Source organism: Colwellia sp. TT2012 (assembly GCF_001440345.1).
GTDB lineage: Bacteria > Pseudomonadota > Gammaproteobacteria > Enterobacterales > Alteromonadaceae > Colwellia.
Genome location: NZ_LJYX01000002.1, coordinates 230,687 through 286,596 on the forward strand (window position 1 = coordinate 230,687; position 55,910 = coordinate 286,596).

At 39.3% G+C, this 55,910-nt stretch carries 49 protein-coding genes (1 of these 49 cut by a window edge); 35 read left to right on the top strand and 14 right to left on the bottom strand.

The annotated features are described in order from the left end of the window. Window positions 1-150 carry the end of an S-(hydroxymethyl)glutathione dehydrogenase/class III alcohol dehydrogenase gene (locus ASU03_RS01085; protein ID WP_057830053.1) on the top strand. Its footprint begins 1,005 nt before the window's first position, so 150 of the gene's 1,155 nt are visible here — the last part of the coding sequence; the start codon falls outside the window, past its left edge; the stop codon is at window positions 148-150. Window positions 151-237: 87 nt separating this feature from the next. Continuing rightward, complete coding sequence (fghA, locus tag ASU03_RS01090; RefSeq protein WP_057830054.1) at window positions 238-1,077, top strand: S-formylglutathione hydrolase; 840 nt, start codon at window positions 238-240, stop codon at window positions 1,075-1,077. A gap of 95 nt (window positions 1,078-1,172) precedes the next feature. Here fghA and ASU03_RS01095 read toward each other — a convergent pair whose 3' ends face one another. From ASU03_RS01095 to ASU03_RS01115, 5 genes are all read right to left on the bottom strand, one after another. Beyond that, the gene (locus ASU03_RS01095; protein WP_057830055.1) at window positions 1,173-1,631 is read right to left on the bottom strand and encodes a GNAT family N-acetyltransferase; all 459 of its coding nucleotides are present in this window, start codon (window positions 1,629-1,631) and stop codon (window positions 1,173-1,175) included. Window positions 1,632-1,680: 49 nt separating this feature from the next. Further along, window positions 1,681-2,073 carry a DUF2750 domain-containing protein gene (locus ASU03_RS01100; RefSeq protein ID WP_057830110.1) on the bottom strand — a complete coding sequence of 131 codons (393 nt, stop codon included), beginning with the start codon at window positions 2,071-2,073 and terminating at the stop codon, window positions 1,681-1,683. Window positions 2,074-2,184: 111 nt separating this feature from the next. After that, complete coding sequence (locus ASU03_RS01105; protein ID WP_057830056.1) at window positions 2,185-3,381, bottom strand: lipocalin-like domain-containing protein; 1,197 nt, start codon at window positions 3,379-3,381, stop codon at window positions 2,185-2,187. Then, window positions 3,378-5,816 carry an FtsX-like permease family protein gene (locus ASU03_RS01110; protein ID WP_057830057.1) on the bottom strand — a complete coding sequence of 813 codons (2,439 nt, stop codon included), beginning with the start codon at window positions 5,814-5,816 and terminating at the stop codon, window positions 3,378-3,380. Before ASU03_RS01110 ends, ASU03_RS01105 begins: the two co-directional genes overlap by 4 nt. A gap of 4 nt (window positions 5,817-5,820) precedes the next feature. Then, a complete protein-coding gene (locus tag ASU03_RS01115; RefSeq protein WP_057830058.1) occupies window positions 5,821-6,489 on the bottom strand; it encodes an ABC transporter ATP-binding protein in 669 nt (222 codons plus the stop codon). Between the two features lie 354 nt (window positions 6,490-6,843). Here ASU03_RS01115 and ASU03_RS01120 point away from each other — a divergent pair, with 354 nt between their 5' ends. The 4 genes from ASU03_RS01120 (at window position 6,844) to ubiB (ending at window position 11,968) form a co-directional block, all read left to right on the top strand. After that, the gene (locus ASU03_RS01120) at window positions 6,844-8,451 is read left to right on the top strand and encodes a CHASE domain-containing protein (RefSeq protein WP_057830059.1); all 1,608 of its coding nucleotides are present in this window, start codon (window positions 6,844-6,846) and stop codon (window positions 8,449-8,451) included. Between the two features lie 356 nt (window positions 8,452-8,807). Continuing rightward, window positions 8,808-9,647, top strand: coding sequence for a bifunctional demethylmenaquinone methyltransferase/2-methoxy-6-polyprenyl-1,4-benzoquinol methylase UbiE (ubiE, locus tag ASU03_RS01125; protein ID WP_082627091.1), 840 nt, complete (start codon window positions 8,808-8,810; stop codon window positions 9,645-9,647). A gap of 2 nt (window positions 9,648-9,649) precedes the next feature. Beyond that, entirely contained in the window at window positions 9,650-10,345 is a 696-nt protein-coding gene (locus tag ASU03_RS01130; protein ID WP_057830060.1) for a ubiquinone biosynthesis accessory factor UbiJ, read from the top strand. A 54-nt stretch (window positions 10,346-10,399) separates the two neighbouring features. Next, complete coding sequence (ubiB, locus tag ASU03_RS01135) at window positions 10,400-11,968, top strand: ubiquinone biosynthesis regulatory protein kinase UbiB (protein ID WP_057830061.1); 1,569 nt, start codon at window positions 10,400-10,402, stop codon at window positions 11,966-11,968. A 188-nt stretch (window positions 11,969-12,156) separates the two neighbouring features. On the opposite strand, the gene rep is transcribed toward ubiB, so the two are convergent. Next, window positions 12,157-14,187: a DNA helicase Rep gene (rep, locus tag ASU03_RS01140; RefSeq protein ID WP_057830062.1), complete on the bottom strand. Its 2,031-nt coding sequence runs from the start codon at window positions 14,185-14,187 to the stop codon at window positions 12,157-12,159. A gap of 110 nt (window positions 14,188-14,297) precedes the next feature. On the opposite strand from rep, the gene ubiK reads away from it, so the two are divergent. The 8 genes from ubiK to prsT all read left to right on the top strand — a co-directional run bounded on the left by ubiK (window position 14,298) and on the right by prsT (window position 24,385). Beyond that, window positions 14,298-14,552: a ubiquinone biosynthesis accessory factor UbiK gene (gene ubiK, locus ASU03_RS01145; protein WP_057830063.1), complete on the top strand. Its 255-nt coding sequence runs from the start codon at window positions 14,298-14,300 to the stop codon at window positions 14,550-14,552. Window positions 14,553-14,643: 91 nt separating this feature from the next. Continuing rightward, the gene (locus ASU03_RS01150; protein ID WP_057830064.1) at window positions 14,644-16,056 is read left to right on the top strand and encodes a phosphomannomutase/phosphoglucomutase; all 1,413 of its coding nucleotides are present in this window, start codon (window positions 14,644-14,646) and stop codon (window positions 16,054-16,056) included. Between the two features lie 24 nt (window positions 16,057-16,080). Further along, complete coding sequence (locus tag ASU03_RS01155) at window positions 16,081-17,193, top strand: GNAT family N-acetyltransferase (protein ID WP_197411163.1); 1,113 nt, start codon at window positions 16,081-16,083, stop codon at window positions 17,191-17,193. A gap of 3 nt (window positions 17,194-17,196) precedes the next feature. After that, window positions 17,197-17,472, top strand: coding sequence for an acyl carrier protein (locus ASU03_RS01160; protein WP_057830066.1), 276 nt, complete (start codon window positions 17,197-17,199; stop codon window positions 17,470-17,472). Between the two features lie 11 nt (window positions 17,473-17,483). Then, window positions 17,484-18,311: a hydrolase 2, exosortase A system-associated gene (locus ASU03_RS01165; protein ID WP_057830067.1), complete on the top strand. Its 828-nt coding sequence runs from the start codon at window positions 17,484-17,486 to the stop codon at window positions 18,309-18,311. Continuing rightward, the gene (locus tag ASU03_RS01170) at window positions 18,305-19,165 is read left to right on the top strand and encodes a hydrolase 1, exosortase A system-associated (RefSeq protein WP_057830068.1); all 861 of its coding nucleotides are present in this window, start codon (window positions 18,305-18,307) and stop codon (window positions 19,163-19,165) included. Before ASU03_RS01165 ends, ASU03_RS01170 begins: the two co-directional genes overlap by 7 nt. 117 nt (window positions 19,166-19,282) lie before the next feature. Beyond that, window positions 19,283-21,562 (top strand): non-hydrolyzing UDP-N-acetylglucosamine 2-epimerase, encoded by a 2,280-nt coding sequence (wecB, locus tag ASU03_RS01175; protein WP_057830069.1) that lies wholly within the window; start codon window positions 19,283-19,285, stop codon window positions 21,560-21,562. Between the two features lie 81 nt (window positions 21,563-21,643). Then, complete coding sequence (gene prsT / locus ASU03_RS01180; protein ID WP_057830070.1) at window positions 21,644-24,385, top strand: XrtA/PEP-CTERM system TPR-repeat protein PrsT; 2,742 nt, start codon at window positions 21,644-21,646, stop codon at window positions 24,383-24,385. 326 nt (window positions 24,386-24,711) lie between these two features. Here the strand turns inward: prsT and ASU03_RS01185 are convergent, their stop codons facing one another. After that, window positions 24,712-25,014, bottom strand: a complete 303-nt coding sequence (locus ASU03_RS01185; protein WP_057830071.1) for a c-type cytochrome — start codon at window positions 25,012-25,014, stop codon at window positions 24,712-24,714. 292 nt (window positions 25,015-25,306) lie between these two features. Here ASU03_RS01185 and ASU03_RS01190 point away from each other — a divergent pair, with 292 nt between their 5' ends. The 5 genes from ASU03_RS01190 (at window position 25,307) to ASU03_RS01210 (ending at window position 30,348) form a co-directional block, all read left to right on the top strand. Next, window positions 25,307-25,798: a DUF523 domain-containing protein gene (locus ASU03_RS01190; RefSeq protein ID WP_231731459.1), complete on the top strand. Its 492-nt coding sequence runs from the start codon at window positions 25,307-25,309 to the stop codon at window positions 25,796-25,798. 144 nt (window positions 25,799-25,942) lie between these two features. Then, the gene (locus tag ASU03_RS01195) at window positions 25,943-26,449 is read left to right on the top strand and encodes a DUF4442 domain-containing protein (protein ID WP_057830072.1); all 507 of its coding nucleotides are present in this window, start codon (window positions 25,943-25,945) and stop codon (window positions 26,447-26,449) included. Between the two features lie 88 nt (window positions 26,450-26,537). Next, complete coding sequence (locus ASU03_RS01200; protein WP_057830073.1) at window positions 26,538-29,492, top strand: hypothetical protein; 2,955 nt, start codon at window positions 26,538-26,540, stop codon at window positions 29,490-29,492. A 73-nt stretch (window positions 29,493-29,565) separates the two neighbouring features. After that, window positions 29,566-29,751 carry a DUF1289 domain-containing protein gene (locus ASU03_RS01205; protein WP_057830074.1) on the top strand — a complete coding sequence of 62 codons (186 nt, stop codon included), beginning with the start codon at window positions 29,566-29,568 and terminating at the stop codon, window positions 29,749-29,751. 75 nt (window positions 29,752-29,826) lie between these two features. Then, on the top strand, window positions 29,827-30,348 hold the full coding sequence (locus ASU03_RS01210; protein ID WP_231731460.1) for a hypothetical protein: 522 nt from the start codon (window positions 29,827-29,829) through the stop codon (window positions 30,346-30,348). A gap of 70 nt (window positions 30,349-30,418) precedes the next feature. Here the strand turns inward: ASU03_RS01210 and queG are convergent, their stop codons facing one another. Beyond that, complete coding sequence (gene queG, locus ASU03_RS01215; protein ID WP_057830075.1) at window positions 30,419-31,621, bottom strand: tRNA epoxyqueuosine(34) reductase QueG; 1,203 nt, start codon at window positions 31,619-31,621, stop codon at window positions 30,419-30,421. A 60-nt stretch (window positions 31,622-31,681) separates the two neighbouring features. Here queG and ASU03_RS01220 point away from each other — a divergent pair, with 60 nt between their 5' ends. The 15 genes from ASU03_RS01220 to ASU03_RS01290 all read left to right on the top strand — a co-directional run bounded on the left by ASU03_RS01220 (window position 31,682) and on the right by ASU03_RS01290 (window position 49,054). Then, entirely contained in the window at window positions 31,682-33,289 is a 1,608-nt protein-coding gene (locus tag ASU03_RS01220; RefSeq protein ID WP_057830076.1) for a bifunctional ADP-dependent NAD(P)H-hydrate dehydratase/NAD(P)H-hydrate epimerase, read from the top strand. A gap of 50 nt (window positions 33,290-33,339) precedes the next feature. Next, complete coding sequence (gene tsaE, locus ASU03_RS01225) at window positions 33,340-33,828, top strand: tRNA (adenosine(37)-N6)-threonylcarbamoyltransferase complex ATPase subunit type 1 TsaE (RefSeq protein WP_057830077.1); 489 nt, start codon at window positions 33,340-33,342, stop codon at window positions 33,826-33,828. A 19-nt stretch (window positions 33,829-33,847) separates the two neighbouring features. Then, window positions 33,848-35,182 carry an N-acetylmuramoyl-L-alanine amidase gene (locus ASU03_RS01230; RefSeq protein ID WP_057830078.1) on the top strand — a complete coding sequence of 445 codons (1,335 nt, stop codon included), beginning with the start codon at window positions 33,848-33,850 and terminating at the stop codon, window positions 35,180-35,182. Window positions 35,183-35,187: 5 nt separating this feature from the next. Next, complete coding sequence (gene mutL, locus ASU03_RS01235) at window positions 35,188-37,152, top strand: DNA mismatch repair endonuclease MutL (RefSeq protein WP_057830079.1); 1,965 nt, start codon at window positions 35,188-35,190, stop codon at window positions 37,150-37,152. Window positions 37,153-37,237: 85 nt separating this feature from the next. Continuing rightward, on the top strand, window positions 37,238-38,137 hold the full coding sequence (gene miaA, locus ASU03_RS01240; protein ID WP_057830114.1) for a tRNA (adenosine(37)-N6)-dimethylallyltransferase MiaA: 900 nt from the start codon (window positions 37,238-37,240) through the stop codon (window positions 38,135-38,137). Between the two features lie 167 nt (window positions 38,138-38,304). Beyond that, window positions 38,305-38,556, top strand: coding sequence for an RNA chaperone Hfq (gene hfq, locus ASU03_RS01245; RefSeq protein WP_057179399.1), 252 nt, complete (start codon window positions 38,305-38,307; stop codon window positions 38,554-38,556). Window positions 38,557-38,610: 54 nt separating this feature from the next. Then, window positions 38,611-39,897, top strand: a complete 1,287-nt coding sequence (hflX, locus tag ASU03_RS01250) for a ribosome rescue GTPase HflX (RefSeq protein WP_057830080.1) — start codon at window positions 38,611-38,613, stop codon at window positions 39,895-39,897. Window positions 39,898-39,960: 63 nt separating this feature from the next. Then, window positions 39,961-41,109: an FtsH protease activity modulator HflK gene (gene hflK, locus ASU03_RS01255; RefSeq protein WP_057830081.1), complete on the top strand. Its 1,149-nt coding sequence runs from the start codon at window positions 39,961-39,963 to the stop codon at window positions 41,107-41,109. Window positions 41,110-41,112: 3 nt separating this feature from the next. After that, the gene (hflC, locus tag ASU03_RS01260; RefSeq protein ID WP_057830082.1) at window positions 41,113-42,000 is read left to right on the top strand and encodes a protease modulator HflC; all 888 of its coding nucleotides are present in this window, start codon (window positions 41,113-41,115) and stop codon (window positions 41,998-42,000) included. 171 nt (window positions 42,001-42,171) lie between these two features. Beyond that, window positions 42,172-42,753: a hypothetical protein gene (locus ASU03_RS01265; RefSeq protein ID WP_442855120.1), complete on the top strand. Its 582-nt coding sequence runs from the start codon at window positions 42,172-42,174 to the stop codon at window positions 42,751-42,753. 126 nt (window positions 42,754-42,879) lie between these two features. Further along, window positions 42,880-44,175, top strand: a complete 1,296-nt coding sequence (locus ASU03_RS01270) for an adenylosuccinate synthase (RefSeq protein ID WP_057179404.1) — start codon at window positions 42,880-42,882, stop codon at window positions 44,173-44,175. Between the two features lie 484 nt (window positions 44,176-44,659). Beyond that, complete coding sequence (locus ASU03_RS01275; protein WP_057830084.1) at window positions 44,660-45,901, top strand: malic enzyme-like NAD(P)-binding protein; 1,242 nt, start codon at window positions 44,660-44,662, stop codon at window positions 45,899-45,901. A gap of 133 nt (window positions 45,902-46,034) precedes the next feature. Further along, window positions 46,035-46,418: a hypothetical protein gene (locus tag ASU03_RS01280; protein WP_057179406.1), complete on the top strand. Its 384-nt coding sequence runs from the start codon at window positions 46,035-46,037 to the stop codon at window positions 46,416-46,418. Between the two features lie 49 nt (window positions 46,419-46,467). Then, window positions 46,468-47,592: a hypothetical protein gene (locus ASU03_RS01285; RefSeq protein WP_157465782.1), complete on the top strand. Its 1,125-nt coding sequence runs from the start codon at window positions 46,468-46,470 to the stop codon at window positions 47,590-47,592. 31 nt (window positions 47,593-47,623) lie between these two features. After that, entirely contained in the window at window positions 47,624-49,054 is a 1,431-nt protein-coding gene (locus ASU03_RS01290; protein ID WP_057830086.1) for a hypothetical protein, read from the top strand. A gap of 34 nt (window positions 49,055-49,088) precedes the next feature. On the opposite strand, the gene ASU03_RS21340 is transcribed toward ASU03_RS01290, so the two are convergent. From ASU03_RS21340 to ASU03_RS01305, 4 genes are all read right to left on the bottom strand, one after another. Then, complete coding sequence (locus ASU03_RS21340) at window positions 49,089-49,364, bottom strand: hypothetical protein (protein WP_231731465.1); 276 nt, start codon at window positions 49,362-49,364, stop codon at window positions 49,089-49,091. 92 nt (window positions 49,365-49,456) lie between these two features. Continuing rightward, window positions 49,457-49,582 carry a hypothetical protein gene (locus ASU03_RS21700; protein WP_269432980.1) on the bottom strand — a complete coding sequence of 42 codons (126 nt, stop codon included), beginning with the start codon at window positions 49,580-49,582 and terminating at the stop codon, window positions 49,457-49,459. Window positions 49,583-49,661: 79 nt separating this feature from the next. Continuing rightward, window positions 49,662-51,089: a Si-specific NAD(P)(+) transhydrogenase gene (gene sthA / locus ASU03_RS01300; protein ID WP_057830087.1), complete on the bottom strand. Its 1,428-nt coding sequence runs from the start codon at window positions 51,087-51,089 to the stop codon at window positions 49,662-49,664. Between the two features lie 101 nt (window positions 51,090-51,190). Then, the gene (locus ASU03_RS01305; protein ID WP_057830088.1) at window positions 51,191-52,309 is read right to left on the bottom strand and encodes an acyl-CoA desaturase; all 1,119 of its coding nucleotides are present in this window, start codon (window positions 52,307-52,309) and stop codon (window positions 51,191-51,193) included. A 195-nt stretch (window positions 52,310-52,504) separates the two neighbouring features. On the opposite strand from ASU03_RS01305, the gene fabR reads away from it, so the two are divergent. Then, window positions 52,505-53,137: an HTH-type transcriptional repressor FabR gene (gene fabR / locus ASU03_RS01310; protein ID WP_057830089.1), complete on the top strand. Its 633-nt coding sequence runs from the start codon at window positions 52,505-52,507 to the stop codon at window positions 53,135-53,137. Window position 53,138: 1 nt separating this feature from the next. Here the strand turns inward: fabR and trmA are convergent, their stop codons facing one another. Further along, the gene (trmA, locus tag ASU03_RS01315; RefSeq protein WP_057830090.1) at window positions 53,139-54,233 is read right to left on the bottom strand and encodes a tRNA (uridine(54)-C5)-methyltransferase TrmA; all 1,095 of its coding nucleotides are present in this window, start codon (window positions 54,231-54,233) and stop codon (window positions 53,139-53,141) included. A 641-nt stretch (window positions 54,234-54,874) separates the two neighbouring features. Beyond that, window positions 54,875-55,357, bottom strand: coding sequence for an RNA recognition motif domain-containing protein (locus tag ASU03_RS01320; protein WP_057830091.1), 483 nt, complete (start codon window positions 55,355-55,357; stop codon window positions 54,875-54,877). Window positions 55,358-55,910: the final 553 nt, after the last annotated feature.

Here is a 55,910-nt window from a genome sequence, read left to right on the forward strand (position 1 = left end):
TTACCTGACTATGTTGAGCGTTATTTAAAAGGTGAGTTCAAGCTCGATGACTTTATTACTCATACTATGGGTTTAGAGGATATCAATGAAGCCTTCGACTTGCTGCATAAAGGTAAGAGTATCCGCAGCGTTATTCATTTTGATAAGTAGCACTTGGATAAATAGCCTTTATTCACTACGTTATTTTATCGCTGGTGTTTTGTTTGATAAAGCACTAGCCAAAGCTAAGGATTTACTATGACCATAGAATGTTTAACCAGTAATAAAATGTTTGGCGGTTGGCATAAACAATATAGCCATCAAGCCAGTAGCTTAAATTGTAGTATGCGTTTTGCTATTTTTTTACCACCCCAAGCATCGAGTAGCAATAAAGTTCCTGTGCTTTATTGGTTATCAGGGCTTACCTGTACCGATGAAAATGTTATGCAAAAATCAGGCATACAGCGTATTGCTGCTGAGTTAGGTATGGCCATTGTTGCCCCTGACACAAGCCCAAGAGGTGAAGGTGTTGCTGATGATGACGATTATGATTTAGGCCAAGGAGCAGGGTTTTATCTTAATGCTAGCCAAGCGCCGTGGAATCGCCATTATCAAATGTATGATTATATTGTTGATGAATTACCGGCACTGATTGAAGCAACTTTTCCGGTCAGTAATAAGCGCGCTATCGCCGGTCATTCTATGGGTGGACATGGCGCGTTAACCATAGCCTTGAAAAATCCAGAGCTTTATTGCTCAGTTTCTGCCTTTAGTCCTATCAGTAACCCCATCAATTGTCCTTGGGGGCAAAAAGCCTTTAGTGCCTACTTAGGTGATGATAAGGATTTATGGCGAGATCATGATGCCAGCGAATTGATGCGACGGGTTAAACAATTTGTCCCTGCTCGGGTTGATCAAGGCGAAGCGGATAACTTTCTTGAGGAGCAGTTAAAACCTGATGCTTTGCTGTCGGCGGCAAAGAGCAATGGCTACCCGCTTGAGTTAAATCGTCATGAGGGTTATGACCATAGCTATTATTTTATCAGTAGTTTTATTGAAGAGCAGTTACGTTTTCATGCACAATATCTCAGTCGATAGCTAGACTTTTAGTCGCAAAAAAAAGCCACCTAGTCATAGTAATTAAGTGGCTTTTTTATTGTTCATATTTAAGTGGGTGCAGTGTACAGGTTAGGTTAGCTAATCTTCTTCGACATAAAGGTGCTGTAGGGATCTGCCTGATAATCAGCAAAGGGCGGACAAGTGGCAAAACCAAGTTGTTGATAGAGCTTTTGTGCCGGAAGAAACACCGCCATGGAGCCTGTTTCTAAACTTAGTATGTGATAACCGCGAGTGCTTGCTTGGTCGATCATATGGGTCAATAGCAACTTAGCTACACCTTGGCGTAAAAAGTTCTTGGAGGTGCGCATGGATTTAATTTCGCCATGAAACCTATCTAACTCTTTTAAAGCGCCACAGCCAGCTAATTCATTATCTTTCCAGACACTCCAAAAACTGATGTCTGCATGGGATAATGCGGATAAATCTAAGGCATGTACACTTTCTGGCGGCGAATGCAGCAACATATCTTGATGGTGCTCGGCTAACAATGTTATGACAGCGGGATGTGTTAGTTCGCCGATGTGGATTTCCATGCTGTTGCTACCTTTATATAAAGTTACTTTAGAAAGCTACTGTAGAGAGCTATTTTCGATTTTGCTTTTTAGTTTCTTTTAGCAGCAACTCTTCAAATTCTTCAGGAAATAGTATCAAGCCCTTATTATCTTGATTGGGAAAAACCACCAAAGCCAAGTCATCATCGGCCAGGCCCATGCTCCATCGACTGTACCATTTAGCCAAAGAAATTTCCTGAGGCTGGCATGCTTGCCACTCACCTGTTGCCCAACCCTGAGCAAATTCTTTATTGGGCCATACCGGCACACAATCCTCATCGTCAGTATTGAGCATCATACAGCCATGCTCATCAGTCAATAGCCAAATTTCTTTATTGCTAACGACTTGCTGAAGTAGATAGTTTAAACGTTTTTCATCATCATAATTTTCTATGGTATTAAGCTGTTCAGTTGATATAGGCATGGGCAAGAAGGGCTGTTTGGAATAATAGTTCATTATTTTATCGTGTTACCTACACACTAACAACCGCTGTTTTGTTCTAATCCTAGTGCTTAACTACTGCCGGGGTTGAGCTTACTTATTACTATAACCCGTCATTTCAACAAAACCTTGGCCTTGATGACTGCCACTAAAAGTCACCATACCTTCAAAGTATTCAATACCAAAGCGCATAATTTGTTGCTCATTAACTACCGTCACCTTGATGTCGATATTTTCTTTCGCGATAAGTAATGAAAATGATTGTGGGTAGGGGGAGTTACTGGTGAGGTTATGGTAGTGGCTGATAAGAGTGATATCGTTCGAGGCAATACTACGAATGTCACCATTGCGCATCATTATGCTGGCATACAAATAATCTTCTTGCTTTGAGCGAGCACGAAAAACCATCAAGGCAGTATTGTCATTAAGGCGCAGTGCAAACCAGTCCCAACCTTGTTGATCTGGCCCTAGCGGTTGTGAAGACCATTCACGTTCGAACCAGGCTTGACCTGTCACTTTTTGCCATTTCCCTTGCCAATAGACCTTACCCGTGACTTCTATAAAAGGCTGAGAATAATAGTGGCTGGCGATATTTAAACTCGGGTGTTTAATGCTAAAGCCCTTTTCGCCCTGCAGAAAGAACTCTGCTGTTGTAGTTAGATTCAGTTCTACTTGCCAATGCTTTTCTCTCGTCGTTGTAGCGATCTTTTCCTTTATTGGACCATTTACTTTTGAAATATCTACGGCACTCTCTATCTCGGCAACATCCACTGCACTCGTTATTGAGCCAACCGCTGAGCCATAAACCAGGCTGGCGGGTAGCAAGGACGATGTGGACTGCCATTGCCAGTCATCTATTGTGGCATTAAAGGGCTCAGAAGATATGTTGACGTTGCCTAGCTCTTCGCGACCATGTCTATAGGCGGTGTTATGGCTTTGTGCATCCGCTAAAGCGGCATGAGCGAAGTACCAATGTTTATCGCCAACCGCTCGGCGAAAAAGGGTCCATTGACTTGCCAATGACTGGCCATGTTCAGTCGTTAACGTTGCGGTTAAATACCACCACTCTTGGCGATACGCTTTTTTCGGCGCATGGGCTTGTGGAAAAAGTATCAGATTATGCATTGATGGACTAGCAAATTTACCGTCCGCATCGGTAAGGTATTTTAGTGGCTGGCGTTTTTTTTCCGCTTCTTCACTGCAGCCAGTAATAAGTAGACCACTGGCTAGCAAGATTAATAGCGGTTTTAAACAATATTTTAAGCAATGCCTTAAGTAAAAAATCATCATGACAAACTGGCCCTCACATTGAGCTTATATAAGGGAATGGCTAATGCAGGTAATAATATCAATAGCCCGGTAACACTAGTGATAGCAAATGGCGCGATATCTAATACTAGCGGCATTGACCAGCCAAATGATGCGGGTAGCACTTTTGCTACCAAGGCTTTAGCCAGTAAGCCAGCTATCGGCCAGCTAAGTAAAAGCACACCAAAAGCTAACAATAGCCACTGCATTAACATATGACTAAAGAGCTCAATACGGCTATAACCCAAACTACTTAATATGTGTAAATCTGGTTTGCGCGCCAATTCTAAATTGTTGGCTGATAAAAACAGGCCAAAGCAGGCGATAATGAGTAAAACAAAAGCGATTGCCTGAGTCAGTACAAAAGTTTGCTTAAATATTGCTAGTGCCATTGTTTTGATTTCTTCAGGTAAAAATATCTGCTCGTTATCAAGACCTAACTGCTCAGCTAACGCGGCTGTACTTAGATTATTACGGCCCTTAAAGTAGACAGCAAAGCCATGTTCACGCCAGCCTGAAAGAGGAATTTCCTGGGCCTTTAACGGAATTTTGACCGAATAGCCTTGATTGCCATAGTCATAAAAAATGGCTGTTATGGTACAGGTGAGCTGTTGCAGGCCTTGCTCGACGGTGAACTGTTCATTTAAGGCTAAGCCTTTTTTAAGCGATAGCTGTTCGTTGATATAACAACTGAATTGCCCTGGTGATTGCTGCTTGGACGACCGTGCTTTAAACAATAAACTATTTTTTTGTTTAACCGACATAAGCGCATGAACCGCTAGGGTATCATTACCGTATTTGGCGATAGTCTGGTTAAATACCACATATTCATCAATATACTCTTGCTGTTTAAGCCAGGCCTCAACCTTGTTTTTTTGCTTGGGGTTATAACTGATAAAGAGGTCTGCACTCAACAACTGCTCTAAATAGGCAGTGAAAGCTTTTTCAAAACTGTTGACCATAAGCGCCGCGGAAATACTGGCGGTGAGTGCTAGGTAAAATGCTGCTAAGGGTAAATAGCGTCTACCCACTTGTTGGCGGGCATCTTTAACCACAAATTTGAGCCGAAAAGAGCGAGTGAAATAACTCATGCCCTTAAGTAAGTAACTCAATATATTAGGTAATAAGGCGACACTGGCGATTAACAGTAGGCCATATTTTATCATTAATAGATGCCAGGAATTTTGTCCATAAACCTCAGGCCAAAGTAGGAAAATAGCCAGTAAGATTAGGCCAATGGCAGCGCTTGCTCGGTAGTTAAATGATTGAGGAACAATGCGGGCTGTTAGGGCGATTTTTGCTGAGCTAATAATTCTAAACTGTTTAAATAGTGCCAACAAAACGGCCACGGCAGAAATAGCGAATGCCCATAAGCTATATAACCAATGCCATTGAAAATGTCCGCTTTGTCTTAGCTGATATAGCTGCTCTAAGGTAATTCCTAATATAGGCAGTAAGATTGAAACCAAGGCAAAAGCGATGGCAATACCAATAATACTGGCGAGCAAGGTTAATAGCAAAGCTTCACATAGCATAACTTTTAGAATGCTGGTTAATTCTACGCCAAGTAAGCGTAACTTTGCCGCTAACTCGCCGCGTTTTTGCCATGCTTGATCAGCGGCTTGAAAAGCGATAAATAAACTGACGATAAAGCCTAAAATGGCCAGTGCCGATAAATTTAAATGCAAAGCATCGGCAAAACCTTCTCGTTCTTCAAGTGACCAGGCCTCTTGAATGGATAAATGCTCGGGTAAAGCTGCGGCTAACCGTGCCTTTTCATCGGTGCTAATGGCGGTCACCATTAAATGACTAAAGCCTTTGATATCGGGAAATAGTTGCCAAGCAAGGGGTAAGTCAATTAAGGCGACTTTGCCCCAGTCATTGATTTGATTGTAGTTAACTTTAAATGATTGGTCACCAGCTAAGGTGATTTGCTTGGTATCATTTTTATCTGTCGTTGAATTAAGCGTCAAGCCAAGGGCTTTGGCGTATTTGCTGCTTAGATTAATATGATGAGTGGTAAAAATTTTTGGCAGGGTCAAAACCAGTGGCAGCATGTCCATGGCTCGGAATGATATTTGCTTACCGGAAGCAAGTGTTTTACCAAAAAGATGTATTGGCGCAAGCTGATAAAAACCTTGGGCCTTTAACTTGCTAAAGTCATGGCGTGAAATAGTGTGCCCTTCATTGGCAACAATATAAAAACTTACGGGAGATTTTAACCCCCTATTGGCTGCTTGGTACTGCTGTTCGCTGGCATGATTTAATACCAGAATACTGAGTAGAGTGCTGGTGGCTATGGCTAAACTTAAAATAAAGCCAAGGTTTAATAGTGGTTTATGTAAGTATTCAGCAAGGTGTGCTTTAACAACCAATAAAAACTCACTATTTTTTTCTGTATTAGCTGTTTCTTTCATCAGTTCAACCGGTAACTAAGCTGACAGTAGATTCTTGTAAACGATAGATTTTATCCATACTAGCAGCCACATCGGCGCTATGAGTCACCATAAGTAAGGCGGTGTTGTTGGACTTAGCTAGCTGGACTAACTGTGCTACTACCTGGCTACTATTCTGCTGGTCTAAATTTCCGGTTGGTTCATCAGCAAGCAACAATTTTGGCTTACTGTTTAGCGCGCGAGCAATGGCTACTCGCTGCATTTCACCCCCTGATAAGGTTGCCGGATATTTTTTTAATAAGCTGCTAATACCAAGTTGCTCTGCTAGTGCTAAACCATGCATAACATCATAGCGACCAGCGAGTTTGGCACTGAACTCAATATTATCTTGCACCGATAAGCTAGTAAGTAAATTAAAGTGTTGGAAAATAATACCAATATGCTGTTTGCGTAACTGGCTAAGTTGTCCATCACTGGCTTGTGCTAAGGAAATACCAGCTACTTCAACTCTACCTTGCTGAATTGGCTCTAAACCTGCAATCAAGTTGAGTAGGGTGGTTTTGCCACTGCCGCTATCGCCCATCAAAGCCACACATTCACCCGGGGCAACGGATAAATTTAAATCGACTAATAATTGGCGATGAGTATCACCATCGATGATTTGATGATTGAGTGACTGGATAAGTAAGGACAAAACACCTCCTGTTATTATGACGAACTAATGCGAGTTATTAGCATTATAGCGAAGCTAGCGTTAATCTCACCCCGCAAGAAGCGGTGAATATAAAAGTGATGCTGATTTTAACCTTGTAATATATTACGACACTTTAAAAAAAATGTTTTAACCGCACTAGCTTATGCTTTTATATTGTACTCCTTTGGCAGATAGCTCTTGTACTAATCACATTATGTTATTAATATCCTTCATGAATATCCCTTCATACTTATAATTAGCCTAAACAGCACAACCACTTTTAGGCTTGAAAAACACTGGCTGCTGAGCCTTGATAATAATAGTGCTAGGGAAGCAGTTGCTTAAGGATTTCAAATGGCTTTAAAAACCAACAATGCAGTAATGCAAATTTTTGTCATGATTGTCGGCATCTTACTATCTACATTAAGTGGCTGGTTTCTTTTTGATGTTGAAAAAAAAGCCATCATTAGTGAATTTCACAAGGATATTGACGAACGCGCTGCCTCATTATCTCGTGAGATAGAAATAAATATTGAAGCACTATATACCTTAGCAACGTTATTTAGCCAAGCATCAACCCCTGATTTTCAAGCTTTTACCACGCAAGCAAGAAAGACCTTAAATCGTCATAATGATATCCAAGCTTTGGAATGGATACCCCGTGTGCCACACGATCAAAGACAAGCTTATGAGGCAGAGTTAAGAAAAAGTTTCCCTGACTTTGAGTTTACTGAACGTAAGGCGCAAGGCTATATGGCAGTGGCGCAGCAAAGAGCCGAGTATTTTCCTGTTTATTATGTTGAGCCTTTAGTTGGCAACGAAGCCGCATTTGGTTTTGACTTGGCGTCAAATGCCACACGTCGTGAGACGCTAGAAAAATCACGAGATAGCGCTACGGCGCGAGCTACGGCGAGTATCACCCTGGTGCAAGATAATGATAAGGAAAAAGCTTTTTTAGCCTTTTTACCAATATATAAAGGGCAACCAAGCACCTTAGCTAAGCGTAAAAAAAACTTACAAGGTTTTATTCTTGGGGTTTATCGTATCGCCGATATTTTTGTCAGCTCAACCCTAAATGATGAATTACTGGGCTTAGAAATTGACCTTGTTGATGAGACTGATCCCAATAATATTGATTTGCTCTATACCCATAGTTCATCAACAGGTTTTATGGTTGATAGAAATATTATTTATAAAAAAGTACTACCTGAAATATTAGGACGTAAGTGGAGTTTAATTGGTTCACCAACACAGAGCTATATTTCGGTAAGAAGAAGTGTACTGCCTCTGTTCGTCTTTGGTGCGGGTATTATTTTTACCCTATTTATTACTGCTTATATTCGTAGCATTACCAAGCGCGCCAATGTGGTACAAAGGATTGTTATCGAAAAAACCAATGAACTGAATGAAGCCAATAAAAGGTTAAAAAAGCTATCGAGGATTGATGGTTTGACCGGTATTGCCAATAGACGTTTTATGGATGAATTTTTAGATAGGGAATGGTTACGGGCTATCAGACAAGAATCATCAGTCTCCTTTTTGTTAATTGATATCGATTTCTTTAAAGCCTATAACGATAACTATGGCCATTTAGCCGGTGATGAGTGTTTGAAAAAGGTTGGTGCTTGTCTGAAACAGCAGGTGAATCGTGCTGTAGATATGGTTGCTCGATACGGTGGTGAAGAGTTTGCTTTTGTTTTACTTGATACTCACGATGTTCAATTGATTGCCCAACGCTGCTTAAAATCTATTGAAGCGCTAAACATTAAACATGAGTTTTCTCAAGTTGAGGCGGTGATTACCATTAGTATTGGTTATAGTACTATAGTGCCGCAAAAGGGCAGTGATCCCAGTAGTCTTATTGCTGCCGCGGATGAAGCATTATATAAAGCTAAAGAAAGCGGCAGGAATAACGCGCTTGCTAGTTTAACGGCTAATTCACCGCCAACCTTCAGCATATAACTATGCTTTCTCCGGCTATTTACTTTATTTTAGGAAAAAAAAACCGATAGCAAAGGCTATCGGTGAGTTAGCTATGAGGAAAGCTAGAATATTCAATTATTACAACAAGCGTCCGTATAAGGGAACGAAGAGAAGTATAGAGTAGACACTCTATTTTTTCAAGTTAAAAATGTAATTTTATTTCATATTTGTTGTTTAATTACATTATTTCATGGCAAGTAAGAACTTATTATTCAGTTAGGTCAGCAAAGCTTTAGTTAAATCAATAAAAAACCTGCTGGGTATTTGGTGATTTAGCATGCATACAGTAAACTATCGACAATTATAGTTTTAATATTGCTTTAAGTGAAATTACCATGTCATCCTCAGATAAAAATCCTCAAGCCAGTGACTTACCGACAAATCAGCAAACACCAACCGATGGCGACACTTCAGCCGATAACTCAGCCGAAAGTAAAGGTACTACGCACTTTGGTTATAAAACCATAGAAAAAGACGACAAAATATCTATGGTAGCAGGCGTGTTTCACTCGGTGGCAAAGCAATATGATGTGATGAATGATTTAATGTCCTTTGGTATTCATCGCTTATGGAAACGTTTTACTATTGATGCCAGCGGTGTTCGTCCAGGCAATACCGTTTTGGATCTAGCCGGTGGTACCGGTGATTTAACCGCTAAGTTTTCGCAACTCGTTGGTCGAGAAGGTAAAGTGATTTTAGCCGATATTAATAGCTCAATGTTAAATGTTGGTCGCGATAAATTACGTGATAAAGGTTTAGTGCAAAATATAGAATATGTACAAGCAAATGCTGAATATTTACCTTTTGAAGAGAATACTTTTGATATAGTCACTATCGCTTTCGGTTTACGTAATGTAACGGATAAAGATAAAGCCTTACGCTCAATTTATTCGGTATTAAAACCGGGTGGCCGTTTACTTATTTTAGAATTTTCCAAGCCAGAGCATGAGCTATTGAATAAAGCCTATGACTTCTATTCCTTCAATATTTTACCTAAAATAGGGGAGTTGGTGGCGAAAGATGGTGCAAGCTACCAATACTTAGCCGAATCAATTCGCATGCATCCTGATCAAGAAACCTTGAAAAGCATGATGGATAACGCCGGTTTTGAACAAACCAGTTTCAAAAATTTAACTGGTGGGGTAGTTGCCTTACATAAAGGCTACAAGTTTTAACTATGCGAGCTTTGAATAACCAGGCATTCACTCAGATCAGTACTCAACTTAATTCGAAATTAAGAGATAGCCTATTATTACCACAAGTTGTCACGGCAACGCTTGAATTAATTATGAACAAAGCTTTGGCTTTAAATCATAATAAGGCCATCTCTTTTGCCGAGTTAAAGCAAAAAACGCTAACCCTTGAATTAGCTGAGCTTTCATTTCCGCTATCTTTTACTGTTAATACTAGCGATAGCTCAGCTGTGGTCATAGTTAGGTCTCAAACTGACAGTAGTGACTGTACGATAAAGACCAGTATAAAGGCGCTAAAAAAATTAAAAGCTAAGCAATCTCTAACACAATTAATCAAACAAGATGAATTAGATGTTAGCGGTGATATAAAAATAGCACAGCAATTTACTCACATTACTCAGTCACTGGCAATAGATTGGCAGTCTGAGCTAGCTAGGCACCTTGGTGATGTGCCCACCCATAAGTTACTACAGTTTAGTGATAAAATTAGCAAATCCATTTCTGCAACCGCGAAGCAGATTGAAACAGATATTAGCGAATATCTAGTACATGAAAAACGCTTACTGGTCACTATAAGTGAAGTAACTGTTTTTAACCGGCAAGCCAAAGAACTTGCCAATGAAGTTAACGTAATCTCTGCGCGTATAGATCAAATTTTTGCTGATTTAGCTGAAAAATAAATTCAAGCTTAATGAGTAAATACCACTAATAATGTATAGGAAATAGTAACCATCGTGAGTAGTAAACGTCTTTATCAAATCGTTAAAACCTTCTTGAATTTTGGTTTAGATACAATGGTACCCGCAGGCTTGTTGCCTTGGTATGTAAAAGTCGGTCGAGCCAGTTTATTTTGGTTGCGAAACCAGCATAAAGATAAAACCCCAGAACGACGATTTCGTTTAGCGATAGAAACTTTAGGACCTGTTTTTATTAAATTCGGTCAAATGCTATCGACTAGGCGTGACTTATTAACCCCAGAGTTAGCCGATGAACTTGCCTTATTACAAGACAAAGTAGCACCATTTGATGGCGAACAAGCTAAGCAACTTATTATTGATGCCATGGGTATTGAAGTTTTTGAACAGCACTTTAAAGATTTTGACCTTACCCCTCTGGCGTCTGCCTCTATTGCGCAAGTTCATACTGCAACCTTAATTTCAGGCGAAGAAGAGCAAAAAATAGTTATAAAAGTTTTACGTCCCAATATAACTGAAACCATCTTAGCGGATATTAAAGTGATGTCACTGTTTGCCGGCATTGTTGCGCGTTGGTTACCCGATGGTAAGCGTTTACGTCCTAAAGAAGTGGTACAAGAATATCGTAAAACCATTTTAGATGAGTTAGACCTTAATCGTGAAGCGGGCAATGCTATTCAATTAAGACGCAATTTTGAACAAGGTAGCGAGTACGATAAAGCGCTTTATGTACCGGAAATACATAGTGAATATAGCTTTAAGAATGTCTTAGTGATGGAGCGTATTTATGGTGTTGGTGTGGGTGATATCGCTAGACTAAACGAGCTTGGTGTCAATATGAAATTACTGGCTGAGCGTGGTGTTGAAGTCTTCTTCACCCAGGTATTCCGTGATAGTTTCTTTCATGCCGATATGCACCCGGGTAATGTTTTTGTTGATGTCACTAACCCTGATGATCCTACTTGGATTGCCATAGATTTTGGCATTGTTGGTACCTTAAACCGTGAAGATAAACGATATTTAGCCGAAAACTTTGTTGCTTTTTTCAATCGCGATTATCGAAAAGTAGCACAGCTGCATGTTGATTCTGGTTGGGTACCGGCAAATACCAGTGTTGATGAATTTGAGTTTGCTATCCGTACTGTTTGTGAACCGATTTTCAATAAACCTTTGTCAGAAATATCATTTGGCCAAGTGCTGGTTAATTTATTTAATACCGCACGACGTTTTAATATGGAAGTACAACCGCAGCTGGTGTTACTGCAAAAAACCTTATTGTATATAGAGGGCTTAGGTCGTCAATTATATCCACAGTTAGATTTATGGCAAACGGCAAAACCATTCTTAGAAAACTGGGTTAAACAGCAGATGGGCTTTAAAGCTGTCTTTAGTAAAATTAAAGCTAACTTACCGTTCTGGAATGAAAAACTGCCTGAAATGCCAGATTTAATTTACGATTACTTAAAAACCAGTCGTGAAAATCAGCATCAACAAACACAATTAATGCGGACTATGCTGGTTAGCCAGGGTAAACAGAATCAACGAGTTATTTACAGTGTTGTTGTTGCCGCTATTATTATTGCCACTGCGATACTATTAAGCCACTAGAGTTCATCACTAGTGGCTAGTGCTTCAAGTTAAAACTGCCAGTATGTTTTCACTGCCTTAGCTTTAGCAAGCTGGGCAGGTAAACTTGCTTGCATGTTTGATTAAGCTTGCTTGCTCAACGTGCGAGACTGTTTTTTCGTGGTGTTTTTTTCATAGCTCAAAGTTGCCAATTTAACTCATCTTGTGGCTTATTTTTTTGCTGCATTGGCTTTTGCTAGCTGGGCACGTAAACTTGCCATGCCTTGTTTATTTGCTTGCTCAACGTGTGCGACTGTTTTTTTCGTGGTACCCAGCTCCCAATTTAAATCATCTTGTGGCAATTCATGTAAAAAGCGACTGGCTTCGGTGCGAATCAGCTCACCAAATTGGCGGCGCTCTTTGGCGTAAGTAAATATTAACTCACGCTGGGCTCGAGTGATACCAACATAAGCAAGGCGACGCTCTTCTTCAACACTGCCTTCATCAATACTGGTTTGATGGGGCAAGAGACCTTCTTCCATACCAATAAGAAATACATAAGGAAACTCTAAGCCTTTGGAGGCATGAAGTGTCATCAATTGCACTTGGTCGTTACTCTCTTCCTCTTCATTTCGTTCCATCATATCGCGTAAGGTTAAACGTGTAACAATTTCAGGCAAGGTCATGGGCTCTTGGTCATCACTGCCTTCGAGCATTTGTGTAACCCAGCTAAAGAGTTCGGTGACATTCTTCATGCGCATTTCAGCCGCTTTTGCACTCGGTGAAGTGTCATAGAGGAAGTCTTCGTAATTAATCTCGCGGATCATTGAACGTAATACGGCTGCGGTATCACCACGTTCAGCTTGATCGCCAATATCAACCAACCATCGGGTAAATGCTTGCATTTTCAATAAGCCACGACCGGTTAAGGTTTGTTCTAAACCAAGCTCAAAACTGGCGGCAAACATGCTAATTTGACGCATATTGGCGTAATTACCTAATTTCTCTAATGTGGTCGGGCCTAATTCTCGTTTAGGGATATTAACAATGCGTAAAAAGGCATTATCATCATCTGGATTCACCAAAACGCGTAAGTAGGCCATGATATCTTTAATTTCTGCCCGAGAGAAAAATGAGGTGCCACCGCTTATTTTATACGGTATGCGGTTTTTCATCAGAGCCTTTTCTAATAAACGTGATTGATGATTACCGCGATAAAGCACAGCGTAATCTTTGTATTGGCTACGGTTCATAAAACGATGACCAATTAGCTCGCCAATAACTCGTTCAATTTCATGATCTTCATTTTTTGCTTGTAGTACACGCAGCTGTACCCCATAGGCGAGTTCACTGAATAAGGTTTTTTCGTATACATGGGGATTATTAGCAATGAGTACGTTAGCACATTTTAATATCCGACCGCTGGAGCGATAATTTTGTTCTAATTTTATCACTTTTAAATTGGGATAATCTTTACCCAGTTGTACTAGATTTTCTGGCTTGGCACCACGCCAAGAATAAATGGATTGATCGTCGTCACCCACTACCGTTAAACGAGCTCGTTCACCGGCTAGTTGTCTTACTAATTCATATTGACTGGCGTTGGTATCTTGATATTCATCGACTAATAAATAGCGAATTTTTTGTTGCCAGCGTTCTTTAACCGCAGGGTAATTTTTCAGTAATAAGGTCGGAATAAGAATAAGATCATCAAAGTCGAGGGCATTATAGGCTTTCATATGCTGATGATAACGCTGATAAAACTCGGCATATTCAATGCTATTGGCATCACTGGCCATTTTCAATGCTGCATCGGGTAAGTACAAATCATTCTTCCAGCTTGAAATCATGCTTTGTAGTTTACTCAGTAAATCTTTATCACCATCAAGCTCGTCCAGGGTCAATTCTTTGAGCAAGGCTAAACTGTCTTGATCATCAAAGAGAGTGAAACCTGGTTTGTAACCTAAGGTTTTAATTTCCCGACGGATAATATCAAGACCGAGTGAGTGGAACGTAGAAACCGTTAAACCACGGGTTAAGTCTTTGCCTAACATTTTTTGGATACGTTCTTTCATTTCACGTGCGGCTTTATTGGTAAAGGTTACCGCGGCAATATTACGGGCTTTGTAATCACACTTTTGAATTAAGTAAGCAATTTTTTGACAAATAACCCCTGTTTTTCCTGAGCCAGCGCCCGCTAGCACTAAGCAAGGGCCACTAACATATTTTACTGCTTCATTTTGTTTAGGATTAAGTTTCATTATTTTTTACTACACTATTGAAAATAAACTATCGACCCGTGATTTTACCTGTTTTTAGTCATAGGCAAAACAGTTACAATGCAAGACATGTAAAAAAATAGGAAATTATTATGTTGACTGCAAAAAAGTTAGAAGAAATTGCCAAACAAGTAACCGAGTCTATTCCAGCAAGTTTAAAAAATATCGCCCATGAATTGGAAGATAAAGCTAAGACGGTTTTGCAAAGCAAGTTATCACAACTTGATGTGGTAACACGCGAAGAGTTTGATGTACAAACACAAGTATTGCTCAAGACGCGGGCGCAATTAACCGCGCTTGAAACTAAGCTAGCAGAACTGGAAGAAAAAATAGCAGCAAGCAAATAAGTTAGTGCTAGCCGTTAAAACGACATCATTCTAGTATTGATAACATCAGCCACACAATTAACCTTAATATTAACAAGGACAAAATTATTTCATGTCATCATCTAAAGTAGCCTTAACATCAGGCCCTTCTGCCATTACCTGTTTCAAAGCTTATGATATCCGCGGAAAATTAGGCAAAGAATTAAATACTGATGTCGCTTATCGCATCGGTCGCGCTTTTTCCCAGTATACCCAAGCAAAAACTGTAGTGGTTGGTGGTGACATACGTTTAACCAGTGATGAGTTGAAAGAGGCTTTGGCACAAGGGCTAATGGCGGGTGGCAGCAACGTTATCGATTTAGGTTTAGCCGGTACTGAACATATTTATTTTGCCACCAGTTACTTAGAGTGCGATGGCGGTATTGTCGTTACTGCAAGTCATAATCCGATTGATTACAATGGTATGAAGCTGGTACGCGAAAACTCAAAACCTATCAGTGGTGATACTGGCCTGTTCGATATCCAAGCCCTTGCCGAGCAGAATGATTTTATTGAGGTTGCCAGCAAAGGCACATTAAGCACTGTTGATATTAGCCAGCCTTATACCGAACACTTATTAACTTATATTGATAATAAAAATATCACGCCATTAAAGTTGGTGGTCAATGCCGGTAATGGTACGGCAGGCCCAGCGCTTGATGCCATAGAAAGTGCTTTTAAAGCCTTAAATGTCCCTATTGAATTTATTAAAGTACATCATCAACCCGATGGTACTTTCCCTAACGGTATTCCAAATCCACTATTAATAGAAAATCGTGCCGCGACTCGTGATGCGGTAATCAAACATGGTGCAGATATGGGTATTGCCTGGGATGGTGATTTTGATCGTTGTTTCTTATTTGATGAAAGCGGTGAATTCATTGAAGGTTATTATATTGTGGGTTTATTAGCAGAAAACTTTTTAAATAAAGTTACCGGTGATAAAACACAAGCAAAAATCATTCATGATCCACGTTTAACTTGGAATACGATTGATATTGTTGAGCAAGCGGGCGCTCAAGCCATCCAAAGTAAAACGGGTCACGCTTTTATTAAAGAGCGCATGCGAAGTGAAGATGCTATTTATGGTGGTGAAATGAGTGCTCATCATTATTTTCGCGACTTCTTTTATTGTGATAGCGGCATGATCCCCTGGTTATTAATTGCCGAGTTGGTTTGTTTACGTAAGCAGCCGCTGTCTAGTTTAGTGAAAGAGCGCATAGCGGCTTATCCATCATCGGGTGAAATTAATAATAAAATTGCCGATCCAAAAGCTGCTATTGCCCGTGTTTTTGATTTTTATCAACCCCAAGCACACGTTATTGATAAAACAGATGGTATTAGTATGGAATTTGGCAATTGGCGCTTCAATTTACGCAGCAGTAATACTGAGCCAGTGGTACGGTTAAATGTTGAGTCTAAAGGCGATAAAGCCTTGATGCAGGAAAAAACAGAGCAAGTATTAGCTTTGTTGTTAGCAGAGTAGTCTTTTTTTATGGCCGAGAGCTTAATGACTGTGAGTAAACAGTTTTCTTATCGTGAACTATCATTTACTGAGTTTGCTCAGCAATATCAAACCAGTATGCCTAAGGCGAGGTTATTTGAATTAACTTTGCCTTGGCTTATTGCGACAGAGCAGTTTATGCTGCCCGAAAATAGCCAAGTGCTGGTGCATTGTTTATATCAAACCAGTAAAGGACAAGAGCCAGTATTAAGTATTGCTTGGCCTTTGGTACATAGTACTATCCATAATAAGAGTAAATGGTCTCAACCGCAGATTAGCTCACTGAGCAGTTTTTACTCGGCAGTTACCGAACCCATATTTTTTACCACTGCGGATAAACAAACATTACAGCAGTTATTATCCTATATAAAACATGACCATCAGTGGCATAGTATGCAACTTGGTGCTTTTGAAGAGGGTATTGTCAGCCAAGCACTGCTGGAGTATTTCCCTTATCAGCGAGTTTTTGCTAAAGCTGATAATATCTACCAACAAGGGCTTACTGACTATGCTAGTTATTATCAACAAAGACCGAGTCAATTACGCAATACCATAAAAAGACGTCAAAAAAAACTGACTAAAGCGCAGCAATACCGAATTGAAATAATTACCGATGTCAGTACTTTTTCCTCGGCATTTTCTGCTTATAAAGCCATTTACCAACAAAGCTGGAAAGGTGATGAGTTTAGCTTCGATTTTATCGAGCAAGTGTGTCTGGCAGCGTTGCAAGAAAATAAATTACGTTTTGGGCTCTTGTTTGTTGATGATGAGCCTGCAGCTGCCCAGCTTTGGTTTGTACAAACTAGTTATAATGATAGTGGACAGGTCCAAGCAACGGCTTCTATTTTTAAGCTGGCTTATGCCCCCAAGTATCAAATGTACTCGGTTGGTTCTATTTTATCATTAGCTTTATCTGAACATGTTATCAGTCAAGATAAAGTCACCAGTATTGAATTCGGTATGGGCTCTGAGCCATATAAACAAGATTGGTTAGCAGGCAAAAGAACTCGACAAAGCTATCTAATTTTTAATCAGCATAGTATCTATGGTAAGTTAGCCATTATTCGGCATCTGCTACTACCCTGGCTAATTAAACCCTTCAAAAGGAAAAGTAAGTAAATAATGACTTCTGTACAATCTAGCGAGCAAGTTAGCGCACAAACCACAGCGCAACTCATTAAGTTATTAATCGCCATTATTCCCAATTATGATGAAAGTTTTTGGCATGCTGAAACTGAGTTATTTGGCGCTATTGCTGAGTTTGATTCCATGACGTTAGTCACCTTGATTGGTGAAATGGAAGAATCTTTCGATATAACCCTTGATGATGATGATATCAGTGCCGAGAATTTTGCTTCGGTGGCTAGTTTAACCGAATTAGTACTAGAACGTAGTTAAGCGTTTTGGCTATGGTATCGACTAGAGTAGAATTTTATCCAGGTGCTAAAGGGCCATTATTTCGGATAATTCGCACCCCAGAGCAAGTACTTGCTCACCTGCTATTTATTGCGCCCTTGTTCGAACAGGCCAATCAAACCCGACACCATATTAGCCGTTCAGCCATTAATGGTTATCACCATGGCTGGCAAACTATCATTTTTGATCACTATGGTACTGGGGATAGTGGTGGTGAACTTGTTGATACTAGCTTAGTCTTGTGGCAGCAAGATATTGTTAAGCAGCTAGGGGAAATTAAAGCCAACTCGGCTCAAGCAATCTACCTGTCATTACCATTATCTGCGGTGTTATTATTATCGGATGAAATCCTTAGTTATGTTGATGGCGTGCTACTGTTACAACCTGACTTTAACGGTAAACGTTTTGTCCAGCAATTTAAGCGTCTAGCGTTAGCGGCTGGCTTTACTCAGCGTAAGACGGCAATACCTACGACCATAGCTGCAGCAAAAAAACGACAACAAACCATTGAGATTGCCGGCTATACCATGCAAGAAAATTTGCTCGACCAGTTAGCTGCACAGAATTTAAATCAGCTAACTGACGTTAAGGTCCCTTGTTATTGGTTTGAATGGTTAGCCCAGTCAGAGGCGTTGAGCCCAGGCAGAGCAAAGCAGCAACAAGCACTCGCCAATAAAAGTAACAAGTTGATTATTCAACAAATAACAGAGATGAAATTTTGGCAGGCCACTGAATTACAAATATCGCCTGAATTTTTACGGCAAGAGCAGTTGCTTTTTAGCCAGTTAATTGCTGGCGCAGCGGAAATAAGTGGATGTTAGAGCAAGGTGTTATTTTTAATAGCAAGGGTAAACAATTAATTGCCATTGAACATTTACCCATGCCGGTAACCATGACCCGGGGTGAAAATGCCACTAAAAAAGGTGTGATAATTGTTGTGGGTGGCCCACAAACACGTGTTGGTAGCCACAGACTGTTTGTTTATTTGGCAAGGGCGTTAGCTAAACAGGGCCTTACCGTATTTCGCTTTGATTATAGCGGTGCTGGCGACAGTGAAGGTGAACTTAGTACTTTTACTGACATTCAAAGTGACATTGATGCCGCTATACAAACCTTTCAACAACGCCATAGTGATATTACTGAGTTGGCTTTATGGGGGTTATGTGATGCTGCCTCGGCCATTTTACTGTATCTTAATGATAATCATCAACAAACAAAAATAAAGCAGGTGTTTTTGGTTAACCCTTGGGTAAGGCAAGTGCAGACACAAGCAAAAACTTACCTGCGCTCTTATTACCTTAAACGATTAAGGAGTAAAGCCTTCTGGCGGAAACTGCTGAGGGGAAAAGTACAAGCACAAGTCGCGCTTAGTGAGATTAATCAGTTTCATCAGCAAGGCAAAGCAAGTAATAATATTCACCCTGAGGATAACTTTGTTACGCAAATGCTACAGGGCTTGAGCAAGTTTACTGGCCAAAGTCATATCATCCTTAGTGGTAATGATTTAACCGCGGATGAATTTAGGTTGTTAGTTAAAAGTAATAAACATTGGCAGCAAGTAATGGCTCAGGCTAGTATAGAGCAGAAAATAATCAACCAAGCTGACCATACTTTTTCTCAACGGGATAAACAAAATCAACTGATAGAATTTACTGCTAAGGCGTTAGTAAAGTAAGTCGTTAACAGAAGATTACAATACTCACCTGAGTTATGTTACTTGTGTGAGTAAATGCTTTACAATTGCCAAGCAAATGAAAATAGCCGCATAAATCTAGCAACTTAAGGAAGAAAAATGAAAATAGGGATTATCGTTGGCACTCGCCCAGAAATAATCAAAATGGCGCCCGTTATTCGTGAATGTAAAAAACGAGGTATTGCCTATTTTATTATCCATTCGAATCAACATTATTCTGAAGAAATGGATAGTATCTTTTTTAAAGAACTAGAATTACCGGCACCAGATTATAATTTGGGTGTTGGCTCGGGTTTACATAGTAATCAAACAGGTAATATTTTGATTAAAATGGAACCTATCTTAATACAAGAAAAACCTGATGTAGTGCTTGTGCAGGGTGATACCAATACAGTACTAGCTGGGGCCTTAGCTGCCTCAAAGCTCGGCATTAAAATCGGTCATATTGAAGCCGGTTTACGTAGTTATGATCGCACTATGCCCGAGGAAACCAATCGTATCTTGACGGATCATATGAGTGAGTACTTATTCGCCGTTGGCCCTAATCAACATGCTATTTTGGCAAAAGAAGGTATTGATGGCGATAAAATATTCACCGTGGGTAATACCGTTTCTGATTCTTTATTTCAACATTTAGATATTTCAGCCAGCACCAGTACCATTTTGGCAGATTTAGCTGTGACATCAGGTGAGTATTTCTTAGTGACTGCCCATCGTGCTGCTAATGTCGATATACTCGCAAACTTGTTAGAACTGCTGGCCTTATTTGATAAGTTACATACAAAATACAGTCAAACTATTGTTTGGCCAATTCATCCAAGAACCCAAGCTAAACTGAAAGAATTTTCCATTGAATTACCTGCTTATTTACAGCTTATTCCACCCATTGGTTATTTAGATTTTATTCAATTACAAAAACATGCTCAGCTTATTTTAACTGACTCTGGCGGTATTCAAGAAGAAGCCTGTTTATTAGGTGTACCTTGTATTACCTTACGTGAAAACACCGAGCGTCCTGAATCTATTGAAGTAGGTGCTAACATATTGGTTGGTCGTGATGCCGATAAAGCGTTAGCCGCAGCGGAAAAATGGCTTGCTAAAGATGCAGCTGACTTTACTTGGGGTAATCCCTTTGGTGATGGTCATGTAGCAGAAACTATTTTAGATATCATTACTAATTCAGTACCGAACACTCTCGATGCTGAAATTATTGCTAAACATGAAACACTCAGTGTTATTGGTCTGGGCTATATGGGGTTACCTATAGCCAGCTTATTAGCAGAAGCTGGCTATCATGTTACCGGCGTTGATTTGAATAGCGATAAAGTTACCGCGATTAATAAGGCACAATGCCCCTTTGATGAAGCTGGTTTACCTGACTTACTTACTAAGGTTGTTTCACAAGGTTTTTTAACAGCCAGTAGTGAAATTCCTACCAGCACAACCTATTTAATTGCTGTACCGACACCGCACAAGGATAATAGCTGTGACCGAAGTTATGTCTTTAGTGCCGTTGATGCGATAGCGAAAGTGGCTAAAGAGGGTCAAACGGTAATTATTGAGTCAACTATCTCGCCACAAACAAGTTTAGCCGTGGCACAACGCTTTGCCGAAGCCGGTTTAACCATCGATGTTGTCCATTGTCCAGAACGCGCCATTCCAGGGAAAACCTTGCATGAACTGGTGCACAATGACAGGATTATAGGTGCAACAAACCCTAAGGCACAACAGAAAGTTAAAGCTATTTATCAAAGTTTTGTTAAAGGTGAAATCTTCTTAACGGATTTAACCACAGCCGAATGTATCAAGTTGGTAGAAAACACCTCACGTGACGTGGGTATTGCTTTTGCCAATGAACTATCACAAATTTGTCAAGAGCTCAAAGTGGATGTCCATGAGGTTATTCGCCTAGCTAACCGTCACCCAAGAGTTAACGTGTTATCGCCAGGGCCAGGTGTTGGTGGACATTGTATCCCCATTGACCCTTGGTTCTTGGTTGAAAATACTCAAGCAGGAGAGTTGGTTCGTTTAGCACGTACTATTAATGACCAGCGTCCAAGTATAGTTGCTGAACAAGCTTTGGCCCTATTAGGGGATACCAGCCAGCTTAAGGGTAAGAAAATTGGCATCTTAGGCGTAGCTTATAAAGCCAATGTTGATGACTGTCGTGAATCACCTGCTGATGCCATTCATCAGCATTTTATCCAAGCGGGCTTGGAAGTTAATTATCATGATCCCTTCGTACCCAGCTGGCATTGCGCTCGTCAAGAGACGTTAACCGCCATTGATGATTGGGCAGATGTATTGATCTTGGTTACTGATCATGAGTGTTATAGTAATTTGGCGGTAGTTACGCCACTGCTCAATAGCCGAGCATAAAAAAGGCCCATTAGCTTTGCTGTTAATGGGCTTTATTTTTTTCGTTTTAATAATAATGATAATAGCAAAAGGACTCTCGACATGAAATTTGTAAAAGCCTCCCTCTGTTTAAGTATCACCCTGGCACTCAGCGCCTGTAGTGAGCAAGTCTCAGTTGAATCATACCTAGAAAATGCTAAAAGTTATCTCAGTAACAAGCAAATAAATGAAAGTATTATTGAATTAAAAAATGCTATTCGTGCGGATGGTAAAAATGCGGAAGCGCGATTTGTCTTAGGTAAAATTTATTTGAATTTAGGTGATGGCCTTGCCGCAGTAAAAGAACTTGAAAGAGCGCAACAGTTTAATTATGCCGCTAATAAAGTGCTGCCATTACTTGCCCGCGCTTATATATTAACGGACAGTGATGCCGATGTCTTAGCGTTAAGTGATGAGGCAGCAAAGTTGGCTAATGAAGAACACAGCCATTACTTAGCTTATAAAACACTGGCGGCATTGCGTAGTGAGCAAGCTGAACAGGCAACAGAGAGTGCCACTTTAGCGCAGTCCATTGCCCAACAAAGTTTATATAGTATGTTGGCTTTGGCTTATTTAGAGCTGTCTCAGAACAACAATGATGCAGTGAAAACCTTAATTTCACGGATATTAATCATAGATGCCCAGCAAGTTGATGCGCTTATGTTGCAAGGGCAAGTGTCCATGGTGACTAAAGACTATCAACAAGCGGCGGTAAGTTTTAAAGAATTCTTAAATTTACAACCACGTTCTGGCATTGTGCAATTACTATTAGCCGATGCGTTGCTTAAGTCGGGTCAAGATAAAGACGCTGAAAAGTATGCCGATGCTATATTAGCCCAAATTGATAGCCAGCCTTTTGCCCATTATATTAAAGCCATGGTTGCTTTTAATAGCAAAGATTTTGCTAAAGCCAGTGAACATGCGGAAAGGGCCTTATCGGCTAATTTTAATCAATTTAACTTAAGGTTAGTCGCGGGGGCGAGTGCCTTTTATCTAAAAAACTGGCAACAGAGTCATCATCATTTGACCATGGTGGTTAAATACTTACCTAAAGAGCACCAAGCTAGGCGCATGTTGGCTGTTACCCAGTTAGAGCTAGGCTTAGTGGACGAGATAAGTGCCACTGTAGGTGACTTTTCAGTAAACCAAGCGGGTGATGCTCAATTTCTCTCTTCCTTAAGTTATAAGCTACTAGAGTTAGGTGCAACGAGTGAAGCAAAAAAATTACTCGCCCAGCATGAAGCTACTGCTACTACTGCAGCTGATAACGCTAGGATGGGTATTTTAAAGTTAATGATGAATGATCCATCAGGCATCCAAAACTTGCAAGATGCGGTTAAACTAGACCCAAGCTTTATTGAGGCTGAGTTAGCGTTAGCTTATGCTGCGCTATATAATAATGATATTAAGCAAGCGCGAGAGATAGCGATAAAATGGCAGGAAAAATATCCTAAAAAGTCGGGCGGTTATAACTTAATGGCAAGTATTGCCATAAAAGAAAAAAAATATCAGCAAGCAGAACAATCGTTAAAACAAAGCTTAACTTTAACGCCTGACAATATTTTTGCCCTCACTGAGCAACTGAGGTTAGCGCGTCAACAAAAAAATGAGTCATTGAGTAAACAGCGTGTTGATTATTTAATGACATTGGCGCCAAGTAACAATAAAGTATTGCGTCATTATTTTGGTATCTACCGTAATGAGATGGCCTTAGAGAAATTACAATTGGCCTATCAAGCGGATAACAGCGATATTAAAAAAGCGCTATTAGTGGCTGAAGCTATGGTGACTTTAGCGCAATATAAGCAAGCCGAAAATTTACTGACTAACTTAGCTGATACGCCAAAATTACCAAAGCGCTATTGGCAATTAGTGGTATTTAATCATAGAAAACAGCATGAGGTTAATAAAGTTCAATCGGCTTTAGAGCGTTGGTTAAAAGCCAGTCCATACCATATAGAGCCGGTAGTGTTATTAGCCGATTTACATGCTAACCGTGGTAATAATGAGCGGGCCTTGCAGGTAATTAAACGGGGCTTAGATTACCATCAAGATCATTTGGTACTACAACTGGTGAGGATGCAGTTACTGCTTAATAGCAAAAAAATTATGCCGGCTAAAACGCTCTATAAAATATTAGCAGTTAGCGCTATCAATGATGCTTTAAAACAAGGTTTTCTTGGTCGCATTCTACTGCTAGAAGAGAAGTATGACCAAGCAATAGTAAAATTAACTAAGCTCTATCAAGTTTTCCCGAGTAGTCAAAATGCTGTGTATTTAGCGGGTGCTTATATGGGCAATAAAGACGAGCCTAAAGCCGCCAAAGTATTAGAGTATCATTTAACCGTTGAGCCGAATGAAAATCGCATTAAAACTATGCTGGCGGGTATCTATCTTGAAAGTGATACTAATAAAGCCATTGCGGTTTATGCTGACGTTGTTAAAAAACAACCTAACAATGTTATAGCCCACAATAATTTGGCTTGGCTATATCTAGAGCAGGGCAAATTAGCTAAAGCTTTAATGCATGCTAAATCGGCTTTTGCGCTAGCGCCTCATATTCCAAATGTTGCTGATACCTACGGTAAAGTACTGCTTAAATCGGGTGATAAAATAGCGGCGTTAAAATATGCCAGTAAAGCCTTTGATTTAACTAAAGGGCAAGACATTGATATTCAACTTAATTACATTGAAGCACTTATTGCCAATAGTCGAGCAAATGAAGCGAAAGATTTATTAAGTAAAACATTGCCAGAAACAGATGAGCAAACCCAGAAAAAAGCAAAAATATTAGCAAAATTATAACTATTTTAACTTGTAATTTAAGCGACTGCGATAGTCGACGCTTTTGGTGGTAGGGTGTGCCACGTTTTACTGGTGGCACAGCTCGTCGTAAAGCTTAATATTGATGTAATTATCAATGAAGCTTTAGACATAAAACCGCCATTAGACAGTTTCTTTATGTTTGTAATATACGGACCAAAAATAGGCTGATCCAAGGCATTGGTAAAATAAGTTAGCAGGAAATGTTTAATTTTAATAAAAAGCACAGACAAAAAAGCCCTGTTTAACTAAGTTAAACAGGGCTTTTTACCGAACTGCTTTTTATTCCGGTAGAAAAAAGCGAAAGCTTATTTCATGTTAGCGTAGTAAGCCGCTAAGTTCTCTATATCAGTAGGAGTAAGCGCCATAACCATACCTTTCATGGTTGGGTCGTTACGTTTACCTGATTTGAAATCGGTAAGTTGCTTAACAAGGTAAGCTTCTTTTTGACCGGCTAAGTTAGGATAAGTTGCTACCGCAGAAATACCGGCAGGTCCGTGACAAGCCGCGCACATCATTGATTTTGCTTTACCCGCTGCTGCGTCGCCAGCAAATACAGGAGATGCCATCATAACCGTTGCTGTTGCCACAGCAAGCATAAGTTTATTCATAGTTTCGCTCTCTTTGGTTCAAAGGTATTTGTAACCAAGGTAAAATGCCAGCATGATACTTGAGTTACAAAGATAAAATTCTGTCTTGATTATATGAAAATTAGACTAACTTGTCGTTGATTTTCTTTATCAAACTCTCTGATTAACAGCAAACTTTCATCGTATAATTAGCTATATACGATCAGATAATAGAGTGCTTCATTATGTTCCCTTTAACAAGGCCGCAGAGTATTAAGTTGTTTTCATGGCAAGGTAGAAAAAATACCGAATATTTAGCTAAGCTGTATTCGGCATGAGTAAAGTAATGGCCAGCAACAAACAATGCTTTGATAAGATTTTGATCAGTGCCTGTTTTCTAGGTGAAAGAGTACGCTATAACGGCGAAGTAAAAGCTTTAGCAAGTAAATTGTTAAGCCAATGGCAATCTCAAGGCCGGTTAATTTCCGTATGCCCTGAGGTCATATCGGGTTTACCGGTGCCAAGGCCGCCAGCAGAAATAAACCCAAAAACACTGCAAGTGATTACCATTGATTCAGTTGATGTCAGCCAACAATTTGCGCAAGGAGCTCAGCAGGCCTTAAGTTTATGCATGCAGCATAATATTCGTTTTGCCTTACTAAAAGAATCGAGTCCATCTTGTGGTAGCAATACCATTTATGATGGTTCCTTTAGTCAGCAAAAGATTGTTGGCGAAGGTATTACTACCAAGCTACTGCGCCAGCATGGCATTCAGGTGTTTTCCGAGTTTTACCTTAAGCAACTGCAGGGTTTATTAGACCAGTAGTTTAACTCTTGCTGCCACGGTTAATTTTATTTTTATTTTGAGCTTGTGGATCATAGCTAGCAGGTGAATATAATAATTTGCTTGCAGGTCTGACCAGTATGGATAACAATGCCAATATTAATTAATTCATGAAAGACTCTACTTATGGCTAACCAGTTTCATAATATAGTATCAAAAATCAACTCAGCCCCTAGCTTTATGCGTTCATTTCTTTTAACAAAGTTATTCACCAGCAAAGTTAAATTTGCTGGGACCAGTGGTATTAAGATTATTGAGATCACTAAGCATAAAACACAGTTGTCTTTAGCTAATAAAAAAAATGTGCAAAATCATATTGGTGGCATACATGCAATCGCTGCCGCGGTGTTAGCAGAGTCAGCAACGGGTATTGTTTTTGGTATGAATGTACCTAACTCAAAGTTACCGTTATTAAAGTCAATGCAAGTAAACTATCAACGACGTATGCAAGGTAGTTTAACGGCTATGGCGCAATTAACCGATGAGCAGATTGAACTCATTGAACGTGAGGATAAAGGTAGTGTCATAGTGCCTGTAACCATTAAGGATGAATCCGGACAAACCCCGATAGAGTGTCAAATGGAATGGGCATGGGTTAGTAAAAAAAGCGCTAAAAAAAGACCTAACAAATAGTGGTAAAGCTTAATGTCTTGCAAGGCTATATGGTATAAAATATCGTTCAAGGGAGCTGAACTATGTTGATGAACTATCTTGATGAATAATGACTACCAATAAAATGGATAAAAATACTAACAACTTGCCTGGTAAGCAAGTACTTGAGCAAGTACTTGAGCAAGATAGTAAAATAGCTAATAAGTCATTTTATCAATATTTCACCGTATATTTTTTGGCCATATTCTTGCTTGTTGTGGCCGCATTATCTTCTGTGCTATGGTTTACATCTCAACAAGCTAAACACTCCCAAGCGTTAATTACGGAACAGCTACTACCATTACAGAATCAGTTTTTACAACTAACCTACCTGAGCAACGCGAATAAGCTTATTGATGAATTATTGCCAAACGCTAATGCAGATAAATTAATGCCCTGGCAACAAGAGCTTTCTTGGCAAAGTAAAAAGTTGTCCTTACTACAATCTCAGTATAAAAATACTTACCAACAATGGTTTTCTAATAATAATGTTGCCATGAAGCTGATAACCCGCATTGAAGCTAGCCAGCCAAGCAATGCACGCTTAAAAGATAAATCTTTAATTCAGCTTGATTCCTTACTTGATGCCCTAGCAATTCAATTAACTAATCAAGACCTTGACTCGAATCAAGTACAATTATTATCGAAAGTAGAAAAGCAATTAACCAGCATAGTTACTATGCTAATGCCCTTGGATTTACAAACTTCGCTTGGGGTATTCGAGCAGTTACGCGAGAAAATAGATGAGATTTTTGTTACCGATTATGCCAAACAAATAGCGAATAATCTAGGTGGGAGGCAGAGTCTGGCCGATATTGTTCGAGATCTTATTCGTTTTGAAGACCTGATTTTAACCGCGGGTTTGTTGGTAAAGTGGCAAGGCTCTTTACGTTTAATGGCTGATTATCAGCAACAACTCGTCTCCCAGCAGCAGCAATTGCACAGTATTCTTGCTAGCGTCTTACAAGGCACTACCCCAGTAATTAATCATAATGTAAGCGCAGATATAGACGTTATCACGAACAAGCAATTACCAATATGGCAATTATTCGTATTTGTTGCTAGCTTAGCGAGCATTTTTGTCTTGTTGTGTTTAGTTCGAATAAAAATTAAACTGGTTAGTCAATACAGTGTCAACTGTATTGACCGCGCCTTAGATGGTGCGCAGTTGCCAATAAATGATAGCAGCAACGCTATGGCGTTTAATAAATATCACTTTGCTACTGAGGAAACTGAGCAACTGATAAAGAAAATACAACAAATAAATGCTAGTAATTATAGCGAGATAGAGTATTTAGTGCTGAGTGATAAAAATCAGCAACTTGAAGAAATAATTGTTAATAATAAGGCTACCCAAAAGCAATTAAAGCTCGAATTATCGCTGAATAAGGTTAAGGCTTCGCAAGATTATCAAACACAAATATTGCTTGAACAACAACGTGGTAAAATTCTGTACTCAAGCGTTATAAAGCAATTAGTACTATTAGGCAGTAGCGCCATCAACGCCACCATTCACACTAGCAGTGAACATGAGTCTAGTGCGGAAGAAAATTATTTATATCATGCTCACCTGCAAGGGCGAGACCTAGTTCGAAAGTTAAGACAAGCTAGTTGTTATCGTTACTGGCAAAGTAGTGACGCGGTACTGACCTTGAGTGATGTCAATCTTGTTGCTCTAATTCAGGCTGTTTTATTTAATCTAGAGAATAAGTTATTACTTGATAAAAACACCTTACGACTAAACCTAGATAAAAAAATTCTTGCTGAAGTAAACCTAGATGCAGAACTCTTTTCAGAGATGTTTCACATTTTCATTCGCCTGTTATTTTCCCAGCAAACAGAGAGAGAATTAGCGCTAGACTTGCGCTTAGTCGATAAAAATAATGGCCAACAGGAAATATGTTTTACCGGTCATGTCAAAGCTGCTGGTGTGATTAGGCAACTGCCGCCAGCACTGCAAAGCTTTAATGATGAAAGCGCCGAGCAAAGTGAAATTGGCGAGTATTTTAATAGCTTATTGCGCTACCAGCATGGCCATAATGTCAGTGCAAATTTAACTGAACAAGATTATCAGTTCAGCTTTACTCTTCCGTTAGCGGTTACGAAAAGTAAACAACAAGAAAGTCATCCGATGTTGCCATTACCCAGGAATGTAGCAGGTATTGAAAAAGCTTGTATAGCCTTAGCTGCTAAATATATCGCTATGCCTATAGAGGTGTTGCTGGCGGTAAAAAGTCCTAATAAATATCAACGTTTGCAACTATTGTTGCAAGCTATGGGTTTACAAACGACTTTTGTCAGCTGCGAGTTGATGTTACAAAAAAATTGGCAAAGTGGTCGTTTTGCTGTGTTGCTGACAGACATTAACTGCCAGGCTTTTACCCGTTTTATGGTGGACGAAGGTGACAAGGCCTCGGGAACCCTTGCCTTAGTTAGAGGCGTTTTTAGCTTGAACAGCTCAGTTGTTTTAGCTAATAAAACTGAGGCTTATGCTCATTGGCTTGTTGGCGAGTTAACTGCCAATAGTAGTATCGATGCATTAATTATCGCCATGCAGCCTTGGATCAAAGAGCAGATAAGTGATACATGCAGTACCAACAATCAAGCCCAAGTAATGCCGGTTAAAAGCTTTGCTTTTAGCGAGCAGCAAGCTGAAAGTGTTTTGTCAGCGACTATGGCGGATTCGCCCAGTTTTAATTTTGACCGTTATGTGCAACATCAAGGAACGGCGGAGATAGCGCTTTATATGCTAGAGGAATATACCGCGGAAAATAGCGAATTAGTGGCGAAATTAAGTCAAGCATTTACCATGAACGATGATAAAAACGTTGCACTAGCTATTCAAGCCTTAGGGGTTAACGGTAAAATACTTGCGGCAGAATATTTATTGCAACTATGTCAGCGTTGGCAGACCTTGCTAAGTAATCAAGCATTAGATAACAGTGCGCAAAGACAAATCAATCTATTAAGTAAAACTAAACAAGCGGTGCAAGCGATCAGTCAAGATGCAGAGGCCATCGCTTAGTTTAATACTAGTAGTGTTTTTATCATAAAGTCATCAAATCAAAAGGACTAATGTGAATAATAATAAGAAAATAATGTTAACTGACAGCCCATGTATTAGAAATTGCTGCTTAGATGGTGAAGATATTTGTTTGGGTTGTTTTCGGCACATTGATGAAATAGTGGCTTGGAGTAGTTATTCCAAGCAAGATAAACACCACGTTGCTGAGCTATGTCAAAAAAGACGAGAAAGTAGAGAGGCTAAGCCTGAGAGTACCTGATAGCTTGTTTAGCATGTCTTTACGGTATTAGCCTGGTAAGTTGAAGATATAATCAAATTTAAATAAGGACTTTTTGTGATTAATAAGAAAACCCTCAAATCAATGCTCAGCTTTACTGAGAGCCAACACCCTGCTCCTAGCTTTATCGTCATCTATATGATTACTTGGCTTGCTTGGCATAATCAGTTATTTACGCATTTTATCAATGTTCAGGGCGACTTTTTTACTAAAGTGGCCGCCGCTTTGTCTTCTATTGACGATAATCAATATATTGTCGTGTTTCTGCTTACCGGTTTGATTTTTATTGTTCGCCTTGGTGTTAATTATTTAAGCTTTAAATCTAAGCAGCTATTAAATTCGGCCGATGATGATTTCGTCAATGCGAGAGACGAGCAAAAATATGCTAAAAGCAATGATATTACTAATTTGATGGCTACGTTGACAAAAACTCAACAGCAATTGGCTGAGAGTAGAGCACGTGAGCAGAAAGTAACGGCGGAGAAGAATAATGCCATTAAAAAGTTTTTGACTGTGCAACATGCATTAGATGAAGCCAGAGCGGATATCGAGATGTTAAATAACAGCAAGGTTAGTTAATCTTAGTTAAGGTGACTAAATAGCTGATAGCCTTGTAAACCTAAGGAGCTAATGCCTTTAAACGGTAGCTCTAAGCATCTCTAGTTAGGCCTTTCTCGACAGAGCGGATCAAGCGCAAGGTTAACCTATGATTTTTCCCTTGTTCTGCTGCAACTTTCTCAGAGAGTAATTTTTTAGTGCTCTGCTGTGCTAGCGCCCAGTTAATATGATCAGCAACAAGTTCACTTGCCTCAGGTAATTTCTCGGTTAATGCGCTAACAACATTATCACTATAGGGGGCATTGCCTAAGGCCACGGCTATATTACGTAACCAGCTTTGAAAACCAATGCGCCTAATAGGCGAGCCTTGTAATGTGTTAAGAAAGTACTCTTCTGTCCAAGCGAATAACTCCAGCAAACTGATATCATCGAGATTATTTCTCGCCTGAAAATCATCAACAAGGCTGAGTTTCGCGTATTTATTCCATGGGCAAATTAATTGGCAATCATCACAACCATAAATACGATTACCCATTAATGGCCGCAACTCTTCAGGGATGGCGTCGGGTGATTCAATGGTGAAATAAGAAATACAGCGCCGTGCATCAACCGTATAGGGCGCTACTATGGCTTTAGTTGGGCAAATTTTAATGCAGGCGACACAGCTGCCGCAGTCATTAACCTTAGTTTGTGTTTCAATGGCTTTAATGGCGGCAGCACTATATTCATTACGGCTAACGGGTAACGGGATATCAACAAACAATTCACCCAGAAAAAACCAAGACCCCGCTTCTTTATTGATTAATAGGGTATGTTTACCAGCCCAACCTAATCCGGCCTTTTCGGCTAAAGGCCTTTCCATTACTGGCGCAGAATCAACGAAGGGGCGGCAATTAAAGTCGCGGCAGTGCTCGGCTATTTTTTTGCCTAATTGCTGCAAGCGTTTGCGCATTAATTTATGATAATCGCGGCCAAGGGCATAGCGGCTAATATAGGCCTTGTTCTTATCTTTGAGTACGCTAGCAAACTTAGCATTTTGTGGCAGATAATCTAAGCGTACACTGATGACTCTAATGGTACCGGGCACTAGTTCCGCCGGTCGAGCACGCATTAAACCATGGCGGGCCATATAATCCATATTGCCGTGGTAGTTATTAGCCAACCAACGCTCTAGTACACTTTCATGAGCTGTTAGATCAATATCACTGATGCCTAAATCAGAAAAACCTAGTTCTTTACCCCAGCCCTTGATTTTTTCTGCTAATTCTTGATAGTTAATAAGAGACATTGTCATACAAATAAAGTCAGCTTGAGCTCGATTGTTGAACCATTGATTAAGGTTAAGATTATCACCATGAAATTACTGTTAAGTTTATCACAAAAGCCGCCCATAACGTCAGTGTATAGTGCTGAGCAAGTATTAATAAACGAAGTCGAGGTTGCGCGAAGTCAAGACATAGCAAGCTATGATCTTATGTACAGTGCCGGTGTAGCCGTTTTTACCCAGCTATTGAAAAACTGGCCGAAAGCCGAGCATATACTAGTACTGTGTGGTAAAGGCAATAATGGTGGTGATGGTTTTATTGTTGCGCAATTAGCCCACAAAAAAAATATAAAGGTCAGTGTTTTACTTAGCTGTGCTGTTAGTCAATTAAAAGCGGATGCTCTGCTAGCTTATCAAGCAATGATTGCTGCAGGTGCCGCGCTACTTATTGATAAGGTGGCGGGAAGTAATAACGCTAAGAGCTTAGCTTGCATCGATAGCTTTACCGGTGAGGTCATCGTTGATGCGTTATTTGGTATCGGTTTTACCGGTCAGCTTAAACCTAGTTTGCAACGGCTGGTATTGAGTATTAATCATCATACCGCCAAGGTCATTAGTATTGATCTACCTTCAGGACTTTGTGCCACCACAGGGCAAGTGCATGGGGAAAACCGAGATATTCAAGCCATTATTGCGGATGTTACCTTAACATTTATCGTTTATAAGCAAGGCTTGTTAACCGGAAAAGCAGCAAATTTTGTCGGTACGTTACTACTAGCTCCTCTTGCATTGCATAACGCCTTTACTAGGCGGGTGAAAACTAATCATTATTACAGTCAATATAAACAGCCCTTGAACTTAGCCAAGCGCTTGCCTGCCAGCCATAAAGGTATAAGTGGCTTATTATTAGCCGTAGGCGGAGGTCTGGGAATGCCAGGGGCAATTCGCCTTGCCAGTGAAGCCGCTTTACGTTGTGGCGCGGGTTTAGTTGCCGTCAGTTGTCACGAACGTAATCAAGCAATTATCATGCACGGCCGACCTGAATTGATGTTAGCGCCAACAACCGCAGAGTTATTGGACAATTCAGCGCCACTGCATCAGGCGAAAACTTATCTTATTGGTCCAGGTCTAGGACATGATAATGAGGCAGAGCAACTATTTAAATTACTCTGTGAAACGAGTCAGGCAACTAAGAAAAACATCATCCTCGATGCCGATGCTTTAATATGGCTAAGCAAGACTAAGTTAAGCAATACTAGGTTAAGCAAGATGAAACAATATTATCATCATTGGGTATTAACACCACACCCGAAAGAGGCTGCGGCTTTGTTACACTGTGACATTGCTAGTATAGAAGCCGATCGTTTTGCTGCTGTCAGTGCTATTGCCAAACAATATGGTGGTGTTTGTTTACTTAAAGGTGCGGGGTCATTAATTTCTGATGGACAGCATATTGTCATCAATAATTCAGGTAATGCCGGTATGGCATCAGGAGGCATGGGTGATGTATTAAGTGGCATTATTAGTGCGTTAGTGCTGCAAAGTGATGATATTTTTTCGGCAACATGTTTGGCAGCCTATATTCATGGCGCGGCAGCTGATATTATAGCCAATAAGAATGGTCAACGTGGATTGTTAGCCAGTGATTTATTTGTCCCCTTGCAGCACTTGCTCAATGGTAAAATACCCAGTCATTAACGTCACACTAGTTGTCGCAGCAATAGCCTTAATAAAGATAGAAAAGCAAAATGAAAGAATTAGAATATTTTTTACCCGATGAAGCAGCTACCATTGCCATTGGTGCAGGGCTGGCGCAAGTACTTAAAAGTACAGCCGTTCAGCAAGCCTTAGTGGTTTACCTTAATGGTGATTTAGGTGCAGGCAAAACCACCCTGACTCGAGGTTTTGTCCGAGGTATGGGCCATCAAGGCAATGTAAAAAGTCCGACTTACACCTTAGTTGAACCTTATGAGCTGGCAAACTGGCGAATATTCCATTTTGACTTGTATCGTCTTGCTGATGCGGAAGAATTAGAATATATGGGCATTCGGGATTATTTTAATCATGATTGCTGCTGCTTTATTGAATGGCCAGAAAAAGGCACAGGGCTATTGGCTAAAGCAGATATAATCATTAATATAGCTTATCAAGATGAACAAAGAATCATCAAGCTGCAAGCAGAGTCAACTCACGGCGAACAAGTGATGACGGCACTGGCAGATATTATAAAGTTATAAAACAGTTGGGGTTAATTGCATGTATCACAGAGTTCTTCTGGCGATAATAAAGTTACGGGCATTTAGTTTACTAAGTGTTTTTTTATTATCGAGCCTATTTTCGGTAAGTAGCTTCGCCGCTAATAGCATTGATGGCATTCGTGTCTGGCCGGCACCAGAAAATACCCGTATTGTTTTTGATGTTAGACAAAAGCCGGAATACAAGTACTTTACTCTTACTAACCCACACCGTTTGGTTATCGACTTTAGCAATACCAAAAACACGGTAGCCTTAAAAAACCTTGCCGCTAATGATCCAAGGGTAAAGCTTTTCCGTTCCAGCATAAATAAAGGCAAAACCCGCCTGGTGTTAGAGCTGGCGCAATCGTATCAACTCACTGTTTTTCCTTTAGCGCCTGCAGGGCAATACGGTAATCGCTTAGTGATTGATCTTTATGATAAAAACCGTAGTAAAAAGAATGTTTCTAAGCCAAAACAAACTATTGGCGATATTATAATTGGTATAGATGCTGGCCATGGTGGTGAAGATCCCGGTTCAATCGGTGGTAAGGGCACTTATGAAAAACGAGTGACTTTAGCGATTGCTAAAAAATTACAAATACTCATTAACAAAGAAAAAGGCATGAAAGCGGTCATGATCCGCAGTGGCGATTATTACGTCAATATAAATCGCCGTACTAGTCTAGCTCGAGAAAAAAATGTCGATTTTTTTGTCTCAATTCATGCCGATGCCTTTCACACCCCAGGACCAAGTGGTGCCTCGGTCTGGGTAGTGACTAAGCGTAGGGCTGAGTCTGAGCTGGCAAAATGGTTATTAAATAGAGAGAAAAAGTCCGAGTTACTTGGTGGTGGTGGTGGTGTGATAAAAAACACTTCGGATAGTCACTTAGCGCTAGCCTTAGCCGATATGAGCAAAGAGCATTCTCTTGGCGTTAGCTTTGGTGTTGCCAATGAAGTTATTAAAGAATTGAAAAAAATAACCAAAATGCATAAGAAATCCCCACAAAATGGTAATTTTGGCGTATTAAAGTCTTCAGATATACCCTCGATTTTGGTCGAGACCGGTTTTATTTCTAATCATAATGAAGAAAAGAATTTAACCTGGTCTAAACACCAGCAACGCTTAGCCAAAGCCATTCATCGAGGTATCAAGAATCATTTTTTAGCGCACCCTTTAACCGGGTCTTATTTTGCTTCGGTTGGCTATAAAAAGCATAAAGTTCGCAGTGGCGAATCGCTATCGGTATTGGCTAAACGTTACAATATCACTATGAGTAAACTCAAAGCCATTAATAATTTAAAGTCTAATTCAATACGAATTGGTCAAACATTAAAAATCCCCCGTACTGGATAAATCTTATGACTATTGCAATATTACCAGCACGTTTGGCTAACCAAATTGCTGCCGGTGAAGTGGTTGAACGCCCTGCGTCGGTAATAAAAGAACTGATCGAAAATAGTTTAGATGCGGGTGCCACATCGATTCATATTGATGTTGATAAAGGCGGCATCAAAAAAATAAAAATTACTGATAATGGTCACGGCATAGTAAAAGAAGAATTAACCTTGGCGTTAAGTCGTCATGCAACCAGTAAAATAAAAAACTTAACTGACTTAGAAGCGATTGATAGCTTAGGTTTTCGTGGTGAAGCCTTAGCCAGTATTAGTTCAGTGGCACGATTAACCTTAACGTCAAAACCTGAAACTCAAGCAACTGCTTGGCAAGCCGTTGCCCAAGGGCGAGATATGTCGGTGCAGATAATGCCAGCGGCTCACCCCGACGGTACCAGTATTGAAGTACTCGACTTATTCTTTAATACGCCCGCTAGGCGAAAGTTTTTACGGACAGAAAAAACTGAATTTAATCATATCGATGAAGTGGTACGTCGTATCGCACTCGCCAACTTCTCGGTCAGCTTCATGCTAACGCACAATGGTAAAACTGTGCGCCAATATCATCTGGCAAGTACCCAAGCGCAATGTACTAAACGTGTTGCTATGGTCTGTGGGCCAAAATTTATTCAACATGCCGTTGAAATCGATTGCCCTCATGACAATATGAAGCTATCTGGCTGGTTAGCAAAGCCAAGTTTCTCACGCAGTCAAAACGATCTTTGTTATAGCTATGTCAATGGCCGGATGATGCGTGATAAGTTAATTAATCATGCCATACGCCAGGCGTATGCAGATTTATTACCGCCAGACACTTACCCAGCTTTTGTCTTGTTTTTACAACTTGATCACCGCGAAGTGGATGTCAATGTTCATCCCGCAAAACATGAAGTCCGCTTTCATCAAAGTCGCTATGTTCATGATTTTATCTATTCTGTTTGCCATAAAGCGTTGACGTCAGCGTTAGCAGGCGAAGAGTTATTTACTGCGCCTGAGAGTGATTTAGCGCTAGTCCCTGAGCAATCTTATGCCGCTGTTGGGGATAATACAGCACAAGTCAGTCAGGCAACGAATGCGAGTTCGCCGACAGTAAACTACTCACGGCCTGATTATGTTAGACCGTTACAGCAGGTAAATGATGTTAGTAACAGTCAATCGAGTTATGGCTACCGTGGTAATGCCCAGCAAGCTCAGACTCAGAAAATTTCTCCAGAGGCAGTGGCTAACTATCAAGCATTGATGACACCTCATACTGACGCTGCAAGTGAAGTCGCACTTGCAGCTGACTCAAAAAAATATTTTACCCTCGAGCATGAAGTAGCGACTCAGCAAGGCTGTTCAAATCAGAGCATCTTCCTAAGCATACATCAACCGGGTTATGCACTGTATGAGGTAGAGAGTAAGGTCAGAGTTTTATCGCTGTTTAAATTAGCTAAAAGTACTTATGGTAAACTTGTTGCGCAAAGCTGGCAGAAAAATAGTGAGCAAGAAGAAGGCGCTATTACCGGCTTGGTCAGTCAACCATTACTATTGCCTGTAATGGTCAGTCTTTCTGCGCAGCAATTAAAGCTGGCAGTAGCAGAGCAAGAGAAACTAGCGCAAGCGGGGGTTATTTTTGTTGAGCAAGTTAAAAATAAAATACAAATAAGGCAATTCCCCGCGTTATTGCGTGAGCAAGATGTCAGTCATGCTTTTATCGTAATTCTTGATGAGCTTAGGCAAAAGCAAAAGGTTAATAATGGTAAGCAACTTGCTGAACAGGATTTTTATCATAGTATTGGTGTTGCCATGGTGTTAGCGCAATACGATGAAACACAAGCAGAAATTTTATTAAAACTGTCAAAAAAATTGTTTAATGAACAACTTAGTGAGCAATTGCTCTTGAATTCTATCCCCCTTGACCTTACATCTCATATTAAGCAGTTACTTTAGTTCCTTTAGATAATTTAGATAGAGTTCAGTATTCGTGTCAGTTGAAAATATCATAGCGTCAAATCAGCCACCTGTTATTTGTTTAATGGGACCAACAGCATCAGGGAAAACCGCCTTGGCTATGGCACTGCAAGAAGCGTTACCTTGCGATATCATCAGCGTAGACTCGGCGCTTATCTATCGAGATATGGATATAGGCACAGCTAAGCCAAGTAAAGCCGAATTAGCACAGTATCCACATCGACTTATTAACTTACGTGATGCCAGCGAAAGCTATTCGGCCGCCGATTTTTGTCGTGATGCCTTCGCTGAAATTGCTGAGATCAGAAGTAATAACCGCATTCCATTGTTGGTTGGCGGTACTATGATGTATTTCAAAAGCTTAATTGAAGGTATTTCCCCGTTACCTACGGCAAATGCTGAAATACGCCAAGCGATTGCCAGTGAGGCTTTGACAAAAGGCTGGCAGGCAATGCATGATCAGCTAGCAGAAATAGACCCTGTGTCAGCCTTACGGATTCATCCAAATGACCCGCAGCGCTTAACTAGAGCGCTTGAAGTGTATAGGATTACGGGTAACACTTTGACACAATTGACGCAAAAAAAAGGTGCTAAGCTCAGCGGCAATGTTCTACAATTGGCCATCACTCCCCAAGAGCGGAGTACCTTACATGAACGAATTGCCCGGCGTTATCAACAAATGATTGCTATGGGTTTTGAACAAGAAGTAATTAGGTTAAAATCACGAGGTGATTTACACCAAGATTTACCGGCTATTCGCTGTGTTGGCTATCGGCAAATGTGGCAATACCTTGAGGGTGAAATTGACCATGATGAAATGATTTTTCGTGGTATTTGTGCAACCAGGCAATTAGCGAAAAGGCAATTAACCTGGTTACGAAATTGGCCTGATTTACACTGGCTAACAACAGATGATAGCAGCAACTTAACACAAGTTTTATCACTGCTTGAGACCAAGAAATAAAGCCTAAGTAAATATACAGCAATAGTTTAAAATTGATGTATAATTAATTTGTTAGCTATTTAATACAACGTTTTGTTGTGCTGTTTTCATAGTAAATTTTTCAGAAATATTGTTACTGTTTTTCAAGTTTACCAGTAACGTTTTAATAATAATAAAGGGACCATATAATGGCAAAAGGGCAGTCTTTGCAAGACCCATTCTTAAATGCATTACGTCGTGATCGCATTCCAGTTGCAATATATTTAGTTAACGGTATTAAGTTACAAGGACAAGTAGAATCGTTTGATCAGTTTGTTATTCTCCTTAAAAATACTGTTAGTCAGATGGTATATAAGCACGCTATATCTACCGTTGTACCTTCGCGCGCTGTTAATACAGCGCCAATACCTAGTTCGGATGATCAACCTTCAGATGCCTAAGGCTTTTGATGTTTTTTTGAGTACGATTAATTATGGTACTAGGATTTAACGCTATTGTTTGAACGTTATCAAGCGGGTGAGCAAGCCGTACTTGTTCATATAGACTTTCCAGATGAAAGCTGTAAAGAAGACCTAAACGAATTTAAAATGTTAGTGTCTTCTGCTGGAGTTCAAGCCTTAACCATTGTAACGGGTAAACGAAATACACCTGACTCTCGTTTTTTTGTCGGCTCAGGTAAAGCAGAAGAAATACGTGACGCAGTTCATTTAGTGGCTGCTAACGTCATTTTGTTTAATCATAGCTTAACGCCGTCTCAAGAAAAAAATATCGAAGCATTATGTGAATGTCGAGTTGTTGATCGTACTACCTTAATTCTGGATATTTTTGCCCAACGAGCCCGAACACATGAGGGTAAGTTACAAGTCGAATTAGCACAATTACGTCATATGAGTAGTCGCTTGATTCGAGGTTGGACTCATTTAGAGAGACAAAAAGGTGGTATCGGCCTTCGGGGCCCAGGTGAAACACAGCTAGAAACAGATAGACGTTTACTGCGCGAACGTATGGTTAATATTCGCAAACGTTTAGACAAAGTTGAAGTACAAAGACAGCAAGGGCGTAGAGCTAGAACTAGAGCCGAGTTACCGACTTTATCGCTAGTGGGCTATACCAATGCCGGTAAATCAACCTTGTTTAATACCTTAACTCAATCTGAAGTGTATGCTGCGGATAAACTTTTTTCTACTTTAGATCCAACGTTAAGAAAAATGGATTTACCAGGTATTGGTAGGGTTATATTAGCCGACACGGTAGGTTTTATTCGCCACTTACCTCACGATTTAGTGGCGGCTTTTAAAGCAACACTGACCGAAACTCGTGAAGCCGAATTATTATTGCATGTGGTTGATATTTCAGATGACAGGCGTAGCGAAAATATCGAACAAGTAGAATATGTACTTAAGGAGATAGAAGCAAACGAAGTGCCTCAGTTGGTTATCTGTAATAAAATTGATAACTTAGATGATATTGAACCGCGAATTGATCGCGATGATCAAGGGGTGCCTATTCGTGTTTGGCTGTCGGCACAAGCAAATATAGGCATTGAGCTATTATTTACCGCACTTGCGGAACGATTGGATATAGAAGTAGTGAATCACCAACTGAATATCCCGCCAAGTGCAGGTAAATTACGTGGTGAGTTGTACAAGTTAAATTGCATTACCCGTGAGACTTTTGATGAGCAAGGTTATTGTCACCTTGAAGTTAAAATGCCTTCGCGGGAATGGCAAAGGTTAATTGCGACTAAGTACAGTGAGTTAGTAGATTATATTGTACATTAGCTTAAATAATTTTAATTGTAGGAGCGATAAGTTTATTGTCGCCGATTATTAGTGGAGAACAGTATGGCTTGGAACGAACCGGGGAATAATGATAAAGACCCCTGGAAAAATAAAGGTGGCAAGAATCAAGGGCCACCAGATTTAGATGAACTTCTTAATGATCTTGGTAAAAAAGTTACCGGCATTTTTGGTGGTAAAACGACTAAAGGTGGCTCTGGTTTTGGCAAGAACTTTTCCCGCATAGGGCTAAGTATTCTTTTAATCGTAGCATCAATTGTTTATGCCTTTAGTGGTTTTTATACTATTAAAGAAGCAGAGAAAGGTATTGTACTTCGTTTTGGTCAGTACACAGGTACGGTTGAACCCGGTATTAACTGGAAGTGGACTTTTATTGACCGCATTATTCCTGTTGATATGCAAAGTACCCGTGATATGCCTTCATCTGGCTTTATGTTAACTAAAGATGAAAATGTTGTTCGCGTAGAAATGCAAATTCAATATCGTGTTGTTGATGCCCGCAACTTTATTTTCAGTGTGACAAATGCCGAAGACAGCTTAAATCAATCACTTGATAGTGCCCTTCGTTATGTTGTTGGTCATGCAGACATGGATGACATTTTAACCAGTGGTCGTGAAGATATTCGCCAATCGGTATGGCAAGAGTTAGAAAAAATAATTGAACCTTATAACCTAGGTTTAATTATTGTTGATGTTAACTTTAAAGATGCTCGTCCACCGAATGAAGTGAAAGATGCTTTTGATGATGCTATCTCGGCCCAAGAAGATGAGGTTCGTTTCTTACGGGAAGCTGAAGCTTATGCTAGAGGCATTGAACCACGTGCACGTGGTCGTGTTAAGCGTATCGAGCAGGAAGCAATGGCCTACAAAGCTCAAATAGTACTAGATGCACAAGGTGAGGTCGCTCGTTTCGAAAAAATCTTACCAGAATATCAAGCGGCACCTAGAGTAACACGTGAACGTTTATATATTGCTACTATGGAAAAAGTATATAGCAATACCAGTAAGGTTATGATTGATGTAGAGGGTAGTAATAATATGATGTACTTACCTTTAGATAAAATTATTCAGCAACAAAATACGAGTAACCGTAGTGGTAATACTAATTACCTACCTGCGACTCAGTCTAGTGTGAATACGTCGCCTTTATCATCGTCAAACCGCTCTGATAGATTCAGCAATGGGAGAAACTAAACAATGAAAAATTTTTCCATTGCTATATTAGCGTTACTTGTCGTGTTAGGTTTATCGTCAGTTTTTGTCATTTACGAAGGCCAACGTGGCATCGTCTTCCAATTTTCAAAGATTAAACGTGATAGTGCTACCGATGAAATGATGATCTATAAGCCGGGTTTACACTTCAAGATTCCATTTGTTGAGACAGTACGTAAATTAGATGCGCGTATTCAAACATTAGATGAACCTGCGGATCGTTTTGTAACCTCAGAGAAAAAAGATTTAATGGTTGATTCATTTGTTAAATGGCGCATCGTTGATTTCTCTACTTATTACCTACGTACTGGTGGCTCTCTGGATAATGCTCGGGCATTACTTAAGCAGAAAGTTAATAACGGTTTACGGACTGAATTTGGTAATCGCACCATTAAAGAAATCGTTTCTGGTGATCGTGCTGCTATTATGAGCAAGGCACTTGAAAGTGCGGCAAGTAGCCGGGAAGACTTAGGCATTGAAGTCGTTGATGTACGTATTAAAGCCATTAACTTACCGACAGAGATAAGTAATTCTATCTATGAACGTATGCGTGCTGAACGAAATGCTGTTGCGACAGAACATAGGTCACAAGGTCAAGAGCAAGCAGAAATTATTCGCGCTACTATTGATGCCAAAGTAACCATAATGTTAGCTGAAGCACAGAAATATTCATTTACTGTACGTGGTGAAGGTGATGCACTAGCCGCTAAAGTCTATGCCGATGCTTATACAAAAGATCCAGAGTTTTATAGCTTCTATCGTAGTCTTGAGGCTTATGAAAAAAGCTTTAGCAGTAAAAATGATATCATGGTGGTCCAACCTGATAGCGAATTCTTTCGTTATTTAAAAGGTGGCAGTGCTATTCAAAAATAGCTGGATATTGCTCGCGCCTTGCTATTTATAGCAAGGCGAGCTATTACTCACCCTGAACATAAGCCAGCATAATTGCTGGCTTTTTTATATCTAGTGATGGGTAAATTGCAATAGCAGAGTTCCAGCAAGGGTAAATTTAATAAAGGGAATAATATGACAATAAAAAAATATATGATCGCGGCAATGGCATCGTTGCCATTGGCTGCCACCTTAATAGCGGCTGAAGCACCATTGGTTTCAATAAAGAGCCAAGATGATTTTTTTAACCATATCAGTAAACATTGTGGTAAGTCCTATGAAGGTAAGGTCACGGTTGATAATGTTGCCGGTGGCAGTTTTGCTAATAAAAAATTAATCATGCACGTGCGCAAATGTACCGACAGTCAACTACAAATACCTTTTCATGTTGGCGATGATTCATCACGGACATGGATTATTACTAAAACCGGCTCAGGTCTGTCGTTAAAGCATGATCATCGAAAACAAGATGGTAGCTTTGATAAATCAACTATGTATGGTGGTCATACCAACGATGCTGGTTGGGCCGAAATGCAATCTTTCCCAGCAGATCAGTATTCTAAGGAACTTTTTGTCGCGCAAGGCATACCACAATCAGTTGGTAATACTTGGCAAATGTATATCTACCCAGAGAAATTTACTTATCGTCTCACCCGCCAAGGTCGAGAATTTAGAGTGGATTTTGATTTAACTAAGCCAATTAGTACGCCAATTACCCCTTGGGGCTATGAATAATTTCGAGCTAACTTGTTAACTTCATAGGTTATTTTAAAACCAGCACAAAAAGCTGCTTTTTTCTCTTGGACTACAAATAATTCTTTGGTAAAATCCTCGCCTAATTTACTTACGAAATAGTAAAACATGGGCAAAAATGTAGTTGTTCTCGGCACTCAATGGGGTGACGAAGGTAAAGGTAAGATCGTAGACTTACTAACTGATAAAGCTAAATATGTAGTTCGTTATCAAGGCGGTCACAATGCTGGCCATACTTTAGTGATTAACGGTGAAAAAACCGTGTTACATCTTATTCCATCGGGCATATTACGTGATAACGTAAAATGTCTAATTGGTAATGGTGTAGTTTTATGTCCTAAAGCTTTAATGACAGAAATTAGCATGTTAGAAGCCAAGGGCGTTCCAGTACGTGAACGTTTATTGATTAGTGACGCATGTCCACTAATCCTTCCTTACCATAACGCCTTAGATGCTGCACGTGAAATTGCGCGTGGTAATAAAGCCATTGGTACTACAGGTCGTGGTATTGGTCCTGCGTATGAAGATAAAGTTGCACGACGCGGTTTACGTGTTGGTGATTTGTTCTGCGCAGAAACATTTGCGGTTAAACTAAAAGAAATTGTTGAATATCATAATTTCTCATTGGTTAACTACTATAAAGTTGAACCAGTAAACTATGAAGAAGTATTAGCTGATGCGTTAGCTGTTGCCGATACCATTAAAAAGATGACAGCTGATATTTCAGAAATATTAGATCAAGCGCGTAAAGCGGGTGAGTCAATCATGTTTGAAGGTGCCCAAGGTACTTTACTTGATATCGACCATGGCACTTACCCTTACGTAACTTCTTCAAATACTACTGCCGGTGGTGTTGCCACGGGTTGTGGTTTCGGTCCTCGTCACTTAGATTACATCTTAGGTATAACCAAAGCTTACACTACTCGTGTTGGCTCAGGCCCATTCCCTACGGAATTGCATGATGAAATTGGTGACCACTTAGGTACTGTAGGTCGCGAGGTTGGTGCTACTACAGGTCGTGAGCGACGCTGTGGTTGGTTTGATGCGGTTGCCATGCACCGTGCCATCCAAGTAAATAGCGTAACAGGTTTTTGTTTAACTAAGCTAGATGTACTTGATGGTTTAAAAACATTAAAAATCTGTATTGGCTATAAAACTGAAGCCGGTGATATTATCACTGTACCGCCTACGGCTGCTGAAGGATATGAGAAAATCACCCCGGTATACGAAGAGCTACCAGGTTGGAGTGAAAGCACAGTGGGTGCAACATCAGTTGATGATTTACCGGAAAATGCCCTTGCTTATATCAAGCGTATTGAAGAAATTACCGGTATACCAGTAGATATCATCTCTACCGGTCCTGATCGTGTTGAAACGATTATTAAAGTGAATCCTTTTCATTAGGAAAACTTTACTCTCCCTTACCGAATAGAAGGTAAGGTAATCACTTAATAATAAAGTCCAGCAAAAAGCTGGACTTTTTTTTTGAAATTTTTCCTGTCCGGTAAATTAAATTTAAGTGATCCGATGTCTAGATTAATTCATTATGACTTTCATAGTGCCCTATATAAGGCTTGGCGCTAGATAATGTATTTTAAAGGGGGTTAAGTCCATTTTAGCTTGGCTAAGTTAAGTTTGTTATTGAATACTTAATTAGAAATAGCCACTATTTATCAAAATGATATGAATTTAACCTATGATAGAGTCTTATTAGTTATAGCTTACATCGATGTTATATAGTAAAACGGACTTGTATTGAGCTAGCTAATTGCAATACCATATAAGTAAGTAAATGCCAGTGATACTGATATCGATAATAAAAAGAAAATATGGCTATACTTGCCTTAATAACAAAACTAACACTATTAATAACGCATAAGGAACCCTCATGACAGATCTACGCCAGCAAGCTTTAGATTACCACTCCCTACCTACGCCAGGTAAAATTAGTGTCGCATTGACAACATCAGCTGAAACAAGTTATGACTTGTCACTCGCTTATAGCCCAGGTGTGGCCGAGCCCTGTCGTGAGATTGCCAAAAACCCAGACGATGTATATAAATACACAGCTAAAGGCAATACTGTTGCGGTTATTACTAATGGTACGGCGGTTTTAGGCTTAGGTAATTTAGGTCCTATGGCCTCAAAGCCTGTTATGGAAGGTAAGTCGTTATTATTCAAACGATTCGCCAATATTGACTCTTTTGATATTGAAGTTACACATAAAACGGTTGAAGAGTTCATCAATACCGTTGCCAGTATTGCGGATAGTTTTGGCGGCATTAACCTCGAAGACATTAAAGCGCCAGAGTGTTTTGTCATCGAAAAAGCTTTAATTGAGCGTTGTGCTATTCCAGTGTTTCATGATGATCAACATGGTACGGCAATAGTCACAGCTGCAGCTATGATGAATGCGTTAGACATCCAGGGCAAAGATATTAAACAAGTTAACATCGTTTGTTTAGGTGCGGGTGCGGCAGCAATAGCTTGTATGGGATTATTGATCAAGTGTGGTGCCCAGCGTGAAAAGATTTACATGTTAGATACTAAAGGTGTAGTACATACACGTCGTACTGATCTTAATGAATATAAAAAACTATTTGCCAACAATACCGATAAACGTACCTTAGATGATGCTATTGCAGGAGCTGATGTTTTTGTTGGTGTTTCAGGTCCTAATCTTCTGTCGCAAAAACAAGTAAAATCCATGGCGAAAAATCCAATTATTTTTGCTTGTTCTAACCCAGATCCAGAAATTAAACCTGAGCTTGCTTTAGCTGTACGTGATGACTTAATTATTGCTACAGGGCGTTCAGATTATCCAAACCAAGTTAATAATGTTTTGTGTTTTCCGTTTATTTTTCGTGGCGCCTTAGACGTTCGCGCTCGTACTATCAATGATGCCATGAAGATTGCTGCGGTACATGCCATTAGAGCTCTTGCCAAAGAACCAGTACCGGCTGAAGTACTTAAAGCAAGTGGTGAGTCGGAGCTTACCTTTGGCAAAAACTATATTATCCCTAAACCTATGGATTCTCGTTTATGCGCCGCTGTTGCTAGGGCTGTTGCACAAGCAGCGGTAGACTCGGGTGTTGCTGCACTAGCAATGCCAGAAAATTACATGGTTTAGCTGTGTAAATAAGCTAAAGTGTAAAGGTAAGCAATACACTGGTTAATGTTGTTAGTCTTTGATTATTTTGACAACAATGTAAATAAAGGTCATGGTATGAAATTACCTTGGCCTTTTTTATTGGATAAATATTATGAAAGAAATTTTAATCGCTGCAGTCACACTGAGCTTGTTAGTTGCTGGTTGCTCACAAGCACATGAACTATCAAACAATGAAAATAAAGTTACTGAGCTAAGGAAGGACAATATGGATAACTCAGCAAAAAAAACCTGGCAACAAGTTACCGTAAAGTATCTGGATTTTGAAGGTGGCTTTTACGGCTTAGTATCAAAAACAGGTGACAAACTATTACCGATGAATCTTGCCAAGGAATATCAGTTACCAGGTACAGTACTAAAAGTTCAAGGCCATGTAATTAAAGACATGATGACCATTCAACAATGGGGACAGGTTTTTAAAATAACTGAGGTCGAATTAATAAAATTAGGTAAGGCTAATACGGGTGAAGCTTTTTAATTACTAGATCATACTTAGCTGCAAGATAATGTATATCAAAGGAATCCAAGTGAAAGGGAATTTAAACATGGTTCGTATTGTTCAGACTTTTTTTATTTTATCATTTTTACTTTTAGTTGGCTGTTCTCGACTAGATCTGCACTTGGCTGAAAAGGCTTACGCACAAGCAAAGACAACAAAGCAAGCTGAGCCCATTATTGTAGCACTCAGTACCTTAGCAATGTTAGCGCCTGAATTATATCAAAGCAAACTCAATTCGGCGCAAATGGCATTAGTCGAGCTGCAAAAGGCTAAGTCCTATATGGCAGAAAGCAATTTTTATTTAGCTTATCTTGCCAGCCATATGTCATATCGAACTTTACCAACAAAAGAGAGTAAAAGTGTACTTATACAGGTAGGGAGAAAATTACGTTATTTACTCAATGTTCAGGCAAATATAGTTAAATCATTTCAGTATTTACCCAAATCAATTCCAGCACTTCTCTCTAAATATAAAAATAAGCCCGCTGTTGAATGGGATTTGATCGAAGTAAATAGCGTAATTGAGCAGTTTGTTAGCTCCGCGAAAGCGATAAAAAGGTCATTGACAATTATTGAGCTTGAAAAAGGGACTAGCTTATCTGCTGAAATTAAACAGTGGCAACTTGCTCTCCATAGTCAGTTGCAAATGATTAACCAAATAAAAACCCACTTAATTAATTTAGCACTTTATAGTAGTGCTAACGTTCTTGAAAAAATTAATGTTCAATTAACTGAAGACAGTGCTAACTTGTTGTCTCTTGTGCGTGAAAATTTAGCTGAAGAGGCAATGCGGCCGAATTTTATTAAAGCAAATGAAGCATATCAGCCTTATTATCACTTGAATGAAAACTTAGCTTTGGCAAGTTCCTCATCTCGAGGCAATAGTCATGCTACATGGTATTCATCTTGGCATAGCATTGAAGTTGAAATTCTGGAAAGTAGTGCCTCATTTTCTGAGTATCCACTAGTTTTTACGGACAGAGCTAAGAAGTTAAGCCTATTTAAGGATGAGGCAATGACTACAGAGCTTAACTTAGAGCAAGGTTTTTTTAAATTGAACTCGTTCATAGGAAATCATCAGGCCATTTATAGCTTGATTGATAAACTGAACAGAGATCGCATGATATTAAACTACGGTGAGCCTTCAGCTTAAAAAGATAACCACAATCGAAAAGGATTTATATATGAATTGTTTGGAAAAATTTATTTTTGTCACTTTGTTGTCATTACTGTTATTTATAGCACCAGTCGTCGCTCAGGATGAATTACCTGCCATCCTTGATTATTACCCTAATTGTGCTTATCAGATTATTGATAATGCCAAAGTAAAAGTCACAACAGAGCAGCCTTTTGCCGATAAAACACGATTAAGCTTATTGAAAAAATTACGTAGAAAAGCCAAATCACTTGGTGCGGATAACCTGCTACTGATAGATAAAAAAGTTAAAATAGACAAAAATCGGGCTGCGACTCATGGCTTCGCATCCCCGAAAGTAGCTAGTTATACTGTTAGTTACCAAGCCGAATTAATCAGCCAATGCAAAGTAAATAATAATAAAGACCAAAAATTAGCACCTTATGACCATCATGGTTACAAGGTAATAAATATTAATACCGCAACCACTACCATTGAAACAACTTATAGCTTCACTCCTCCCATAAAAGAAAAACTGAACCATCCGTTAATAGTGAACAAAGAGCTTTCACTAGCTAATGGCCTATATGGCATTAATATTGGAACAAGCTATCAACAAGTTGTAGATAAGCTTGGTGATCCGAGTGTGGAATTGTTTATGTTTAAAGGTGAACGTGTTATAGGTTATGGACGAAATCACTGGCTACATTTTCGTTCTGGTCGCTTGGTTAATATACAAAGTGAGATGTCAATTTTATCGCCTACCTTTTTGAACAAGATTCCGCTGCGTGACTTCTTTGATGATACTCCTTGGGTTATTGCTAACCAAATAATGCATCGTTCGCTTTTATCGAAAGCAAAATCTGCATTAGTGGGTGATATGCAGCTATCATCCAAAAAAGAAATCGTGATAAGTGATCAGAATAATAGTTTGATATTATATTTTTCTGCGAGTAAAAGCCATGCCAGTGGTGACATCACTTATATTTTAGATGACTTCTCTCTTCAAGAGAACTCATATATCACATCTAGCTATCAAATGGATAATAGAAGAAAAACTCAATTCGATATTTTAGGGGGAGCTCTCTCTAAATTGAATCAAGAGCAAGTCATCGATTTTCAGTCCTTAACTAGTAAACTAGAGCAACCGATAGGTCGCATTACTCTTTCGGTAAATTCATATATAGATATATATAATTCAAATTTGCTGGTTGAGGTAAAGAATTCAGAGTTAGTTTCTATTCAATTGTTGGAAGAGTTATTTAACCTAGATAATTATTATCCTAAAAAGGAACCATGGTCTTTAGGTGATTTTGTCCAAGGAAAAAGCATTACAGAACTCAATAGATTCTTTCCAGATGACATCTACGAGTTAGGTAATGCGGTTCAAATTGACTCTGATGAATTTCAACTAACGCTTTGGTTTGATGATTATGATGGCAAGAATATGCTTTATGAAGCAAAGGTGACTATTTATTAAAGAGCATAATCAGTTTAATCAAAATTCAATTTATCTAGTTACAGACAAGTGGTTGCATAAACTTGGTTAATATAGTCTGCTTATCAACAAATTGAATTTGATATAGTGTTTGGTAATTATCTTCGTTTAATAGTTCAACTTGCTGCCCACTTAATAGCTGGGTAAGTTGCGGGGTAGTATTACTATGGCCAACAATCAAAGCATTAGCTTTTCGCTGTTTTAAATGTAAAGCAAACTGTGAAAGCTGCTTAGGATTATAATTTTTGATAGCAATTTTTTGTTTGTTAGACAAAGGGGCAGCAGTCGACATCGTTCTTTGGTAGCTAGTACTGTAAATGGATTTTATCTTAACTGTGCTGAGCAAGGTTGCTAACTGTTTTGCTCTAGCCTGACCACATTGAGTTAAGCGTGGATTTTTATCATTTGCTTGTTTTCAGCATGCATCACCAGATAAAGGGTAAAGTTATCATTCGCTAAGCAAGGCTGGAGCAATAACACACCGGCAATGATCAAACTAAACTTTTTCATCGATTAACTTTCTTCAAATAAGAGTGTAGGGCTAGAGTGATAACTATCACTCTAGCCCGTTATAAAACTTAGGTCATTATTAAAATAATCGATTTAAGCCGTTTAAGGCCGCCACACGAAATGCTTCAGCCATCGTTGGATAATTGAAGGTTGTTTCAACAAAGTACTCTATGGTATTGCCACCATTTTTTTGTTGCATAATCGCCTGACCAATATGGATAATTTCTGCAGCATTTTCACCAAAACAATGAATGCCTAAGATCTCTTTAGTCTCACGATGGAAAAGTATCTTCAACGAGCCAACTAAGTTATTAGATATTTGTGCACGAGCTAGATGTTTAAATTGAGCGCGACCAACTTCATAAGGGATTTTAGCCTCAGTTAATTCTTGCTCAGTTTTACCTACTGAACTGATTTCCGGAATGGTGTATATCCCAGTGGGAATATCAGCAATTAATTTAGCTTTACTGTTACTATCTAACATAGCTAAAGCAGCAATTCGGCCCTGATCAAAAGCAGCACTGGCTAGGCTTGGATAACCGATAACATCACCTACCGCATAAATATTATCTACGTCAGTTTGATAACAATCATTCACCTTTAACTGACCACGGCCATCGGCCTTTAAGCCTGCAGCAGCTAAGTTTAAATCTGCTGTATTACCGGTTCGACCATTGGCAAATAGTAAACAATCGGCGCGCATTTTTTTACCCGATTTCAAATGTACAATCACAGCATCATCGCTTGTTTCAACGCTTTCAATCTCTTCACCATGTCGAATGACAACACCGTTATTGCGTAAGTGATAACTGAGTGAGTCAGACATTTCTGCATCCAAGAAGGACAGTAAACGTTCACGGGTATTGATTAAATCTACTTTTACCCCTAATCCTCTAAATATTGAGGCGTACTCGCTACCAATAACACCCGCACCATAAATAATGACATGCCTGGGTGCATGTTTGAGGCTTAAGATACTATCAGAGTCATAAACCCGAGCATGGGTAAAGTCAATATTATCTGGTTGGTAAGGTCGAGAGCCAGTAGCAATAACTATTTGCTTAGCGGATATTTTTTCGACTGAGCCATCAGGGTGTAATACACGAATAGTATGTGCATCAATAAAGGAAGCCTCACCTAAAATTTGCTCGACACGATTACGGTTATAAAAACCGCTACGTAAACTAACTTGTTTACGAATTACCGCAGAGGCATGGCTTAATATATCTTGGAAGGTTAATTGCTTAACTTGATCATTTTGGTTAAACAACGGGTTGGAATTGTATTCAATCAAACGACTTACCGATTGGCGTAATGCTTTTGATGGAATGGTTCCCCAATGAGTACAACCGCCACCAACTTGATGGTAACGTTCAATAATGGCGACCTTTTTTTGGCGCTTAGCAAGGTTCATTGCCGCACCTTCGCCACCAGGGCCAGTACCTATGATAATTACGTCATAATCAAATTTTTTTTCTTCAGGTTTACTCGTTTTTGATTTAGTCAAAGGAAAGTCCTCAAAACCTACTTATCTATTTTATTTGAAGCAAAAATTTTAACAGGATTTGAGGTAAATGGTAATACAGTTGTTAGACCATTTTCTTGATGTTAACCAAGTTTTTCCGTTAAAGTCTGCCAGCTGCGACGCTGCTCAGTTAATCTTTGCTTTAATTCTTGGTATTGCGCCATCAAGTCTGACTTTTCAACCTCAGCTAGTAGGTGATCTCGTTTTGCTTGCAATACCTTTTTCCGAACAAGGTAATACTCGTTTATTTTACTCACTAGCGATTCGTACTCTTGTTGCAGGTAAATAAGTGTTTGCTCAGTATTGGGGTGAGTAATTAACTTTGCTTTGGTATTTTTTAGTGTCATGGCAATACGCATTTTTTCAATTTTGTCTTCAGGGCTAACACGTAAATGATGAGTCAAACCTAACCATTGACAGCTTTTAATTAACCATTTAGTTGGGTCATATTGCCACCAACGAATGCCATTACGGTAATCATTTTCAAACATATGGTGATAATTATGATAGCCTTCGCCAAAAGTTAAATAAGCTAATAAACCATTATCTCTGGCGGTATTTTTGTCAGTATAGGTTTGTTTACCCCAAATATGAGCCAATGAATTGATGAAGAATGTTGTATGGTGACTCATAACCAAGCGAAAGAATCCTACCAATAATAAGCTGTTAATTAAATTGCCATGCCATAAACCGAAAGCAACGGGAATACCTATATTCATCAACAGTGTTAGTAGTAAATAGTGTTTATGTTGCCACATAACGATGGCATCTTTTTGTAAATCACGAACATTTTTGTAATCACTATATCGGGATGCTTGATACTCTCTACACATCCAACCTATATGAGAATACCAAAAGCCCATTTTAGCTGAATAGGGGTCAACATCATTTTTATCAACATGTTTGTGATGTATTCTATGGTCTGAGCACCAATGTAAAATACTATTTTGTAAGGCAAAGGCACCACCAAGCGCAAATATGAAACGCAAACTCCAATGCGCTTGATAGGTTTTATGTGACCAGAGACGATGATAGCCTGCTGTAATTGACATGCCACAATAAATAAAACAAAGCAAAGCAAAGATTATTTCAGTGTTATCAAAACCATAAGTTAAAGCACGATAAGGTACAGCAATAACTGCTATTAAAAAGGTAACTAAAAAAAGGGTAACATTAAGCCAAATGACAGTGGGTTTTTTCATTTTTTTCTCTAAAATCAGGATTAATCAATTTAAGCGTACACGTGTACGCTGTTGTGGATAGTTTAGCTAGATCATCTGACCAGTCAAGTGAGTTTACTAAATACTTTTTACTTTTTGGGCAAAACTGATATTTATTCGCTATTACAGTATGATAGTTACAGCAAATAATTCGCTATTTTTAGAAGAGCAATGAGCATGAGTGGTGTAAGAGCACAGCAAAAAGAAAAGACCCGTCGTCAAATAATTAATGCGGCTTTAAAACAACTCAGCGCTGAGCGTAGTTTCTCTAGTTTAAGTTTACGTGAGGTCGCAAAAGAGGCCGGCTTAGCGCCAACCTCTTTTTATCGTCACTTTTCTGATATGGATGAATTAGGTTTAACTCTAGTTGATGAAGCGGGTTTAACGCTTAGGCAGTTGATGCGCCAAGCAAGACAACGTATAGCTAAAGGTGGCTCTGTTATTCAAATATCGGTAGAAACTTTTATGGAGCTAATTGAGAGTAATGGTAATGTTTTTAGGCTATTGCTTCGTGAGCGATCTGGAACCTCGGCAGCTTTTCGTGCTGCAGTCATTCGAGAAATCCGATATTTTACCATGGAGCTTTGTGATTACTTGCAAAAAGCGAATAATCTTGATGCCGATGTTGCTTATATCCACGCACACGCCGCAGTAACCATTGTTTTTGGTGCTGGCTCTGATGCCCTTGATATCGACGATAAAGAAGAACGAGAACAATTAGCTCAGCAAACCATTCAACAATTACGCTTCATTGCGCGCGGTGCACTTGAATTTAGTGACCGTCGCAAAGTGTCTAAAAAATTTCGTTAAGCTATTTTCTGGTAAGTATTACGCCAGTTTCAATATGGTCGGTGTAAGGGAATTGATCAAACAAAGCAAATTTATCAATTTGATGAGTCTCTACTAATAAGGCTAAATTGTCTTTTAATGTTTCAGGATTACAAGAAATATAAATAATCTTATTAAAGCGTCTAACTAATTCAACACTATCTCTATCTAATCCAGCTCTAGGAGGATCTACCAACACGGTATCGTAGTTATAGGTGGTTAAGTCGAAATCCGCTAAACGTCTGAATTTGCGTTCACCATTCATGGCCTGACTGAATTCTTCACTCGACATACGGACAATATCAATATTATCAATATTATTTTTACTAATATTAATTTGGGCGGAGCGAACAGAGGTTTTAGATATTTCTGTAGCTAATACACGGGTAAAGTTCTCCGCTAGGGCAATACTGAAATTGCCATTACCACAATAAAGCTCAATCAAGTCACCACCAGAATTTTGTGTTGCTTGTTGGGCCCATAAAAGCATTTTTTCATTTACACCTGCATTAGGTTGAGTGAAACTGTTTTCAACTTGTTGGTAAATAAAGGTCTTGCTGCCGACTTGCAAAGATTCCATCACATAGTCTTTATCTATGATGATTTTCTGTTTTTTGGCGCGACCAATGATATCGACAGGAGCTATAGTGGAAAGCTGTACTTTTAATTTTTCCGCTTCAACTTTCCAGCTTTCTTCTAATGACTTGTGATACAACATGCTAATCAACAATTCACCACTTAATGTTGATAAAAAATCAACTTGGAAAAGCTTATATCGTAATTCCTTATGATCTTTAATTGCAGCAAGTAAAGCCTTCATCGCCTTGTTAATCAATTTACTGGCAACAGGGAAGTCATCTACGCGATATTTTTCCTTCGTTTTACTATCAAACATTATGTAATAAAGATCATCACCGTCATGCCAAACCCTAAACTCAGCTCTTTGGCGGTAATTTAAGGGTGCAGATGGATATAAGTCAGCAGCGGGTAGTGAAAAATCACTAAATAGCTTAGCCATATCTTGTTGTTTCTTTAATAATTGCGCATCGTAATTATCGGGATGAATGTGACTAAACATAAAAGTGCCTTGTATAAAGAAATAGAGATAATAATACAGCGCGGATTTTACTATCGACTTAGCTTTTGTCTAGCGTTTAATTTATATAATTAATAATCAAAGAATTATTAAAAAGGCTCTGATTTTAGCCCAAATGGTCGGTAATCTAGTATATAGCATAAGTAAAGTAAGGCGTATGGCATGGTTAATTCAACTAAGCCTTTGAATACAAAGGTACACCTAAGTATAAATTATTGCTCCGCACTAGTTGGCAATAAAATAAATTAATATGAGAGTACCTGATAAAAGTGGAGCGGGAAACGATAATGTATAACTTGTACTGGATACTATGAAGGCAGATGATAAAACACTAATAGTGACAAAGTTACTCTATAGCGTTATTTCAATTCAGCTAACATTATCTATCAGCCATGGGCGATCTAGGCAAATAAGTACTTAAGCAATATTTACTATATTAAAACAGAGCAAGAGTCAGTTGTAGCATTGTTTCATTTTGAAGATGTTGCCAGAATGCTAAGGCATTTGACAATACTAGTCATATATCTGTTCAAGCGCGTGGCGCGGTTGCAGCAGCGTTAAATTAAGGCAATAAAAAAGGCTGCTAAAATAAATTAACAGCCTTTTATTTATAATTTCTAGCTTTAATCGTCTAGGTTATTATCTTCAGTTCGCTCTGGGCGATCTTTTGCTTCTCTTACTTTCAATGTTCGTTGTTGAAACTCGGTATCATTAAGTGCAGTAATAGCAGCATCTAAATCACCAGCAGCCATTTCTACAAAACCGAAACCTCGACGTTTTCCTGTATGTTTATCTTTCATTAAACGTACAGAAAGAACCGAACCATGATTGGAGAAAAGTTCTCTTACTGCGGTTTCATTGGCTCTATAAGGTAAATTACCAACATAAAGTGTTCTAACATCTTCATCTGAAGCAATAGTATTATTGGCTGTAGAAAATTGTGGACCAGTTGATGTTTTACCAACGACTAGAGGTGCGAGAAACGCACTAATAAATACTAGACCAGCTGCAAGAACAGGGCTAGCTGTCATGTTAGAAGCGATAATGTAAGCGATAAGGGTAAAAACAACAGCAATAATGACTGTTTTTAATGTTGGAGACTTCATATAAGGATACCTAATTATTATTTTAATAAACTAATTTAACTGCTTGGATATATGCAAATAGCAATTCTATGTTACGCAGCTTTTTACAATGTGCAACTATCAAGTGCAAAATTTATGCAATTAATCTGCTAATAAAGCATAAATAGCAAAAACACCTAGTGTAATAGTTGTTTAAATGAACATGTTGTAGCTTAAGTAAACGAACGAATCAATATATAGAAATTTAAGTTAAAAAGGTATTGACCAAAACTAAAAACACTCTAGAATGCTCATCCAGTTCCAAGGGGTAACCTAAAGAGCTGTTTTGATAAGTTATCTCTGCCTGATTAAGGTAAAGTAGCTAACTTAAGCTAACGTTTTAAAGTGTTTTAAAACACTTAACTTTTAATTAAAATAAACGTTGACATCAAAACTCGGAAGCGTAATATGCGCATCCTGCTTCGGGCAAACGGCAACGTTAGCAAGGGGCGAAGGTACTTAGCGAATGCGACTAAGACCTCTTTTCTTTAACAATTAGTTATCATGCAATTTGTGTGGACACTCACATTAATGT

Coding starts and splice junctions, on each gene's coding strand:
- mutL (WP_057830079.1), top strand. CDS start 35,188: ATGACTATTGCAATATTACCAGCACGTTTGGCTAACCAAATTGCTGCC.
- ASU03_RS21340 (WP_231731465.1), bottom strand. CDS start 49,364: ATGTCGACTGCTGCCCCTTTGTCTAACAAACAAAAAATTGCTATCAAA.
- fabR (WP_057830089.1), top strand. CDS start 52,505: ATGAGTGGTGTAAGAGCACAGCAAAAAGAAAAGACCCGTCGTCAAATA.
- ASU03_RS21700 (WP_269432980.1), bottom strand. CDS start 49,582: ATGAAAAAGTTTAGTTTGATCATTGCCGGTGTGTTATTGCTCCAGCCT.
- queG (WP_057830075.1), bottom strand. CDS start 31,621: ATGACAATGTCTCTTATTAACTATCAAGAATTAGCAGAAAAAATCAAG.
- ASU03_RS01270 (WP_057179404.1), top strand. CDS start 42,880: ATGGGCAAAAATGTAGTTGTTCTCGGCACTCAATGGGGTGACGAAGGT.
- ASU03_RS01095 (WP_057830055.1), bottom strand. CDS start 1,631: ATGGAAATCCACATCGGCGAACTAACACATCCCGCTGTCATAACATTG.
- ASU03_RS01275 (WP_057830084.1), top strand. CDS start 44,660: ATGACAGATCTACGCCAGCAAGCTTTAGATTACCACTCCCTACCTACG.
- ASU03_RS01230 (WP_057830078.1), top strand. CDS start 33,848: ATGTATCACAGAGTTCTTCTGGCGATAATAAAGTTACGGGCATTTAGT.
- ASU03_RS01155 (WP_197411163.1), top strand. CDS start 16,081: ATGACTGTGAGTAAACAGTTTTCTTATCGTGAACTATCATTTACTGAG.
- miaA (WP_057830114.1), top strand. CDS start 37,238: ATGGGACCAACAGCATCAGGGAAAACCGCCTTGGCTATGGCACTGCAA.
- prsT (WP_057830070.1), top strand. CDS start 21,644: ATGAAATTTGTAAAAGCCTCCCTCTGTTTAAGTATCACCCTGGCACTC.
- ASU03_RS01165 (WP_057830067.1), top strand. CDS start 17,484: ATGGTATCGACTAGAGTAGAATTTTATCCAGGTGCTAAAGGGCCATTA.
- tsaE (WP_057830077.1), top strand. CDS start 33,340: ATGAAAGAATTAGAATATTTTTTACCCGATGAAGCAGCTACCATTGCC.
- ASU03_RS01100 (WP_057830110.1), bottom strand. CDS start 2,073: ATGCCTATATCAACTGAACAGCTTAATACCATAGAAAATTATGATGAT.
- ASU03_RS01150 (WP_057830064.1), top strand. CDS start 14,644: ATGTCATCATCTAAAGTAGCCTTAACATCAGGCCCTTCTGCCATTACC.
- ASU03_RS01190 (WP_231731459.1), top strand. CDS start 25,307: ATGAGTAAAGTAATGGCCAGCAACAAACAATGCTTTGATAAGATTTTG.
- ASU03_RS01110 (WP_057830057.1), bottom strand. CDS start 5,816: ATGAAAGAAACAGCTAATACAGAAAAAAATAGTGAGTTTTTATTGGTT.
- ubiE (WP_082627091.1), top strand. CDS start 8,808: ATGTCATCCTCAGATAAAAATCCTCAAGCCAGTGACTTACCGACAAAT.
- hflC (WP_057830082.1), top strand. CDS start 41,113: ATGAAAAATTTTTCCATTGCTATATTAGCGTTACTTGTCGTGTTAGGT.
- hfq (WP_057179399.1), top strand. CDS start 38,305: ATGGCAAAAGGGCAGTCTTTGCAAGACCCATTCTTAAATGCATTACGT.
- ASU03_RS01320 (WP_057830091.1), bottom strand. CDS start 55,357: ATGAAGTCTCCAACATTAAAAACAGTCATTATTGCTGTTGTTTTTACC.
- ASU03_RS01290 (WP_057830086.1), top strand. CDS start 47,624: ATGAATTGTTTGGAAAAATTTATTTTTGTCACTTTGTTGTCATTACTG.
- ASU03_RS01160 (WP_057830066.1), top strand. CDS start 17,197: ATGACTTCTGTACAATCTAGCGAGCAAGTTAGCGCACAAACCACAGCG.
- ASU03_RS01220 (WP_057830076.1), top strand. CDS start 31,682: ATGAAATTACTGTTAAGTTTATCACAAAAGCCGCCCATAACGTCAGTG.
- ubiK (WP_057830063.1), top strand. CDS start 14,298: ATGTTGACTGCAAAAAAGTTAGAAGAAATTGCCAAACAAGTAACCGAG.
- ASU03_RS01130 (WP_057830060.1), top strand. CDS start 9,650: ATGCGAGCTTTGAATAACCAGGCATTCACTCAGATCAGTACTCAACTT.
- ASU03_RS01265 (WP_442855120.1), top strand. CDS start 42,172: ATGATCGCGGCAATGGCATCGTTGCCATTGGCTGCCACCTTAATAGCG.
- ASU03_RS01185 (WP_057830071.1), bottom strand. CDS start 25,014: ATGAATAAACTTATGCTTGCTGTGGCAACAGCAACGGTTATGATGGCA.
- ASU03_RS01200 (WP_057830073.1), top strand. CDS start 26,538: ATGACTACCAATAAAATGGATAAAAATACTAACAACTTGCCTGGTAAG.
- ASU03_RS01195 (WP_057830072.1), top strand. CDS start 25,943: ATGGCTAACCAGTTTCATAATATAGTATCAAAAATCAACTCAGCCCCT.
- hflK (WP_057830081.1), top strand. CDS start 39,961: ATGGCTTGGAACGAACCGGGGAATAATGATAAAGACCCCTGGAAAAAT.
- fghA (WP_057830054.1), top strand. CDS start 238: ATGACCATAGAATGTTTAACCAGTAATAAAATGTTTGGCGGTTGGCAT.
- ASU03_RS01280 (WP_057179406.1), top strand. CDS start 46,035: ATGAAAGAAATTTTAATCGCTGCAGTCACACTGAGCTTGTTAGTTGCT.
- ASU03_RS01305 (WP_057830088.1), bottom strand. CDS start 52,309: ATGAAAAAACCCACTGTCATTTGGCTTAATGTTACCCTTTTTTTAGTT.
- ASU03_RS01105 (WP_057830056.1), bottom strand. CDS start 3,381: ATGATGATTTTTTACTTAAGGCATTGCTTAAAATATTGTTTAAAACCG.
- trmA (WP_057830090.1), bottom strand. CDS start 54,233: ATGTTTAGTCACATTCATCCCGATAATTACGATGCGCAATTATTAAAG.
- ASU03_RS01205 (WP_057830074.1), top strand. CDS start 29,566: ATGTTAACTGACAGCCCATGTATTAGAAATTGCTGCTTAGATGGTGAA.
- wecB (WP_057830069.1), top strand. CDS start 19,283: ATGAAAATAGGGATTATCGTTGGCACTCGCCCAGAAATAATCAAAATG.
- rep (WP_057830062.1), bottom strand. CDS start 14,187: ATGAAACTTAATCCTAAACAAAATGAAGCAGTAAAATATGTTAGTGGC.
- ASU03_RS01120 (WP_057830059.1), top strand. CDS start 6,844: ATGGCTTTAAAAACCAACAATGCAGTAATGCAAATTTTTGTCATGATT.
- ASU03_RS01170 (WP_057830068.1), top strand. CDS start 18,305: ATGTTAGAGCAAGGTGTTATTTTTAATAGCAAGGGTAAACAATTAATT.